45 protein-coding genes, 1 other RNA gene and 1 riboswitch (2 of these 47 running past the window's edge) are annotated in these 57,671 nt (G+C 64.7%); of the genes, 27 read left to right on the top strand and 19 right to left on the bottom strand.

Annotated elements, in window-relative coordinates:
• Positions 1–245 carry the 3' portion of a 3-hydroxybutyryl-CoA dehydrogenase gene (locus tag JN280_RS11940; protein WP_202312394.1) on the top strand. The gene continues 634 nt to the left of window position 1, outside the view, so 245 of the gene's 879 nt are visible here — the last part of the coding sequence; the start codon falls outside the window, past its left edge; it ends in the stop codon at positions 243–245.
• Positions 246–396: 151 nt separating this feature from the next.
• Here JN280_RS11940 and tlpA read toward each other — a convergent pair whose 3' ends face one another.
• Positions 397–1,080 carry a thiol:disulfide interchange protein TlpA gene (gene tlpA, locus JN280_RS11935; protein WP_202312393.1) on the bottom strand — a complete coding sequence of 228 codons (684 nt, stop codon included), beginning with the start codon at positions 1,078–1,080 and terminating at the stop codon, positions 397–399.
• Between the two features lie 33 nt (positions 1,081–1,113).
• Between tlpA and argH the strand changes: the two genes are divergently transcribed.
• The 5 genes from argH to JN280_RS11910 all read left to right on the top strand — a co-directional run bounded on the left by argH (position 1,114) and on the right by JN280_RS11910 (position 9,374).
• The gene (gene argH / locus JN280_RS11930; RefSeq protein WP_202312392.1) at positions 1,114–2,514 is read left to right on the top strand and encodes an argininosuccinate lyase; all 1,401 of its coding nucleotides are present in this window, start codon (positions 1,114–1,116) and stop codon (positions 2,512–2,514) included.
• 134 nt (positions 2,515–2,648) lie between these two features.
• On the top strand, positions 2,649–2,852 hold the full coding sequence (gene lptM / locus JN280_RS11925; RefSeq protein ID WP_202312391.1) for an LPS translocon maturation chaperone LptM: 204 nt from the start codon (positions 2,649–2,651) through the stop codon (positions 2,850–2,852).
• A gap of 234 nt (positions 2,853–3,086) precedes the next feature.
• Positions 3,087–4,355, top strand: coding sequence for a diaminopimelate decarboxylase (gene lysA, locus JN280_RS11920; protein WP_202312390.1), 1,269 nt, complete (start codon positions 3,087–3,089; stop codon positions 4,353–4,355).
• A 407-nt stretch (positions 4,356–4,762) separates the two neighbouring features.
• Positions 4,763–5,551: a hypothetical protein gene (locus tag JN280_RS11915; RefSeq protein WP_202312389.1), complete on the top strand. Its 789-nt coding sequence runs from the start codon at positions 4,763–4,765 to the stop codon at positions 5,549–5,551.
• Positions 5,552–5,564: 13 nt separating this feature from the next.
• Entirely contained in the window at positions 5,565–9,374 is a 3,810-nt protein-coding gene (locus tag JN280_RS11910) for a Dyp-type peroxidase domain-containing protein (protein ID WP_202312388.1), read from the top strand.
• A gap of 20 nt (positions 9,375–9,394) precedes the next feature.
• Here the strand turns inward: JN280_RS11910 and JN280_RS11905 are convergent, their stop codons facing one another.
• Positions 9,395–12,343 (bottom strand): ATP-binding protein, encoded by a 2,949-nt coding sequence (locus JN280_RS11905; protein WP_202312386.1) that lies wholly within the window; start codon positions 12,341–12,343, stop codon positions 9,395–9,397.
• Between the two features lie 361 nt (positions 12,344–12,704).
• On the opposite strand from JN280_RS11905, the gene JN280_RS11900 reads away from it, so the two are divergent.
• Together JN280_RS11900 and JN280_RS11895 are read left to right on the top strand one after the other, a co-directional pair.
• A complete protein-coding gene (locus JN280_RS11900; RefSeq protein ID WP_202312384.1) occupies positions 12,705–15,263 on the top strand; it encodes a TIGR02302 family protein in 2,559 nt (852 codons plus the stop codon).
• Positions 15,264–15,766: 503 nt separating this feature from the next.
• A complete protein-coding gene (locus JN280_RS11895; protein WP_244741793.1) occupies positions 15,767–16,987 on the top strand; it encodes an IS4 family transposase in 1,221 nt (406 codons plus the stop codon).
• Positions 16,988–17,508: 521 nt separating this feature from the next.
• Here JN280_RS11895 and gap read toward each other — a convergent pair.
• The gene (gene gap / locus JN280_RS11890; RefSeq protein ID WP_202312382.1) at positions 17,509–18,519 is read right to left on the bottom strand and encodes a type I glyceraldehyde-3-phosphate dehydrogenase; all 1,011 of its coding nucleotides are present in this window, start codon (positions 18,517–18,519) and stop codon (positions 17,509–17,511) included.
• A 186-nt stretch (positions 18,520–18,705) separates the two neighbouring features.
• Positions 18,706–20,697, bottom strand: coding sequence for a transketolase (gene tkt, locus JN280_RS11885; RefSeq protein WP_202312376.1), 1,992 nt, complete (start codon positions 20,695–20,697; stop codon positions 18,706–18,708).
• A gap of 356 nt (positions 20,698–21,053) precedes the next feature.
• On the opposite strand from tkt, the gene JN280_RS11880 reads away from it, so the two are divergent.
• The 5 genes from JN280_RS11880 (at position 21,054) to JN280_RS11860 (ending at position 25,388) form a co-directional block, all read left to right on the top strand.
• Positions 21,054–21,326: a DUF4164 domain-containing protein gene (locus JN280_RS11880; RefSeq protein ID WP_202312375.1), complete on the top strand. Its 273-nt coding sequence runs from the start codon at positions 21,054–21,056 to the stop codon at positions 21,324–21,326.
• 4 nt (positions 21,327–21,330) lie between these two features.
• Entirely contained in the window at positions 21,331–21,696 is a 366-nt protein-coding gene (locus JN280_RS11875; protein ID WP_202312374.1) for a cell division protein ZapA, read from the top strand.
• Positions 21,697–21,946: 250 nt separating this feature from the next.
• On the top strand, positions 21,947–23,083 hold the full coding sequence (locus JN280_RS11870) for an acyltransferase family protein (protein WP_202312373.1): 1,137 nt from the start codon (positions 21,947–21,949) through the stop codon (positions 23,081–23,083).
• Between the two features lie 65 nt (positions 23,084–23,148).
• Positions 23,149–24,252 carry a glycosyltransferase family 2 protein gene (locus JN280_RS11865; protein ID WP_202312371.1) on the top strand — a complete coding sequence of 368 codons (1,104 nt, stop codon included), beginning with the start codon at positions 23,149–23,151 and terminating at the stop codon, positions 24,250–24,252.
• Positions 24,249–25,388 carry a glycosyltransferase family 2 protein gene (locus JN280_RS11860; RefSeq protein WP_202312369.1) on the top strand — a complete coding sequence of 380 codons (1,140 nt, stop codon included), beginning with the start codon at positions 24,249–24,251 and terminating at the stop codon, positions 25,386–25,388. Before JN280_RS11865 ends, JN280_RS11860 begins: the two co-directional genes overlap by 4 nt.
• Before the next feature lie 13 nt (positions 25,389–25,401).
• On the opposite strand, the gene JN280_RS11855 is transcribed toward JN280_RS11860, so the two are convergent.
• The 5 genes from JN280_RS11855 to JN280_RS11835 form a co-directional block, all read right to left on the bottom strand.
• A complete protein-coding gene (locus JN280_RS11855; protein ID WP_446720822.1) occupies positions 25,402–27,156 on the bottom strand; it encodes an ABC transporter ATP-binding protein in 1,755 nt (584 codons plus the stop codon).
• A 433-nt stretch (positions 27,157–27,589) separates the two neighbouring features.
• Complete coding sequence (locus JN280_RS11850; RefSeq protein WP_202312365.1) at positions 27,590–28,948, bottom strand: IS1182 family transposase; 1,359 nt, start codon at positions 28,946–28,948, stop codon at positions 27,590–27,592.
• Between the two features lie 149 nt (positions 28,949–29,097).
• Positions 29,098–29,574, bottom strand: coding sequence for a GNAT family N-acetyltransferase (locus tag JN280_RS11845; RefSeq protein WP_202312363.1), 477 nt, complete (start codon positions 29,572–29,574; stop codon positions 29,098–29,100).
• A 91-nt stretch (positions 29,575–29,665) separates the two neighbouring features.
• A complete protein-coding gene (locus JN280_RS11840) occupies positions 29,666–31,492 on the bottom strand; it encodes an ABC-F family ATP-binding cassette domain-containing protein (protein WP_202312361.1) in 1,827 nt (608 codons plus the stop codon).
• Between the two features lie 2 nt (positions 31,493–31,494).
• Complete coding sequence (locus tag JN280_RS11835) at positions 31,495–32,142, bottom strand: thiamine diphosphokinase (protein WP_202312357.1); 648 nt, start codon at positions 32,140–32,142, stop codon at positions 31,495–31,497.
• Between the two features lie 101 nt (positions 32,143–32,243).
• Positions 32,244–32,371: riboswitch (TPP riboswitch) on the top strand.
• 42 nt (positions 32,372–32,413) lie between these two features.
• Between JN280_RS11835 and thiB the strand changes: the two genes are divergently transcribed.
• From thiB to JN280_RS11795, 8 genes are all read left to right on the top strand, one after another.
• The gene (thiB, locus tag JN280_RS11830) at positions 32,414–33,415 is read left to right on the top strand and encodes a thiamine ABC transporter substrate binding subunit (RefSeq protein WP_202312356.1); all 1,002 of its coding nucleotides are present in this window, start codon (positions 32,414–32,416) and stop codon (positions 33,413–33,415) included.
• A gap of 622 nt (positions 33,416–34,037) precedes the next feature.
• Positions 34,038–35,663, top strand: a complete 1,626-nt coding sequence (gene thiP, locus JN280_RS11825) for a thiamine/thiamine pyrophosphate ABC transporter permease (RefSeq protein ID WP_202312355.1) — start codon at positions 34,038–34,040, stop codon at positions 35,661–35,663.
• The gene (gene thiQ / locus JN280_RS11820; protein WP_202312354.1) at positions 35,660–36,415 is read left to right on the top strand and encodes a thiamine ABC transporter ATP-binding protein; all 756 of its coding nucleotides are present in this window, start codon (positions 35,660–35,662) and stop codon (positions 36,413–36,415) included. Before thiP ends, thiQ begins: the two co-directional genes overlap by 4 nt.
• Before the next feature lie 209 nt (positions 36,416–36,624).
• A complete protein-coding gene (locus tag JN280_RS11815) occupies positions 36,625–38,058 on the top strand; it encodes a M48 family metalloprotease (RefSeq protein WP_202314702.1) in 1,434 nt (477 codons plus the stop codon).
• A gap of 282 nt (positions 38,059–38,340) precedes the next feature.
• Positions 38,341–38,601, top strand: a complete 261-nt coding sequence (locus tag JN280_RS11810) for a DUF2312 domain-containing protein (RefSeq protein WP_202312353.1) — start codon at positions 38,341–38,343, stop codon at positions 38,599–38,601.
• A 1,191-nt stretch (positions 38,602–39,792) separates the two neighbouring features.
• Positions 39,793–42,765 (top strand): autotransporter family protein, encoded by a 2,973-nt coding sequence (locus tag JN280_RS11805; RefSeq protein ID WP_210387840.1) that lies wholly within the window; start codon positions 39,793–39,795, stop codon positions 42,763–42,765.
• Between the two features lie 158 nt (positions 42,766–42,923).
• Positions 42,924–43,658, top strand: a complete 735-nt coding sequence (locus tag JN280_RS11800) for a DUF6065 family protein (RefSeq protein ID WP_202312351.1) — start codon at positions 42,924–42,926, stop codon at positions 43,656–43,658.
• Positions 43,659–43,937: 279 nt separating this feature from the next.
• Entirely contained in the window at positions 43,938–44,279 is a 342-nt protein-coding gene (locus tag JN280_RS11795) for a hypothetical protein (RefSeq protein WP_202312350.1), read from the top strand.
• 275 nt (positions 44,280–44,554) lie between these two features.
• Here the strand turns inward: JN280_RS11795 and JN280_RS11790 are convergent, their stop codons facing one another.
• The 5 genes from JN280_RS11790 to JN280_RS11770 all read right to left on the bottom strand — a co-directional run bounded on the left by JN280_RS11790 (position 44,555) and on the right by JN280_RS11770 (position 48,644).
• On the bottom strand, positions 44,555–45,208 hold the full coding sequence (locus tag JN280_RS11790; protein ID WP_244743243.1) for an outer membrane protein: 654 nt from the start codon (positions 45,206–45,208) through the stop codon (positions 44,555–44,557).
• Positions 45,209–45,447: 239 nt separating this feature from the next.
• On the bottom strand, positions 45,448–45,849 hold the full coding sequence (gene msrB / locus JN280_RS11785; protein ID WP_202312348.1) for a peptide-methionine (R)-S-oxide reductase MsrB: 402 nt from the start codon (positions 45,847–45,849) through the stop codon (positions 45,448–45,450).
• A gap of 91 nt (positions 45,850–45,940) precedes the next feature.
• Positions 45,941–47,131, bottom strand: a complete 1,191-nt coding sequence (locus JN280_RS11780; protein WP_202312346.1) for a vWA domain-containing protein — start codon at positions 47,129–47,131, stop codon at positions 45,941–45,943.
• A gap of 3 nt (positions 47,132–47,134) precedes the next feature.
• On the bottom strand, positions 47,135–47,584 hold the full coding sequence (locus tag JN280_RS11775; RefSeq protein WP_202312344.1) for a GNAT family N-acetyltransferase: 450 nt from the start codon (positions 47,582–47,584) through the stop codon (positions 47,135–47,137).
• A 217-nt stretch (positions 47,585–47,801) separates the two neighbouring features.
• Positions 47,802–48,644, bottom strand: coding sequence for an AAA family ATPase (locus JN280_RS11770; protein ID WP_202312342.1), 843 nt, complete (start codon positions 48,642–48,644; stop codon positions 47,802–47,804).
• 168 nt (positions 48,645–48,812) lie between these two features.
• Between JN280_RS11770 and ssrS the strand changes: the two genes are divergently transcribed.
• From ssrS to JN280_RS11750, 4 genes are all read left to right on the top strand, one after another.
• Positions 48,813–48,970, top strand: a non-coding RNA gene (ssrS, locus tag JN280_RS11765) — 6S RNA.
• A gap of 177 nt (positions 48,971–49,147) precedes the next feature.
• Positions 49,148–49,735 carry a 5-formyltetrahydrofolate cyclo-ligase gene (locus tag JN280_RS11760; RefSeq protein ID WP_202312340.1) on the top strand — a complete coding sequence of 196 codons (588 nt, stop codon included), beginning with the start codon at positions 49,148–49,150 and terminating at the stop codon, positions 49,733–49,735.
• A gap of 65 nt (positions 49,736–49,800) precedes the next feature.
• On the top strand, positions 49,801–50,625 hold the full coding sequence (locus JN280_RS11755) for a TIGR00282 family metallophosphoesterase (RefSeq protein WP_202312338.1): 825 nt from the start codon (positions 49,801–49,803) through the stop codon (positions 50,623–50,625).
• 207 nt (positions 50,626–50,832) lie between these two features.
• Positions 50,833–51,588 (top strand): TerC family protein, encoded by a 756-nt coding sequence (locus tag JN280_RS11750; RefSeq protein ID WP_202312336.1) that lies wholly within the window; start codon positions 50,833–50,835, stop codon positions 51,586–51,588.
• A gap of 74 nt (positions 51,589–51,662) precedes the next feature.
• Here JN280_RS11750 and JN280_RS11745 read toward each other — a convergent pair whose 3' ends face one another.
• The 5 genes from JN280_RS11745 to JN280_RS11725 form a co-directional block, all read right to left on the bottom strand.
• On the bottom strand, positions 51,663–53,258 hold the full coding sequence (locus tag JN280_RS11745; protein WP_202312334.1) for a GMC family oxidoreductase: 1,596 nt from the start codon (positions 53,256–53,258) through the stop codon (positions 51,663–51,665).
• 25 nt (positions 53,259–53,283) lie between these two features.
• Positions 53,284–54,690, bottom strand: coding sequence for an aldehyde dehydrogenase family protein (locus JN280_RS11740; protein ID WP_202312332.1), 1,407 nt, complete (start codon positions 54,688–54,690; stop codon positions 53,284–53,286).
• 198 nt (positions 54,691–54,888) lie between these two features.
• Positions 54,889–55,200 carry a type II toxin-antitoxin system RelE/ParE family toxin gene (locus JN280_RS11735; RefSeq protein ID WP_202312330.1) on the bottom strand — a complete coding sequence of 104 codons (312 nt, stop codon included), beginning with the start codon at positions 55,198–55,200 and terminating at the stop codon, positions 54,889–54,891.
• Entirely contained in the window at positions 55,197–55,472 is a 276-nt protein-coding gene (locus JN280_RS11730) for a type II toxin-antitoxin system ParD family antitoxin (RefSeq protein WP_202312329.1), read from the bottom strand. The genes JN280_RS11735 and JN280_RS11730 overlap by 4 nt, the downstream gene beginning before the upstream one ends.
• A gap of 241 nt (positions 55,473–55,713) precedes the next feature.
• Positions 55,714–56,691, bottom strand: coding sequence for a helix-turn-helix domain-containing protein (locus JN280_RS11725; protein ID WP_202312328.1), 978 nt, complete (start codon positions 56,689–56,691; stop codon positions 55,714–55,716).
• A 150-nt stretch (positions 56,692–56,841) separates the two neighbouring features.
• On the opposite strand from JN280_RS11725, the gene JN280_RS11720 reads away from it, so the two are divergent.
• Together JN280_RS11720 and JN280_RS11715 are read left to right on the top strand one after the other, a co-directional pair.
• Positions 56,842–57,330 carry a MarR family winged helix-turn-helix transcriptional regulator gene (locus JN280_RS11720; RefSeq protein ID WP_202312327.1) on the top strand — a complete coding sequence of 163 codons (489 nt, stop codon included), beginning with the start codon at positions 56,842–56,844 and terminating at the stop codon, positions 57,328–57,330.
• A gap of 17 nt (positions 57,331–57,347) precedes the next feature.
• Positions 57,348–57,671 carry the 5' end (the start) of a thiamine pyrophosphate-requiring protein gene (locus tag JN280_RS11715; protein WP_202312326.1) on the top strand. The gene runs 1,392 nt beyond the window's last position, so 324 of the gene's 1,716 nt are visible here — the first part of the coding sequence; its start codon is at positions 57,348–57,350; its stop codon lies off the right edge, out of view.

Below are 57,671 nucleotides of genomic sequence, written 5' to 3'. Positions count from 1 at the left end.
TCGAGGCGATCGACACCGCCATGCGGCTCGGCGCCAACCATCCGATGGGGCCGCTGCAACTCGCCGACTTCATCGGCCTCGACACCTGCCTGTCGATCATGCAGGTGCTCCATGACGGCCTGTCGGATTCGAAATACCGCCCCTGCCCGCTGCTGGTGAAATATGTCGAGGCAGGCTGGCTCGGCCGCAAGACCGGCCGCGGCTTCTACGACTATCGCGGCGAGCATCCGGTTCCGACGAGATAGAAAATGCGAATAGCGAATAGCGAATAGCGAATAGCGAATAGCGAATAGCGAATAGAATTCGATTCTTCGGAAGCGGCTACAAGACGTTTTTTACTTTTTCCCTATTCGCTATTCGCTACTCGCTATTCGCTGTCTTCCTACTCGCTACTCGCTATCCTCCAATTGCTGTCCCAATCAGCTTCTTCGCATCATCGCTCGCCCACTCAGCCGGGCCGTTCATATTTGCCAGCAGGCAGCCTTCTGGGTCGATGAGAAGCGTCACCGGCAGGCCGAGCGCCAGGGCACGCTTCTTCAGGTCCTCGAACACGCCCATGGTCGCATCGCGATAGTAGCCGAGCGCGGTGACGCCGGTCTCGCCGAGGAACTTCTTCGGCTTGGTGTCGTCGCCGGTATCGATGTTGATGGCGACGACCTCGAACCTGTCGCTGCCCATCTCCTTCTGCAGCGCGTCGAGCGCCGGCATCTCCGCGCGGCAGGGCGCGCACCAGGTCGCCCACAGATTGACCAGAAGCGTCTTGCCGGCGCGATCGGCGAGCGTCATCGGCTTGCCGTCCGGCCCGTTGAAGGAAAGGCCCTTCAGCGATTGTGGCGGATCGGCCGGCAGCATGGCCGCGACCTGGCCGACCGCCGCGCTGGCGAGCGCCTTGGCCTTGTCCGCCTTCAGCGCGCAGGCCTTGTCCTCGTCCGTCGCGGCGAGGCTCGCCGCCGCCGGCTGCGCATTGTTGCCAGATGGGGTTTCGCTCACGTATACCGCCACGGCACCGGCAATGGCGCCGGCGGCAACGGCGAGCAAAATCAGGCGCGTGGCCGGGAAGAGCTTTTTGCCGTCTGACATTTTTCTTTTTCTCCGTGCGCGCGGGTTATCACGATGAACGACAAGAAGGCCAGCAACCAGATGTGGGGCGGACGTTTTGCCTCGGGTCCGGCGGCCGTCATGGAGGCGATCAACGCCTCGATCTCCTTCGACAGGAAGCTCTACGCCCAGGACATCCGCGGCTCGCTCGCGCATTCCGAGATGCTGGCCGAAACCGGCATCATTTCGGCCGAAGATCAACAGAAAATCGCTCACGGGCTGAACACGATTCTGAAAGAGATCGAGGACGGCGACTTCACGTTTTCGACACGGCTCGAGGACATCCACATGAATGTCGAGGCGCGGCTGGCCGAGCTGATCGGACCGGCTGCCGGACGGCTGCACACCGCCCGCTCGCGCAACGACCAGGTGGCCGTCGATTTCCGCCTCTGGGTGAAGGAGGAGCTTCAGCGCACGGCCGGGGCGCTGAAGCGGCTGATATCAGCCTTCCTCGACAAGGCGGAGGCCCATGCGGCCACGGTGATGCCGGGCTTCACCCATCTCCAGGCCGCGCAGCCCGTCACCTTCGGCCATCATGCCTTGGCCTATGTCGAGATGTTCGGCCGCGACCTTTCGCGCGTGCGCGACGCGATCGGGCGCATGGACGAAAGCCCGCTGGGGGCAGCGGCACTCGCCGGCACCGGCTTCCCGATCGACCGTCACCACACCGCCAGGGCGCTGGGTTTCCGCGAGCCGACGCGAAACTCGCTGGACAGCGTCTCGGACCGCGACTTCGCGTTGGAGTTCCTGTCGATCGCGGCGATCGCGTCGACCCATCTGTCGCGGCTGGCGGAGGAGATCGTCATCTGGTCGACCCCGCAATTCGGCTTCGTGCGGCTGTCCGACAGTTTTTCGACCGGCTCGTCGATCATGCCGCAGAAGAAGAACCCTGACGCGGCCGAGCTGATCCGCGCCAAGACCGGCCGCGTCAACGGCCATCTCATCGGCCTGCTCACCGTCATGAAGGGGCTGCCGCTCTCCTATTCCAAGGACATGCAGGAGGACAAGGAAGCCGTCTTCGACGCCGCCGAGACGCTGGAGCTGTCGCTGGCCGCCATGACCGGCATGGTGAGCGACATGACGCTCAACGAGGCCGCCATGAAACGCGCCGCCGGCGCCGGCTACTCCACCGCGACCGACCTCGCCGACTGGCTGGTGCGCGAGGCCGGCCTGCCCTTCCGCGAGGCCCATCACGTCACCGGCCGCGCCGTGGCGCTGGCCGAGGCGCGCAGGATCGGCCTGGAAAAGTTGCCGCTGGAGGAACTCAAGTCGCTGCATGCCGGCATCACCGACGACGTCTATTCCGTGCTGTCGGTGCAGAATTCGGTGAAGAGCCGCAAATCCTTCGGCGGCACCGCCCCCCAGGAGGTCAGGAAGCAGGTCCGCTACTGGCGCAAGCGCCTGAAGAACGCCTGACCCGGGGGAAATACATCGTCAGGAAAATCTCCCCGGAGCAGTTCCGCCTCCCTGTGAAGGCACTACGCTCCGTCACTTGATTTTCGGGCCGATGCACTAGAGAAAGGCAACGGATGGATCGGGACGGACGCTTGATGACCGGAAGCAGGATTTTTGTCGGCCTTGTGCTGATCGCGGCTCTCGGCGTCGCCGGCTGTGGCCGCAAGGCCCCGCTCGACACGCCCTACGAGGCTGGAATGCAGGCGCGAAGGGATGCCGAAAGGGCCGGCGAGCCGCTGCCGCCCGCGCCGGAGAAACCGAACCTGAACAAACCTTTCGTGCTCGATCCGCTGCTTTGAGTGTATCCTAGCCTAGGTGTCGACCGTGAGACCCTCCTCTGGCCTGCCGGCCATCTCCCCCTCAGGGGGGGAGATTCCCTCGCATCGCCGACGTTCGTATCCTGGCATCGTTTGCAGGGCATGGCCAACGTCGGAGCTGCCCATCTCCCCCCTTGAGGGGGAGATGGCCGGCAGGCCAGAGGGGGGTGGCCTCGCATCGACCTGCAAATCCCCGCTTCCCCAAGGCCCAAGACCGTGAACCATTTCGACTATCGTGACGGCGTGCTGCACGCCGAGGATGTGGCAATCCCGGCGATCGCCGCTGCCGTCGGCACGCCTTTCTACTGCTATTCGACGGCCACGCTGACCCGTCATTATCAGGTCTTCTCGCGCGCCTTCGCCGGTCTCGACGCGCTCGTCTGCTATGCCATGAAGGCCAATTCGAACCAAGCGGTGCTGAGGTCGCTGGCAAGGCTCGGCGCCGGGGCCGACGTGGTCTCGGAAGGAGAGCTGCGGCGGGCGCTCGCCGCCGGCATCCCTGCCTCGAAGATCATGTTCTCGGGCGTCGGCAAGACCGCGCGCGAGATGGATTTCGCGCTTGCCGCCGGCATCCACTGCTTCAATGTGGAATCCGAACCGGAGCTCGAACTGCTCTCTGCCCGCGCCGTGGCGGCGGGCAGGACCGCGCCGGTGTCGCTGCGCATCAACCCCGATGTCGACGCCAAGACCCACAAGAAGATCTCCACCGGCAAGGCCGAGAACAAGTTCGGCATCGCCTGGCAGCGCGCCCGCGCCGCCTACGCCCGCGCGGCCGAACTGCCCGGCATCAAGGTCACCGGCATCGATACCCATATCGGCAGCCAGATCACCGAGCTGCAGCCTTTCGACGACGCCTTCGCCCTGCTTGCCGAGCTCGTCGACACGCTGCGCGCCGACGGCCACGCGATCGAACATGTCGATCTCGGCGGCGGCCTCGGCATCCCCTACCGCACCGACAACAGCCCGCCGCCGCTGCCCGACGCCTATGCCGAGATCGTCAGGAAGCACGTGACCAGCCTCGGGCTGAAGGTGATCTTCGAGCCCGGCCGCCTGATCGTCGGCAATGCCGGCATCCTGGTCTCGGAAGTCATCTATGTGAAGGAAGGCGACGCGAAGAATTTTCTGATCGTCGACGCCGCGATGAACGATCTGATCCGGCCGACGCTCTACGACGCCTTCCACGAGATCAGGCCCGTGGTGCTGCCGGCCGCCGACACGCCGCGCATGACCGTCGACATCGTCGGCCCGGTCTGCGAGACCGGCGACTATCTGGGCCACGACCGCGACCTGCCGCGGCTGGCGCCGGGCGACCTCATCGCTGTCGGCACCGCAGGCGCCTATGGCGCGGTCCAGGCCGGCACCTACAATACCAGGCTGCTGGTGCCGGAAGTGCTGGTCGACGGCGACCGTTTCCATGTCGTGCGCCCGCGCCCGGGCTATGAGGCGCTGATCGGCCTGGATTCCCTGCCCGACTGGCTGGCATAGGCGGGTCCCCGGCACCACGGTCCGCCCGGCGGAGCACAAAGCATATCTGTCTGAAGCGAGCGGCGGCTTCGGGAAAAAGCACCTGCGCCAAACCAGGAGCCTGCAGCTTATCGCGCCTCTCCTTTTTCATGCGATAGGCTGTAAGTCTCAGCCGTCGCGATGACCGCCGCCAAGCACACCGCACTTCTCGCGGCGCAGAAATCACACGCACCACTCGATAAATACAATCCTTATTATTTATTGCTTAAACCGAAGTATAATCTTACTGTATACCTTTCTAAAGCATGCCTCCCGAATTTGGGTACCGGTTTCGGGACAAAGACATGCGTCAAATCAAAGACCTACAGCATGTTGGGCAAATCCGTTTTCACGCAACACGCTGTAGAAAAGCAGTCAAAGGCTGGGCCATGCCTCTCAAGCCCCTCGACTTTGCGACTTCCAAGACTCTCGGTGGCGTCACCGAGATCGCCGTGCTTGCCCCGATCCGCCGGGGAAGGATCCCTGGAGAGCGCCGCACCTATGAAGAGCGCCTGCGCTTCGTCATCTCGACGATCCAGAAGCGTGTCGAACAGGGGATTCCGATCGAACTCGACAGGGTTCACTCGATTCACTTCGGCCGGTTGATCATCATCAGGCCGGAACAGTATCTCGTCTATTCCGACCTTCCCGGTATCGCCTATGAAAATGACTGTCCGGGTGGTGAGCCTGCTCCGTCGAGTTCGTCGTTCAAGATACCGCAGCCGATCGACGACTATCTCGAAACCGAGCGAAGTCGGACTCCTGAAAGGCTGGAACTGCGTTCCTGGCTGCTTACCCTGGTCGCTTTCGATGGCGACCTGAAAGTCTATTTCAGGGAAATAGCGGAATTCGTCGACAATGAATTCGACAATGTCTTTCGCAATTGCGAGGACTTTCCCTCGACGGACAATTTCGAGGCATTCTGGGCCTGGGTTCGGCGCTACCAGATCCGGTGCGACCTGTTCTACACCCGCTATCCGAACCTGTCGGTTGTGCGCATCAGGCAACTTGAAGAGTTCAAGCGGCGATTCGACGCCTTCGTCGCCAAGGTGAGGACGCCGACCGGCAAGCGGACGGCCTCGATGGACGAACTGTTCGACGAATTCCTGCGCGAGAATCAGCAGCACGCCAGCGGTTTCCCGACAGCGGCAGGAACCTACGAGACTGGAGACTGCTGACGGGGAAACGATCATGGCGGATGATCCGCACATTGCTGCTTCAGAATCCTTGGCCGATGCGGTCCAGGCGCATATCGGCAGGGCGTCGAGATTCGCGGACGGCAAGACCCGCACCTGGTCCTTCTTCTTCTTTTTCCGCATCCTGACGCAGGCGGAAGTCCGTCAGGACATCCGCCGCCTCAAGCAAATCAAACCCGGCGATTTGGACGCAAACGCCGCCGTCGTCGAAGAGATCGCCCTGTCCCTGGCCGATCCGGCCCTGATGAATGCCGGCGTTGTCGAGCAGGAGTTGATCGATTGGGACAAAAGGGGGAACGTCCCGCGGGACGAGGAAGAATGCGAAGGCGCGCAGGCCGCGCTCGCTCCCGACATGCCGGCGCAGCTCTTCCTCGACTGGCTTCACCTGATTGCCGAAGCCGACACCACCAGGCTTGTCCGGACGTTTGAGCTGCTGCTTGGCTGCGCGGGGATCTCCGTTGCGGATCCTTTGCCGGCAGGGGACAAACAGGACACCCTGATCGAACAGATCCTGGACAACGCCGTCGGCGGGAACCCGTCCGAACTAGCCGAGACGCTGGGGGTCCTTGCCGACCGGCCGGGAGGGCTCCAGCAACTGGCAGCGGCGTTGCTCCCCGCCCTGAGCGACAATCCGGCAGCCGTTCGCGCCCTCTTGCAGGCGGTCGCGGGCGCGATCGTCGGGCAGCCCGTCAAGTCACGGCTTCTGCCTGAACTGCTCAGGACCATGGTCGCCGCCTTCATGAGTATCCTGCAGGATCGGGAAGCGTTCGAAAGCGGTTTCCTGGCGTTTGGCCACAATGCGGCTTCGGCGGGGGCGAATGCCCTGGCGGGCGGATTGCCGTCGGTCTGCCTTTACGAAATGCTGCGCCAGTTGGCGCCGGCCCATCTGACCGTCGACGGCAGGAAACTCGTCGGCATAACGCGAAGCGAGCGCGCCGAAGACGATGTGCCCAAGCCCGGAATGTTCGATCGGCGCTGGGACCCGGCCCCCATCAACATCGCTTTCACGCACTCCGGGCTGGCAGCCCTCAAGCTTGACCAGGCGACGCTCGCCTCTTTCCCGGACGCGTTCAGGGAAGGCATGGCCGCTCGTGCGGAACGTCTCGGCGACACCGGGCAGAGCGCGCCCGAATTCTGGGAAGGTCCATTGGGACTGAAACGCCTGCACGGATATGTCACGGGCGGCTATCTCGTGGGGGAGGAGAGCAATCCGGCCGATCCCGCCCTTTGGCAGGCACTGCGCGACGATGCGCACGCCTTCAATGCCCGATCGGGCGACTGGGGCTGGTTTCTGAGATTGATCCTGAACCTGTTCTTCAGGCTGATCGGCATGGAACTGCTGCATATCGAGATCGGAGAGGACCCCTATGACGCGCACGGTTGCCACGGCACAAGCGGGCCGACCTATCGCAAGGAACATTTCGGCTTCCGCGACGGCATAAGCCAGCCCTTTGTGGACATGCGCCTGGGCGATACGGCGCGCGGCGGTGGCACGCCGGGGCGCAATCGCACCTGGATCCCGGTCGCGCCCGGCGAGATATTTCTCGACGAGCCCGACGAGGACGGCAATCTTCATCAACAGCCGGCTCATCCGCTGTTGCGGCGCGGATCCACCTATCTCGTGTTCCGCAAGCTCGAGCAGGACGTCGCCGGGCTTCGCATTTTCCTTGCCAGGCAGCGCCCGAAGGACAAGGAGGCGCAGGAGAAGCTCGTATCGCAGTTCATGGGCCGCTGGAGGAACGGCACGCCCCTGGTCCTGTCGCCGGACGCGCCCCTGGAACTCGGGCGGGATCCGGACGGCCAGATGAACGACTTCCTCTACGCCGCCGACGATCCGGACGGCCGCAAGTGCCCCCTGGCCGCGCATGTAAGAAGAACGAATCCACGCGATATCGGCGGCTCGAACGACGTCCGCCGCCACCGCATCCTGCGGCGTTCCATCAGCTATGGCGGCCCCTTCCTGAAGGAGGGCGCCCTTGGCGACGGCAACAAGCGCGGTCTTCTGTTCGTCGCCGCCAATGCGCGCATCGACCTGCAATTCGAAGTGGTCCAGGCCGTCTGGATCAACAAGGGCGAATTCCTCGGCCAGGCCGGGTTGGCGCACTGTCCGATCGCCGGATCCAATCACGGGCGGCCAGGCGACATGTTCCTGGAGGCGGATGCCGTCGCCCCGATCACCGGACTGCCGCGCTTCGTGACGACCCGCGGCGGCGACTACTTCTTCGCGCCCGGCCTGCCCGGAATCAAGGCCATCGCCAACGGCAACAAGTTCCCCATCGATCCGTGCGATTTGCCGTTCAAGGGCTACAGCATGGGGGATACCAGAACGCCCGACCTTTTTGACCGCGATCGGCTCGCCTCCTATGGACGCGCGATCCTGTCGGGGCAGAAAACCGCGGTTCGGGTCGAACCGCCGGGTCCGCCCTCTCCTGGCGATCCCGCGTCCTCGCCCGTCGTCTTCGTCGCTCGCCACGCGGATGTGAAGACGGTCCTCAAAATGCGCCTGAAAGGCAAGAAGAAGAAAAAAGAGAAGATCATTCATTCGGTGGCCCACTACCGCGATGCGGGTCGGCGTATCAGTCGTTACGGCGACATCCTGATCGGCACCGAGCCGGGCTCGGAAACTGCCGAGACGCGCTGCCGCATGATGCGCATTCTCGACACTTGCTGGAAAGATCTCGACGATGCTGTGGGCGCACGTCGCCGGCTGGCCCGGATCGCGGATCGCCAGATCCTCTCGACCCTTCGCCGCACGGGACCTTCGCGCCGCATCGATCTCGTGCATGACCTCGCAACCGAAACGGCCTACGGTGTGATCGACGACTTGTTCGGCGTGCCGGGCCCTGATTGGCTTACCGAACTCGCCGTCGCCCTGCCTTTCTCGAAGCGGCATTTCGGCGAGATCAGTCCGGAGTGGCTGTCCGCGCTCGGCGCGCAGCGACCGGACAATCCGGGGCTCAAGACCATGCAGGTCTGGGCCGTTGCGGTTCTGTTGGACCTGGTCGCAAACCATCGCCTCCAGGAGGAAGTCAAGGGGATCTCCCTCAAGGCCGGAACCGAATTCCTCGCGCATATCGACCTCATCCTTGAAAAAGCGAGATCGTCTCCGCCGCCGCGACCGCAAAATCTGGTCCACGCCTTCGTCCACAAGGCAGACTATTTCGTCGAGGAGTATGACTATACGAAGAAGGACTACTATTCCGACGTCCGCATGCTTCTTCTGGAGTTGACGGGAACGACGATTGCCGTCGTTCCGATGGCCTTCGGGGCGATCATGGGCGCCCTGTTCGACTTCGGGATCGATCTCGCCGACCTGCTCGCGCTCTTGCGCCGGAAGTCAGCGGACAGCGCTGACGAGGCCGTCCACCGGATCATCTATGAGACGACCCGGCTTCGCCCGATATTCGAGATCCTCATGCGCCGCTGCGTGCAGGACGATGCATTGCCCAGCGGTGCCGTGGTGCAGCCGAACGAATGGGTTGCCTCGCTGATCGGAGCCGCGAACCTGGATCCGCGCAGGCATGAGCAGCCGCTCCTGTTTTCGCTCCACCCCTACCTTCCCGGACCTCCCCGCCCGCTCGAGGACTTTCTGCTGTTTGGCGCCGTCGGCGACGATGAGAAGGTCCATCGCACGTGCTGGGGGCGGGACCGGCTCGCCCTTTATCTATTGCAGAGATGTCTGCTGGCAGCAGGGCGTCTCGACAACCTGCAGAGGGTAGCGGGACCGGCCGGCGAGCCGAAAACGATGCTCAACGTGATCGTCGGCCTGACGGCGCGGTTCGATAAGGTACGGCCGGAACCGTAGCGGTCTCCTGCCGACACGGACTACCGCAAGGCGACGAGACCGAACTGCCGGCAAAGCACTCTCTCCTCGGCCAGGTCGCTTGCGACGAGCGGGCTGTCCGGCTCGATCTGCGAGCGCAGACGCGCGCGCAGGCCGACACCCTGGGCGATCCGGGAGGGACTGTCGATGGCGCGAACGGCCTCGACGGCGCGGTCGATCGCGGCCAGTCCCGATGCTGTCGCCCCGCTGCGGAACAGTGCCTCCCCGTAACCCGCGTCCAGATGGAATAGCTCGAGGCGCCCCGTACGCTTTTCGTGGCCGTGCCGAAGCCATGCCTCCACCATGCGCACGGCCTCCTCCGCCCGGCCGCAGCGGGAAAGCGCGGTTGCCAGATGGCCGACAAGGTTCGGCTTGATGGCGTCGTAGCCGTTGCGCTCGCTCGTTTCGAGTGCCGCGCTGAGACATTGCTGCGCTTCCTCGTCGCGCTTGAGCATGATCAGGCAGCGTCCGAGGGCAAGCCGTGCCAGCACCTCGGAATAGGCATCGCCGGCGGAAACCGCAATATCGAGCGCTTCTTCGGCATAGGAGAGGCCGAGGGCGAAGCGGCCGACCTCCAGGACGAACCAGCTCATGAAGCCGCGCGCCATGGAGCTTGGTATGGCGGCCGCGCCGAGCCGGGCGGTCCTGAGCTCGCCTGTCAGCATCTCGCACAACTCGCCCAGCAGTGCGATGGCGCGCTCGATCGCGCCCATCCCGTGCAGCGCATTGGCGACCATGAGCTGCGACGCGAAGATCAGCGGTACGTGCTCCTGTGCCCGGGCCATCGCCGATGCCGTTTCCCCGTGTCGCAGCGCCTCCGCATATCTGCCCTCGAACCAGCAGACCATCGCCATATGGCACAGCGCGGCACAGACCTTGTCGGGGCGGTTCTGCTTCTCGGCCAGTTCCATCGTTCGCGGCAGATAGGCGTTCATCCTGGCGAACTCGCCGATCTGCAGCATCTGCGCGAAGACCATGAGGGTGAAGTCGACGAAGCGCGGCTCTGCCGGTTCTCCGATGCGCTCGATGCAGCGCATGGCCCGCTCGAAGATGAGATAGAGCGAGCCGACGGCCGAGGAGCGGCGCGCCTGCAATGCCGCCAGCCACAGATATTCCAGCGCGGTTCCGTCGTCCTGCGCCCCTTCGGCATGGAAGGCCAGACGCTCGTAATATGGGCCTGGATCGGCATGAAGCGACCTGAGCGCCGCGTGCGCTGCCCGATGGATTTCCCTGCGTCGGTTGCCCGGCAGCATCTCCGAGCATGCCTCGGCCACGATCGCGTGGCGGAAACGGATCCATGCCCCGGTCGACGGGTGGATGATCTCCAGCCGCTCTAGCTCGGATCGGGCGCTGCGAAACGTCCCGGCGTCCAGTCCCAGCGTCCGCAGCGCGAGATCGGTTTCGACCTCCTCCCCGAGCAGGCTCAGCGCCTGTGCTGCAGACTTGGCCGTCGCCGGCAGCCGGTTGAGGCGGGCATGAATGACGGATTCGACGCTTTCCGGCAGGAGCCGCGCATCGGCGGTGCCGTCGCTCGCCAGCGACAGGATGATCTGCTCGAGAACGAAAGGAACGCCGTCGGCCCGATCGATCGCCTTCTCGATCAGACCCGGCGGCGGCTCGGTGCCCGGCCAGAGCCGGCGCGCCATTTCCTGCATGTCCTCGCGCGGCAGGGAATCGAGCCGCAGGAGCGTCCCGACGACATCGTCCAGCTCGGTCGACGTCTCGGGTCGCCCCGTAAGCAGCAACGAGCATGTTGCCGAAGCGCCGGCGAGCAGCTTCAGGCAATTCATGCTCTCGAGATCGAGGTGATGGATGTCTTCCACCACGATCAGGGCGGGAGCCTTGCTCGCCAGGATCCTGGTCAGGGTCTCCACCAGCTTGCGGGCGACCTGGGTCGGCGTCATCGGGCTGGCGTGATCACCCCCGTCGGCCCGCCCGAAGTAAAGGACCGCTCCGAGCGCGTCGCCTGCTTTTTCCGCGCCTGCCTTTCCAAGTGCCGCGGCGATTTCTTCGTCCGATGCCGTGTCGCCCAGGAACAGTGCTCCCAGGATGAGCGAACGTATGGCTGCATAGGGCGTCGTTCTTTTGCGGCTGTCGCAATGGAAGATGAGGACGAGCATGCCGCTTGCCTGCGCGTCCTCGATGGCTGCGGCAGCCAGTCTGGACTTGCCGATGCCGGGCTCGCCGATGATTGCGACGGTTCGCTTTGCGCCTGCCGGCTCGGACTGAGCCTTGCGCAGGACTTCCCGCTCCGCGCTGCGGCCGATCAGGGGAAGCTGGTAGCTGCGCAATATGTCATGCGCCGCCGGTCGTCCGGGGCGGCTCAGAAGACGGAAAACGCGCGCCTTGACCTTTTGCAGGGCGGGAAGGTCTTCATGGGGCTGCAGGACGAGTTCCGATCGGCACAGCTCCTGCGTCCGCGAGCTGATGAGGATGCCGTCGGGCGGCGCGCGTTTTTGGAGCGCGGCCGCGATATGCACCGTGCCGCCGACGGTGTCGAGGCGACTGCCGAAGCCGATGTCCAGCTGCCGAAGCCCGACCAGCCCTGAATGGACCCCGACGCGAAGGCGGATGGGACGACCGTCGGCGTCGCGCAGCGGCGCGGCGTCGAGCGCCGGCTGCTGGATCAGCCAGGCGGCCTCGCATGCCCTGTCGGCATGATCTTCCTGCGAGTCCGGCCATCCGAACACGGCGACGCCGCCGTCGCCCGAGAAGCTGACGAGCATGCCGCCGGCCTGCCGCACGGCGCCGCCGACATGGCGGAATATCGGATCGAGGAATTGCTCGGCCTCGTCTGGGTCGACCCCCGCTATATGGTCCGTGGAATCGATCGTGTCCGCGACGAGGATGGTGACGATGCTGCGCTCGGCATTGGCCGCGAGTTCCGCTGCCGTGCCGGCGGGTCGGCCTTCGGCACTTGCTTGGGGAGCGGACGTCGCTTCGTCTGGCACGGCGGCACATCCGGCGGGAGGGCTCGACGCTTCATTGTACCGCAGAAGAGACGGCCGCGCACAGACGACGAAAGGTTGTTTTTCCGGTATCCATCGCCTGAGAGCACGGCAGGCAAGGATTGATGTCCGCGCTTCTCATGACGGATTTCGGGCCTGCAAGGCGGCTGGGCGGTCTTCTTCATCCTTCGCCTTGCGATGCGTTTCATGGTTTCGGGCCTTGAGCGGCGGGCGGGTGTGGTCTCGGAGCACCCTCACCCGGCTCGATCACGATTTCGCAACTTGCCTCGTCTTTGCCGCGATCGATGTTATGCTTTGTTTGAGAGGATCCGCGCCATGAAGGCGCGTTCCAGCGGAAAGGCCGATGGCGGAACACGGAAGCGAGAGCGGGATGTCTGGCGGACGGCTCACCCGCACACGCATCACCACGCGGGCCGCCATGGTCCTTGAGCGGATCTGGCCGCTCATCCTGCCCCTTCTCGTCGTCGTCAGCCTGTTCCTCACCGTTTCCTGGTTCGGCCTGTTCCGGCTGATGCCCGACACGCCGAGGCTGGCCCTCGCCGCCTGCTTCGCGCTTGCGGCTCTCGCCGCGCTTTATCCGCTGCGTTTCTTCCGGATGCCCACGGCCCGGGAGGTCGATCGCCGTATCGAGCGGGCCAATGCGCTTTTGCACTCGCCGGTGTCGGTCCAGACGGATCGGTTGAGCGGCAAGGGCGGCCTGTTCGCCGAAGCACTGTGGCGGGAGCACCGCAGGCGTATGGCCGCGCGGCTCGACGACCTCGGGAGCGACCTTCCGAGGCCCCATGTCCCCGAGCGTGACCCTTGGGGGCTGCGCGCATTGGCAGCCCTTCTGCTCGTCACCGCCTTCGCCTTTTCCTTCGGCCCCTTCGGCGGCAGCCCTGACGACGCCTTCCGCGCCCATGCCGGCCGCGACGTGCTGCCGCCTCGCATCGACGCCTGGGTGACCCCGCCGGCCTACACCGGCAAGCCGCCGATTTTCCTGACCAGCGATGCCAACCAGAATACGGCGGTCTTCACCGTGCCGACGGGCAGCGAGGTCGCGCTGCGCGTCGCCGGCGGCACGGGCGAGGAAACCCTCGCCTACACCGATGCCGCGGGAAACAGCCGCGAAATCGCTCCCAAGGCGCCCGCCGATGCGGCGCAGCCGGTCGGGGCCGGCGCCACGCGTCAGTTCGCGGGAAAGCTGGAAGCCGACGGCGTGCTCAGCTTGAAGTCCGGCGCGTCAGCGCTGAACAGCTGGAACTTCGCCGTCATCCCGGACAAGCCGCCGGCCGTCCGCTTCTCCGGCGAGCCGAAACGCGCCCTGAACGGCACGCTGGAGCTCAACTACGAAGTCGAGGACGACTACGGCGTCGCCTCGGCCAAGGCGGAGTTCGAACTCGCCGATCCGCAGGCGCCGGATGCGCGCCCGCTCTACGAAGCGCCCGAAATGTCGCTTGCGTTGCCGCGTCGCGGCGCCAAAGGGCCGGCCGCCAGGACGACGCGCGATCTCACCGAGCATGCCTGGGCGGGAGAGCGGGTCAAGGTGACCCTCAAAGCCGTGGACGCCGCGAAACAGGAAGCGTCGAGCGAAACCAAGACGATCGTCATGCCGCAGCGCCCCTTCAGCAACCCGCTGGCCAGGGCGGTGGTCGAACAGCGGCGCATCCTGGCGCTGGACGCCAACCGCAAGGCGCGGGTGCTGGAGCTTCTCGACGCCATAACGCTGCGGCCGGAGGACACGATCCCCGAGCTGTCGCATTATCTCGCATTGATGAGCGCCAGGACGCGCCTCAAGGTGGCTTCGACCGACGATCAGTTGCGCGACGTCGCGGACTATTTCTGGCAGATCGCGCTCGGCATCGAGGACGGCGACCTGTCGGCCGCCGAGAAGCGGCTCGCCCAGGCCCAGGAGGCCCTCAGGCAGGCGCTGGAGAACGGCGCCAGCGACGAGGAGATCGACCGGCTGATGAAGGAGCTGCGCGAGGCGATGAACGAATTCCTCAGGGAGTTCGCCGAACGGGCCCAGCAGAATCCCAATCTCGCCGACCAGATGCCGCAGCCCGGCCAGGAGCTTCGCCAGAGCGACCTCGATCGCATGCTCGACCAGATCGAGAACCTCGCCAAGTCGGGCAGCCGGGACAAGGCGCAGGAGCTGCTATCGCAGCTGCAGGACATGATGAACAATCTGCAGGCGGGACGCCAGCAGCGGCGCGGACAGAGCGGCCAGGAAAACAGCGAGATGCGCCAGCGCATGGACGAGCTGGGCAACATCATGCGCCGCCAGCAGGAGATGATGAACGAAACCTTCCGCATGGACCAGATGCAGCGCGGCCAGCGCCAGCGCGGTCACGGCCAGCAGGGCGAGCAACAGGAAGGCCAGCAGGGCCAGCCCGGCGAGCAGGGCCAGAGCGGGATGTCTCCGGAGGAGTTCGCCGAAGCGCTCAAGCAGTTGCAGGAGGGCCAGGGCCAGCTCCGCAAGGACCTTGAAGCTCTCATGAAGGGACTGGAGGGCCTCGGCATCCAGCCCGGCGAGGGTTTCGGGGAGGCCGGCGAGGCCATGGGCGAGGCCGAGGGAGCGCTCGGCCAGGGCGAAGGCGAGCGCGCCACGGGCGAGCAGGGCCGCGCGCTGGAAGCGCTGCGGCGCGGCGCCCAGGACATGATGAACCAGATGATGCAGGCCATGCAGGGCGAGGATGGCGGCGGCCAGGAAGGCGGCCGTCAGCAGAGCTCCGACCGCGACCCGCTCGGCCGGCCGCGCGCGACGACGGGCCCCGATTTCGGCGATTCGGTCGAGGTGCCCGACGAGATCGACGTCCAGCGCGCCCGCCGGATTCTCGATGCGATCCGCGAGCGGCTTGGCAATGCGTTGAGCCCGCAGCTCGAGCGGGAATATCTGGAACGATTGCTCGACATGAAGTGAGCGACCTTCGGCCGACGGTCCCCTGATCGAAAAATTCGCCGCAAGAGCCGGTGCTCTGCGTCGGCCTGGTCACTTCTTGATGACCCACGCTGTTTCCGCGTTGACTTCGGCTCCACGGCGATGGAATTCTTGACCGGCGATTTCACGATGGGAAGCTACGCCGGTTCATCGCTGTCGCCTTCCAGTGCTCGCTTTGCAAACCTCGACCGCATGCGTCGCCCCTGCCATGGAAGCGGGGTGGAAAGCCTTTTGATTTCAGTCGGATAAGGCTTTGCCAGATACCCCTCTCTGTCCACCTGATATCTCCCCCACAAGGCTACGACATTCACACATCGTGGGGGGCGAGTTGCGGTGTCGGCGAAAGTCTGACTCCCTGTTGCTGTGATTCGGCTGATGGAGAGGCAGATGGACCTTGGTTTTGGGGAGTTCGGAGACGCTCGCCTGAAAGATGCGGGGTTTTTTTGCATGAGCGGCTGGTGTCGGCGGGTGGCTGGGGGAGCAGCGTGCGCGCGCTGGGCGGCGGCCGCTCCGGCGAGATGCGGATCACGCGCTTTCTGCACAACCCGAAGGTGACGGTCGGCGCGATGCTGGAGACGGCCTCGGCCCGCACGTGCTTGCAAGTTGGTGGCCGTCATGTGCTGGCGATCCAGGACACGACGTCTGTTCGGGTGGACGAAAAAGGCATCGGCCTGTCCGTGCACCCGCTGATTGCCGCGGATGCGACCAGCGGCTTTGTGTTGGGCCTTGTCGATGCGTTCTTTCTGGATCGCCGCGGTGGTGTGAAGGCGACGCGCACCAAACGGGACTTCGCGGACAAGGACAGCCGGCGCTGGCTCGACGGCGCCGAAAGCGCGCGCCGGCTGTGGGACGCCGGCGCGACCTGCGTGACGGTCGTCGAGGACCGCGAGGGGGACATTTACGAGTGCTTCGCCTTCAAGCCGGACCATGTCGAGAAGCTGGTACGGGCCGCGCAGGACCGGCTTCTGGCCGACGAGACCCATCTGTTTGCCGCCGCAGAGAGCTGGCCCGAAGCCGGGCAGATGACGGTCGCGTTGCCGGCCATTCCGGGCCGCAAGGCCCGCACGGCCACTCTCGGCGTGCGCTTCGGCCGTGTCGAGATCGCAAGGCCCAGGAACCGCAAAGCCCAGGCGGGAACCCGGGTGCTGCCGAAGACCGTCACGCTCAGCATGGTCGATGCCCGCGAAATCGATCCGCCGCACGGCCAGGAGCCGGCGCATTGGCGGCTGCTCACAACACATCAGGTCACCGATCTGGCCGATGCACGGCGCATCATCGGCTTTTATCGTCTGCGCTGGACCATCGAGCAGCTGTTTCGGACCACCAAGACAAAGGGCTTTGACATCGAGGCGCTTCGCCAGCAGGAGGGCGGGCCGCTGGAAAAGCTCGTAACAGCAACCCTCATCGCCGCCGTCACGGTGATGCAACTCGTTGCCGAGCGCGACGGCAAGCTCGAGCGGCCGCTCAGCGACGCCTTCGATCCCGACGACCAACCGGTGCTCGAACGCGTCAGCCACAGCCTTGAGGGAAAGACCCAGAAGCAGAAAAACCCCCATCCCAAAGGCACATTGGCCTTCGCTGCCTGGGTCTTCGCACGGCTCGGTGGATGGACCGGATATTACGGAAAGCCCGGCCCCATCGTCATGCTCAGAGGCCTCACCAAATTCCACGCAATCAAGCATGGCTGGACCCTCCGAGATGTGTGAATCTCGTAGCCCACAAGGGGGGAGACTGGCCGGCCGCTTGGATTTCGCCAATCGTCGACGTCGCAGGACGAGTGCCGTGATCGATGACAGCCAGTCTCCCCCCTTGTGGGGGAGATATCAGGTGGACAGAGAGGGGTGCGAAGACACGCGGCACTTTTCATCCAGGATGGCGCCCGACGCCGGCAGGCGGATGAGGGGCGGCGCCAGACCGTCAAAGTCCGGGGCAGCCGCCTCTGATGAAGAAACTCTGCAATCTGACCGGATGATTGAAATATCCAATTTCTTGACGCCCGTTCCGAGGCAGAGAAGAAGCAGGTGTTGTCCTGCAGATTTCCTGTTGTTTACAGGGGAAAACGCCTCGATCGTCGCAGTCAGGTGGCCGCAGCTTATGATCAGAAAATCCAACCGCTTCAAAAGCTACGCGGTCCGGAAAGCGACGGCAGGCTTGCTTCTCCGGATGCGAAACGGGCCCCGGCCTTTCAGCCGGAGCCCGCGTCCTTGTCCGATGCTCGAAGCCGCGATCAGGCGATGGTCTGGCCGAGGGCCACGGCGGTGTCGGCCATGCGGTTCGAGAAGCCCCATTCATTGTCGTACCAGGACAGCACCGACACGAAGTTGCCGCCCATGACCTTGGTCTGGTCGAGCGCCAGGGTCGAGGAATGCGGATCGTGGTTGAAATCGATCGACACATTAGGGTGATGCGTGACGCCCAGGATGCCCTTGAGCTTGCCCTTGGAGGCGGCGATGACCGCCTCGTTGATTTCCTCGACGGTGGTGTTCCGGCTCGCCACGAACTTCAGGTCGACGACCGACACGTTCGGGGTCGGCACGCGGATCGACACGCCGTCGAGCTTGCCCTTCAGCTCGGGCAGGACGAGGCCGATCGCCTTGGCGGCACCCGTCGACGTCGGGATCTGCGAGAGCGCGGCGGCGCGGCCCCGGTAGAGATCCTTGTGCATCGTGTCCAGCGTCGGCTGGTCGCCGGTGTAGGAGTGGATGGTGGTCATCATGCCCTTTTCGATGCCGACCGCGTCGTTCAGAACCTTGGCCAGCGGCGCCAGGCAATTGGTGGTGCAGGACGCGTTGGAGATGACGACATGGTCCTTGGTCAGCTGGTCGTGGTTGATGCCGTAGACCACGGTCAGGTCGGCGCCGTCCGACGGAGCCGAGACGATGACGCGCTTGGCGCCGGCCGTCAGATGGGCGGCCGCCTTCTCGCGCGCGGTGAAGATCCCCGTGCATTCGAGCGCGATATCGACGCCGAGATCCTTCCAGGGAAGCTGCGACGGATCCTTGATCGCGGTGACCTTGAACTTGTCGCTGCCGATGCTGATCGTGTCGCCATGGACTTCGACCTCGCGCGGGAACCTGCCATGCACGCTGTCGAAGCGCAGCAGATGGGCGTTGGTCTCGACCGGGCCGAGATCGTTGACGGCGACGACGTCGATATCCTTGCGGCCGGATTCGTAGATGGCGCGCACGATGTTGCGGCCGATGCGGCCAAATCCGTTGATGGCAACTCTGACGGTCATATCTTTCTCCCGGGGAGCGTGAAAGCGGGTTGAAACGGTGCCCGCCGCTTCTTAACCATGGCCGCGCCAAGAATCCAGCGGCTGCCGACGGTCAAATCGTTTGAACGGAATCCACGGCGGAGCGGGCTTTTGTCGCGCCCCGCCATGCGCCCTTGATCAAACCGGTTTGACCAAGGGCCGGGGGCCTCAACGCCTGGCCAGATGCGCCGTGACAGCCTGGACGGCCGCATCCGCGGTGATGCCGAAATGCGGGTAGAGCTGCTCGATCGTGCCGCTCGCGCCGAAGCCGGTCATGCCGATGAAGATGCCGTCGGTGCCGATGAAGCGGTCCCAGCCCTGCCGGATGCCCGCCTCGATGGCGACCCTGACGGGAGCATCACCGAGGATGGCGGCCTTGTAGCTGTCGGCCTGCTTCTCGAACAACTCGAAGGCGGGAACGGACACGACGCGTGTCGCATGGCCCTGCGCCTGCAGCAGGCTGCGGGCGGCCAGCGCGATCTCCACTTCCGACCCGGAGGCGAAGATGGTGACCGCAGCCGCGCCGTCGGCCTTGGCCAGTTCGTAGGCGCCGTAGCGGCACAGGTTCTCTTCCGTGTATTCGGTGCGCACGGCAGGCAGATTCTGGCGCGTCAGGGCCAGCGTCGACGGCGTCTTTGGCGTCTCCAGCGCGATCTGCCAGCATTCCGCCGCCTCGGTCGCGTCGGCCGGGCGGAACACGGTGTGGTTCGGGATGGCGCGCAGTGCGGCCAGGTGCTCGACGGGCTGGTGGGTCGGGCCGTCCTCGCCGAGGCCGATGGAATCGTGGGTCATCACGAAGATCGTCCGGATGCCCATCAGCGAGGCGAGACGCATCGCCGGACGCGCATAGTCGGAGAAGCACAGGAAGGTGCCGCCATAGGGGATGACGCCGCCATGCAGCGTCATCCCGTTCATGGCCGCGGCCATGCCGTGCTCGCGGATGCCGTAATGGACGTAGCGGTTGCCGTAGTCGCCCGCGGCGATCGCCTTGGTCTGGCTGGTCTTGGTGTTGTTGGAACCGGTCAGGTCGGCCGAGCCGCCGATCGTCTCGGGCACGATGCCGTTGATGACTTCAAGCGCCATCTCGGAGGATTTGCGGGTCGCGACCTTCGGCCTGTCGGCGGCCAGCTTCTGCTTGTAGTCGGCGATCGCGGCGTCGAGTCCGCCCGGAAGCTCCCCGCGCATGCGCCGCTCGAACTCGGCGCGGACCTCGGCATCGGCGACCGCGAGCCGCTTCTCCCATGGCGCCCGCTTCTTTCCGGCATTGAGGCCGGCCAGGCGCCAGGCGTCGAGGATGTCGGAGGGGACCTCGAAGGGTGCGGCGTCCCAGCCGAGCGTCTTGCGGGCGGCCGCGACTTCATCGGCGCCCAGCGGCGAGCCATGCACCTTGTTGGTGCCGGCCTTGGTCGGCGCACCGAAGCCGATCGTGGTCTTGGCCGCGATCAGCGTCGGCCGGTTGGAACCGCGGGCGCGCTCCAGCGCGTCGGCGATCTGGTCGGGGTCGTGGCCGTCGCATGCCAGCGTATTCCAGCCGGACGCCGCGAAGCGCGCGAGCTGGTCCGTATTGTCCGCAAGCGACACGGGGCCGTCGATGGAGATGTTGTTGTGGTCCCAGATGACGATCAGCTTGCTGAGCTGCAGATGGCCGGCCAGCGCCAGGGCCTCCTGCGAGATGCCTTCCATCAGGCAGCCGTCGCCGGCCAGCACGTAGGTATAGTGGTCGACGAGGTCGTCGCCGAATTTGGCGTTGAGGATGCGCTCGGCGAGCGCCATGCCCACCGAATTGGCAAGGCCCTGGCCGAGCGGACCGGTGGTCGTCTCGATGCCGGCGGCGTGGCCGTATTCGGGATGGCCGGCGGTGCGCGATCCGAGCTGACGGAACCTCTTGATTTCGTCGATCGTGACGTCTTCGTAGCCGGTCAGATAGAGCAGCGAATAGAGCAGCATCGACCCGTGCCCCGCCGACAGCACGAAGCGGTCGCGATCGGGCCAGCGCGGGTTCTTCGGATCATATTTCAGGAAGCGCGTGAACAGCACCGTCGCGATGTCGGCCGCGCCCATCGGCAGGCCGGGGTGCCCCGAATTGGCCTTCTCGACGGCGTCCATGGAAAGGAAGCGGATCGCATTCGCCATCCGGTCGTGTTTTTCGCGGTTGCTCATGATCGCTCGCAGGGTTCGGAGGGTTTCGGGGGCGATTGGCCTGGCCCCTTCCAAGGCTGGGGGACACATAGCAGTTGGCCGTATGGAGTCAATAAATCGGGTTGCGTCGCCGCGTCACGCCTAAAACGATTTAACAAGCACCTATGGTCGATCAGACCGCCAGCTTGCACCAAAGCCGAGTGGCCCGGACGAGCCTTGCCGGCGGGTAGGGCCGCCACACCCGGCTCGCCGGCACAAATGGAGGGGAAAGCGCCAAGAGCTTTGTTGACGCCCGCTTCGCGCCCCGCATAAGCTTTCCCGGGCAACGCGTTTGGAATGCGTGCGATTCGATGCTGGGCGGGCTTGGAACAGGAGCCATGACCGGAGAAGCAACACTCAAGGAGGTCATCGGACGGCTCGGCAAGGCGATCGAGGCGTTGGAAAATGCCGTGACCGCGCGACTGGAGCAGGACCAGGACTATTCCGAGGCCGAAGCCGAAGTGCAGCGCATGAACGCCGACAGGGCGCGGCTCGCGCAGGAGCTGGACAATTCCGAGGCGCGCGCCGAGCGTCTCGAGGAAGCCAACAAGGAAGTCTCCCGCCGGCTCGTGACCGCCATGGAAACCATTCGCGCCGTGCTCGACAGGTGACGCCATGCCGCAAGTGACCGTGACGATCGACGGCAAGCAGTATCGGATGGCCTGCGACGAAGGCCAGGAAGAGCACCTGATCGGTCTTGCCCAGCATTTCGACCGCTATGTCTCCCATCTCAAGGATTCCTTCGGCGAGATCGGCGACCAGAGGCTGACAGTCATGGCCGGGATCATGGTCATGGACGAGCTGTCGGAACTGCAGAAGCGCGTGAAGGGCATGGAGAGCGAGATCGTCACGCTCCGCAAGACCCGCGACGACGCTCTGATCAAGGCCGACAAGAACGACGCCGCCCTGACCGGCGCGCTCGGCGGCCTGTCCGACCGGATGGAAGCCCTGGCCGCGAAGCTGACGGCAAAGCGGACCTGAGCCGCCTCGAGCCCATTCGCCTTCCTGGACGCAAATTCCCGGAACGGATCGTGCGCTCCCTTGGAGCCACGCGAACGCATCCGAAACTGTCGCCGAATTGCAAGCCGACAAGGCAGCCAGCGGCAAAGTAGAGACTGCGATCACATCCTGTATCGCAGTGCAACACTCAATTTCTTGCGCCGCAATATCAACACCACTAACAGTCTAGAATGGGGAGCGTAACGATCTGCACGGTTCACTCTCGAACCGAATGCGGGGATTCAACTTGTACGATAGACAGCTCGATAGTGTCAGGGCCCTCGCCGTTCTCCTGGTCCTTTATGCGCATTTTGCAGTGCCGGGCTCCAACCTTGGACATCTGGGTGTCCGTCTCTTCTTCGTCCTCAGCGGTTTCCTGATCACCCGCATCCTGCTGCAGGCACGCAGAAGCGCGGATTTCGACCTGCGACATGCGCTGAAGTTCTTCTATGCACGGCGCGTGCTTCGGATTTTCCCAGCCTATTTCGCCATGCTGGCATTTGTCGGAGCGATCGATCTGGAGCAGGCCCGGGACGGGCTGGCGTGGCAGGCGCTGTTCCTCTCGAACTTCTGGTATGCGGTCCGCGGCGAATGGATGCCCTGGGTGCTGGTGCATAGCTGGACGCTCAGCATCGAGGAGCAGTTCTATCTCGTCTGGCCGCTGATCATGCTCACAGCGCCCATGCGTTTCCTCGGGCGCATCTGCATCGCCTTCATCGCATTGTCGCTCGCCTACCGCCTCTGTTGGCCGCTCACCGGCACGCCGACCATCGCCCGCGACCTGCTTCCTCCGGCCTCCATGGACGCGCTTGCCGCCGGGGGCCTTCTGGCGGTCTGCCGCGCCGGGACGGCAGCCTGGCCGCGCGGACTGAAACCCGCGGCGCTGATCCTGGGCGGCGCCTTTATCGTCTTGTCCTGGCTCGATCCCAAGCCGACCGGCCCGCTTCTCCAGTGGCTGCTGTGGATCGCGAGGGAAGTACTTCCTCTTGCGCCGCTCGTCGTTCTCGTGGGCCTCGCATCGACAGGGTTCAAGGGCGCAGTCGGCAGGTTCATCGACTGGTCGCCGCTGCGAGCGCTCGGCCGCATCAGCTACGGCCTCTATCTCTACCACATCGTCGTGCTGGCGCTGGTGATCAAGGCCCAGCCATGGATCCCGATGGATATGTCCGACTACGGGCTGGGCTGGCTGACTGTGGGCGGCGCGGCGACCCTGGCGGTTGCTTACCTTTCATGGCTGCTTCTGGAAAAGCCGATCAACGGCTTCAAGCGTTACTTCCCCCTCACACCATTGGTCGCGCCCGGGACGGAGGTCGATCGGCCCCCAAAGACCAGGGCCGGGACTGGCCATCCCGCGATGGAGGCCGCGTGATCCCACCCCCGCCACCAATGGTCGAAGCGCGACCGGCGACGACGGCCCGCCGCCAGGGAAGAGGTATGCCCCTCGTCTCGGTCCTCCTGCCGGTCTACAACGGCGGCGCCTATCTCGACGCGGCGCTCGGCAGCATTCTTCGGCAGGATTACAGGCGGATCGAGGTCATCGCGATCGACGATGGTTCGACGGACGCCTCGCTTCGGATTCTGGAGAAGTTCCGCAGGGCCGACAGCCGCATCCGCATCGTATCGCGCGAGAACAGGGGACTGATCGCGTCATTGAACGAAGGACTGGAACTGGCCGGCGGCGAGCTCGTCGCGAGAATGGATGCCGACGACATCGCCTATCCGTTCCGTCTGTCGCGCCAGGTGGCGGTGTTACAGCGGGACCCGGCGGTCGCGATCTGCGGCGGCGGCGTGGACAGCCTCGTCGGCAGCCGCCTGTTCCGCGGAATCGGGGACCCGATCTTCGCAACCGGGGATCTGCGTATCCTGTCGCTGTTCTTCACGATCTTCATCCATTCGACCGTGGTCTACAACCGAGACGTGCTCCCGGACGCGCTCCTGCACTACGACGCGCGTTACCCCCATGCCGAGGATTTTGACCTGTTCAGGCGGATAACCGCGCATTTCCCGGCGGTGATGATGGAAGAGAGCCTGATCGCCTATCGCACGCATGACGGCAGCGTGACCAGCCGGCACAAGAAGCGCATGCGTGCGACGCATCTCAACATCGTCGGCGAAAATCTTCGGCAAGAAGGTCTAATGCCCGATCACCGACTGCTTCGCTCGATCGCCAAAGAGGCAACACCCGAATCCGTGCGCGCCGCCGCCGACTATGTCCTTCGGCTCGAGACGGCGGTTGCGGCGACCTCGGCGCCGTCGCGCACGAGCTACGAAGCCGGCTGGCTCAATCTCTTCTATTTCATCTACACGATGATCGCCGACGAGAAGCGGCCGGAGTTGACACGACAGTTCCTGGACGAGACCGGCAAATGGGGACTCATCAGGCGGCGTGAGAGATACGCCTGGCAGGCCGGCTCCCTCGCACCGGGGCTCAGCCTTCTTTCCCTGGCGGCGAACAAGCGCCTGGGCGAGGCGATCCGCTACATGAGTTCGGTGCCCGCCTCATCCATACTTCCACCTGCCGGGCATTGGCAGGAATGAGCGGCCGTTCGAATCCGGTCGCGGCGCAATGCGACCCGCGCGAAGGCATGCCACGGCACGCCCATGCCGACCGGGACCATCCGCTCCGGGCAAGTTTCATTGTGTGCACGCGCAACCGCGCCGCTGCGCTGGAAGCCTGCTTGCTGTCAATTGAAGATGCATCGAAGGCCCGTCCTCAATGCCATATCGAAGTCGTGGTGGTCGACAACGGCTCGACCGACGGCACGGCGCAGTTGCTCCCGCGACTGGCCGATTCGTCGGAATTGCCGATGACGATTGTTTCGGAGGCGCGACGGGGGCTGGCCGCGGCACGCAACGCCGGTATGGCGCGTGCGCGGGGCAATATCCTCGTGTTCGTCGATGACGACATCCGGTTGAGTCGCCACTATCTCGATGATCTGGAGCGACACTATGCAGAAGGGGACGGCTGCATCATCCGCGGCGGCCGTGTCGAACTGGGCGATCCTGCAGACCTCCCTTTCACCATAAAGACCTCGCCCGCGACCGAGCGTTTCGTGCGCGCGACCCATCCCGGCGGCTTCATCCAGGGCTGCAACATGACGATGCACCGCGAAGTCGCGGCGCTCGTCGGCTCGTTCGACGAGCGTTTCGGCGCAGGTGCCGCCCTCCACGCGGCAGAGGACACAGACTTTCTGCTGCGCGCCCACCTATTGGGCATCCCGGTCGAATATGTGCCCGACATGACCGTGTTCCATCACCACGGGCGGCGGACGCGGCGAGCGATCCGCTCGATCTATGCCAACTACAACATTGGAAACGGCGGCCTCTATGCAAAGCACTGCCGCAGCGCCCCCTGGCTTTTGCGTCACCTGTATTGGACCGGGCGTTCGGCCTGGAGAGAGAGTCTCGGAGGACCTTGCTTCGATGAGGGGCTGCGTCTGTCCTACTGGCCGATGGTTGCGATGAACCTGGCCGGAGTGCTCAAGTTCATAGCCCTGGCACTGCTGGGGCGCATGGCAGGAAACAGGCTGGGGCAATTCCGGCAAGGGCGCGCAAGAGACTCGCGCCCGGAGTTGCGCAGAACAAAGGACAGGAGCACTTCCTCGAAAAGCGCAATTGACCCGGACGCAGGCGCGGGCGAGGTGGTGATTATGGAATTCGATCGACGCAGTTGAGGAGAAGGCCGCCTCAATTCGCCGCCTCATATTCGTAAAGCGCATCCATCTCGAGCGGCCCCAGCGCGGCCAATGGTCCCTGCCCTTTCACGCGGCCCTCGCTCAGCACCACGATGTCGTCGCAAAACGAGATCGTACTGCGATGATGGCTGATGACGATCGTCGTGCGTTTGCCCGCCCTCGATTTGAGCGTCTCGATGATCGCTGCCTCGGAGAGGCCGTCGAGGGCATTGGTCGCTTCGTCGAGGATCAATATGTCTGGGTCGCGCACCAGGGCCCGCGCCAGCGCGATGCGTTGCCGCTGACCGGCCGAAAGGTTCGCGCCTCGATATCCGACGATCGTGTCGTAGCGCTGCGGCAGTTCCTCGATGAAGGCATGCGCCTCGGCGAGTTTCGCCGCGCGCTCGGCATCGGCAGCCGTGGCCCGCTCCTGCCCGTAGATGATGTTGTCCAGTATCGTTCCGTCCACCAGTTCCAGATCCTGGCTGGCCAGCGCGATCTGGCGTCGCCACTGCACGGGATCGATCTGGTCGAGGGGGATGCCATCGACGAGGATCGCACCGGCGTCGGGATCGACGAACCGGCACAGCAGATTGACGATGGTCGTCTTGCCGGCACCCGACCGGCCGACCAGCGCCGTCGACCGTCCCGCGCGGATCTCGAAACTGGCCGACTGCAGGACCACGGCGCGGGTTTCCGCGCCGGCATAGGTGAACGACACTTCGTCGAACTGGACGTGTCGGCTCAGTCCGTCATAGGGCAGATTGCCATGCGGTGCCCTGGGCTTGTCGGACGAATCCAGCAGCCACGTCACTTCCTCGAGCGATCCGCTCCAGCCCTGGAACTGGCTCCAGGCGTACTGCAGGGCCCGGACATGCGGCTGAAGGCGATAAAGCAGGATCACGAAGGCGGCGATCAGGGGAAAGCTCACACCGCCCAGGGCGGCGCCGACGATCACCCCGAGGAACAGCGCGGCGTGGAGCGTCTCGGAAAGAAGCGGCAACGACCCTTGCCGGACCTGCAGCGAGAAGGCCGCGCGCCGCACCGCATCGGATGCCGTGTCGAACACCGCCTTTTCCCTTACCTCCTGGCCGAAGATCCGCGTCAGACGCCCTGCGTGGACGAGATGCAGCATGCGCGAGGCAAGCTCGCTGTTGAGTGCGGTGACACGGCGGCTCGGCACCTTGAGGCTGGCCGAAAGCAGGGCATGCACGGCCTGGATCGCGAACAGGCCGAGTGCGACGAGCAAGGTCATCTTCCATGACAGGAGCAGAAGGAAAGCCAGGAGGATGATCGCCGCCGAAGCATTCACGAGGATCGCAAGTCCGGTCTGGATCGCGTCCGAGGCGCGCCAGGACTCGTTCGAAATGATGTTGAGCAGCCGTCCGGGACTTTGCTGCAGGAAGAAGGAATAGCCCACGCGCAGCAACTGCTCCGACAAGGCGCTTCGGATCGAATGGCCGGCCTTGCCATAGATGAAAGCGGTGAGCACCGTGTTGGCGTAGGCGATGACGTTCTTGAGGATGATCAGGGCAAGAATGAAGCCGGCGATCACCATCAGGCGGACGTCGTCGCTCAGCGTCTGGCCGAAACTCTGGAAGATCGCCGAAAGGCCGCTCATTTGAGCAGACGCCGCGCCGCCGGTGATGATGCCCAGCAGGGGGATGACGAGGCCGATGCCGATGCCTTCAAGTCCGGCGCCGACGAGGCCGAGGAGCACCACTGCCGGCAGCATGCGCGACCGGGAACCGAGCGCTTTTTTCATCATCGGGAACGCTGGAGGCACCAGACGCGACATTGTCACACCGACAAAGCATCAAGCACGCCGCAGGACGCCGCCATGCTTGCCAACGTTATGTCTCGAATTTGCCGCATCTGGGCTGGAATCGCCTTCCGTATTGTCGCCGCCCCTGCTCGACGAGCCTCGCAATGCCCTGGCTTGAAGCCGTGCCACGTGGCGCGGACGATCGAGTTCCAGGGTCCAGTTGCCGAGGCACCTACGACCACAATGTGGCACCCTTTGGACGACATTCGCGTTCCGGCCGGCGTGCTCCCCCAACGCTAGCAGCCTGTCGGGCTGGGGCAATTGAGATTGAGTGAACAGGGATGGGTCGGCGAAAATTTCATGATCTGGGTCTTTTGATGATGCACTTCGGCCCTTCGACGATGGATCGAGCGGCGCCGGAATGGGCGCCACGCCCTCATGCCCGGCAGAGGGCGAACATCCGCTTCATGTTCCAGGCCATGGTGACCAGGTTCCACTCTCCTTTGACGTTTTCGAGGCCGCGCAGGTGAAACTGTCGGAAGCCCATGACCGATTTGATGATGCCGAACACGGGCTCGGGTGTCTGCTTGCGCAGCGCATAGACCTTGCGGCCTTCCGGCGTCGCCAGCCGATGCTGCATCGCCTCCACCGGTGTCGGGTTCTGCGGCGCCGGCGGCGCGGCGGCGAAGCGTTCCTTCCAGGATCGATTGTGGTGCTCACGGCCCGGTGCGATCATCGGCGTGATCCCGGCCTCGACGCAGGCCGCGACATTGGCCTGGCTGAAATAGCCGCTGTCGGCCAGCAGCGTCTCGGCGCTGCCCAGCGTTGCGGCAACGGCGGCCAGCTTGTCCAGCATCGGCGCGATCTGCTGCTTGTCGTTGGCCGCCTGCACCACGTCGTTGCAAACCACCAGCATGCTGCCGGCCGCCACCGCGGCCTGGGCGTTGTAGGCCTGATCGAAGCCGCCGCCGGCCACCGGCATGATGCGCGAATCCGCGTCCGTCAGATTGACCTGATCCTTGGGTCCCGGGTCGGCGGTCGGCGGCAGTGGCGGCTTGCCGCCGGGCTTGCGACCGCGCTTCTTCGCCTTCTCTTCGCGCGCCTTCAGCTTGGCTTCATGCTCGGCCTGCTCGCGCCCAAAGCGCTCCCTGGCACGCGCCTCGATCGTCGCCTTGGCCTCGGCGATCCGCCGCAGCCGCTTCTCGCGAAGGGCCAGTTCCTCGGGAACCGACATGCCGTCCGGCACATCCGCCTTGTCGGCCGCCTCGGCCAGCGCCATCAGTTCCTTCACCTCGGTCTTCAACTGCGCCTCGATCCTGCTCGCATGCTCCCAGGACAGCGCGCTGTGCCGGCTGGCATTGGCGTGCACCTTGGTGCCGTCCAGCGCCACCGTTCCAAGCTTCAGCATTCCGGCTTCCCGGGCCAGCACCAGGACCTCGGTGAACAGCCGCTCGATGTCACCAAGGAAGCGACGGCGGAAGGCGGCAATGGTGTCGTGGTCGGGATGGTCGTTGGCGGCGATGAAGCGAAACGCCACCGAATCGTAAGTCGCCCGCTCCAGCTTGCGGCTCGAGAAAACCCCGGTGGCGTAGCCGTAGACCAGCAGGCCAAGCAAGACGCTCGGATGATAGGAGGCCGAGCCCGCGCCGCGATAGGCCTTGACCGTCCGCGACAGGTCCAACTGATCGATCACCTCCACCACGAAGCGCGCCAGATGCCGCTCCGGCAGCCATTCGTCCACCGAGGGCGGAAGCAAAAAACCCGTCTCACGGTCGACCTGGCGGAAATTGCTCATTGGCGGCGCTCAATCCAGGAGAATCAATCCATGAAACTGAATCGCATCTTGGATGCCGCCTCAAGTCCGACAGGCTGCTAGGATATCAGCGCCGGATGATGCAGTGCAACATCGTATCGCCTCGTGGCGTGCCCGCGACAAGATCCGGTCTATCGCCCCGCCGGGTCTGCCAACAGCAGTTCAAGCCTTGGAAGGAACCGCCCCGGTATCGAGCCCGAGGCAACGACGCCGGCATCGGTCGCTCCCATCCTGCGATAGAAATCGGCCGCACCCGGATCGGCATCGATGACCAGCCGCGCCGCGCCGAGTTCCGCTGCCCGGCTCACCGCCCAATCCAGGAGCCGCCTGCCGATGCCGGTGCGCAGGATTCCGGGATCGATGAAGAGCTTGTCGAGATGGAGGTCCGCCCCTTCCGGCGTGATCTGGACGACCCCAACGAGCTTGCCGTCGACCTCGGCGACGTGCAGCAGCCCGGGATCGAGATCGGCCGGCCGGATCGACAGTTCCGCGCGGCAGGCCTCCAGGAAGGCCGCGTCATAACCCCACACTGCCTTCGAGCGCAGGCAGAGCGCGCTGAGCTCGCCACATTCGCCGTCTCGCGCCGGTCGCAAAAGGACATTGGTCATGCTGGCATGATGCCGGTGCGGCCCCCGGCCGGCAAGCATCCGGATCGGCCACTTCCTGGTGCAGACGAGGATGGCTCGGACGCTGCTCCGCTCAGGCGCCCTCGATCTCTTCGCGCAGCATCTCCAGCTCGAGCCACTCCTCTTCCATGGCGGCGAGGCTGGCGCGTTCCTTGTCGAGCGCGGCGACCGTCTTGTTGAAGGTCGCTTGATCGCGCGAGAAGAGAACCGGGTCGGCAAGCTTCTCCTCGAGCCTGGCGACGACGGCTGCGGCTTCCTCCATCTTCTTCGGCAAGGTCTCGAGCGCGAATTTCTGCTTGTAGGAGAGTTTTTTCGCCGGTCCCTTCGGCGCCTCGGGCGCCTCCTTTGCGGCAGAGCCGCTGCCAGCGGCGCCGTTCTTGGCGCGCGCCGCCTTGCGGTCATCGAGCCTGGTCCCGCCGCGCTGGGCGAGCATGTCGGAGTAGCCGCCCGCATATTCGATCCAGCGGCCGGCACCGTCGGGCGCGATGGTGCTGGTGACGGTGCGGTCGAGGAAGTCGCGGTCGTGGCTGACTAGGATCACCGTTCCGGGATAGCCCGCAACCAGTTCCTGCAGCAGTTCCAGCGTCTCCATGTCGAGATCGTTGGTCGGCTCGTCGAGAACAAGCAGATTGGCCGGGCGGGCGAGCACCCGCGCCAGGATCAGCCGCGCCCGCTCGCCGCCGGAGAGTTCGCGTACCGGCGTGCGGGCCTGTTCGGGCTTGAACAGGAAGTCCTTCATCCAGGAGACGACATGACGCTCCTCGCCGTTGACCACGACCGTCTCGCCGCGCCCGTCGGTCAGGTAGTGCGCCAGCGTCTCCTCGGGGTCGACCGCTTCGCGCTTCTGGTCGAGCGTGGCGATCTCGAGATTGGTGCCGAGCCGGACCGTACCGGTATCGGACGCCAGCGCGCCGGTGAGCATCTTGAGCAGCGTCGTCTTGCCGGCGCCGTTGGGCCCGACCAGGCCGACGCGATCGCCGCGCTGGATGCGGGTCGAGAAATCGCGGACCACGACGAGATCGCCGAAGCTTTTCGAAATGCCCTTGGCCTCGATCACCAGCTTGCCCGATTCTGCCGCCTCGCTGGCGACCATGTTGGCCAGGCCTTCGGCGCCGCGATGGCTGCGGAACCGCTGCCGCATCGCCTGCAGTTCGCCCAGCCGGCGCATGTTGCGCTTCCTGCGCGCTGTGACGCCGTAGCGCAGCCAGTGCTCCTCGCGGACGATCTGGCGGCCGAGCTTGTGCTGCTCGCGCTCTTCCTCTTCGAGAAGGATGTCGCGCCACTCCTCGAAATGGCCGAAACCCTTGTCGAGGCGCCGCGTCTGGCCGCGGTCGAGCCAGACCGTGGCGCGCGACACCCTCTCCAGGAACCGCCGGTCGTGGGAGATGACGATCAGTGCGGAGGAAGAGCGGATGAGTTCCTCCTCCAGCCATTCGATCACCTGCAGGTCGAGATGGTTGGTCGGCTCGTCGAGCAGCAATATGTCGGGCTCAGGCGCCATCACCTTGGCGAGCGCGGCCCGCCTTGCCTCGCCGCCGGAAAGATCGTCGGGACGCTCGTCGCCGGAGAGACCGAGATGGTCGAGAAGATAGGTGACGCGATGCGGATCGTCGGCAGGCCCGAGCCCCGCCTCGACATAGGCGCGGACCGTTGCGAAATCGTCCATGTCGGGGGCCTGCGGCAGGTAGCGCACGGTCGCCGAAGGCTGGCGGAAGACCTCGCCATCCTGCGGCTCGGCCAGCCCGGCGGCGATCTTGAGCAGCGTCGACTTGCCGGAACCGTTGCGGCCGACGAGCGCGATCTTGTCACCGACCGAGGCCGAGAGTGCTGCGCCGTCGAGCAGCGGCGTGCCGCCGAATGTGAGCCTGATATCGTCGAGGCGGAGAAGCGGTGGCGCCATGGTCAGAATGCGTTCGTATCCGGGAAGGGATGGGCAAGCAGCAGCGCACGGCCCGAGCCGAGTTCGACGGAGAGCTCACCTGTGACCTCGTTCGAGACGGTCAGCGACGAGCCGAACGGCACCTCGACCGCCTTGAGGGGCCAGCGCGCGCCGCGTAACGTCAGGCCAGAGAGATCGCTGAACCCCAGCACGCTGAACAGCGTGCCGGGTTCGTAGTCGAAGGCGGAGCGGCCGGGCAACAGCGGCACGCCTTCCTGCGCGCCGCTGGTCAGAAGCACCGGCACGCCCGCTTCCGCCAGACGGATGGCGAGCGCCAGATGCAGCTGGGCATGATCGGCGCGGGGGCCGCCGAAAGCCCCGGCGATCACCAGCGACGTTGCCCCGCGCGACAGCGCGGCGTCGATCGCGAGTTCGCCATCGGTCTTGTCCTTGCCCGAGGGAAAGACCTTGCGCGGCACCTCGGGATAGCTTGCCGCCATCGCCAGGGAAACGGAATCGAAATCGCCCACCCAGAGTTCCGGGGCCAAGTCGAGCGTGTCGGCGTGGCGGATGCCGGAATCGGCAGCGATCACGCGCGCCCCCGCCGTTTGGGCGTCGAGGCGGGGCGTGCGGATCAGGTCGCCGCCGAGCAGAATGGTGAAGATGCTCATGGCGCCCGCCTCTATCAGGGGTCGGGCAAAAGGGAAAGGCGTGACGCCGGAGCACTTGAAACAACCGCTTGCCGTGTCCCCTCGCCGGCTCTATGTCTGGACTTGCTCTAACGGGGTGCCGGTCGCGCAAGGGTCGCGAGCCGGCTGAGAGGCAAAGGGCGAAATCCCCTGCCAACCCGCTGAACCTGATCCGGCTTGTACCGGCGGAGGGATTAGATGCGTTCGCTCATCCGACGCCTTTTCCCTGTCAACGCGACGCAAGGAGGTGCCGATGCGCGTGAAGTTCCTGTCGATCCTTACCGCAGCCCTCGTGCCGCTGGCCTGGCCGGCGGCGGCCGAAGGCAAGCTTACCGTCTATACCTATGAGAGTTTCACCGCCGATTGGGGCCCCGGGCCGCAGGTGGAGAAAGCCTTCGAAGCAGAATGCGCATGCGACCTGCAATTCGTGTCGGTGGCCGACGGCGTCGCTCTGCTCAACCGGGTCAAGCTCGAAGGCGGAGCCACCAGGGCCGACATCGTGCTCGGTCTCGACACCAACCTGACGGCCGAGGCCAAAGCGACGGGCCTGTTCGCGCCGCACGGCGCCGGCCTTGCCCCGCTCGCCGTGCCGGGCGGCTGGAACGACGACGTCTTCGTCCCCTACGACTACGGCTACTTCGCCGTGGTCTATGACAGCGACAAGGTCGCAAACCCGCCGAAAAGCCTGGAGGAACTGGTCGAAGGCGACCCGCGAGAGAAGATCGTCATCCAGGACCCGCGCACATCGACGCCCGGCCTCGGGCTGCTGCTCTGGGTGAAATCCGTCTATGGCGACAAGGCCGGCGAAGCCTGGGCGAAGCTGAAGCCGCGCGTGCTCACCGTCACGCCCGGCTGGAGCGAGGCCTATGGCCTGCTCACCAATGGCGAGGCGCCGATGGTGCTCTCCTATACCACCTCGCCCGCCTACCACATGATCGCCGAAAACAGCGAACGCTATAAGGCGGCCGCCTTCGAAGAGGGGCACTATCTGCAGATCGAGGTCGCGGGCGCGACCGTCAACGGCGCGAAGAACCCGCTGTCGCAGAGGTTCCTCGCCTTCATGACCGGCCCCGCCTTCCAGGACGTCATCCCGGAAACCAACTGGATGCTGCCCGCCGGAAAGACTGACAAGCCGCTCGACCCGGCCTTCGGCAAGCTCGTCCAGCCGGGCAAGTCCCTGCTGTTCAGCGCCGAGGAGGTGGCGAAGAACCGCAAGGCCTGGATCGACGAATGGCTGGCGGCGATCAGCAAGTAGGAGGCGGTCGACAGACAATGTCGCCCTCCTTCCCCCTGCCGCGATCCTCTGCGTACCTGCAGTCTTGGCGCCGCCCCTCATCCGCCTGCCGGCACCTTCTCCCCGCGAGCGGGGAGAAGACCGATGTCCTCTGCGATTTCGCCAATCGTCGAGGCTGCAGGACCAGGTGCCGTCATCGCGGCAGGCAGTCTTCTCCCCGCTTGCGGCTAGGACATGCATACCTCGTGGAATACCCCTCATCCGACCTCGCTTCGCGAGGCCACCTTCTCCCACAAGGGGAGAAGGTAAGAGTTGCAGAAGCGTTCCGGCCAATCGTTGACGTTGACGATTGGCAGAGCAGCCAAAGCCAGGCTCCGACCTTCTCCCCTTGTGGGAGAAGGTGGCCTCGCGAAGCGAGGTCGGATGAGGGGTCGCCCGGGTGCAAAGGCCGCAAGGCACGGCTAAGTAGGCGACTCGGCGGCCATAAGAAACGTCTTGGCCCGCAGAAAATATGCGCATGCCCTAGCCGTATGCGGGGAGAAGAAGGTGCCGGCAGGCGGGGTGGCGCAAACCTCCCAGGGCAATCCTCTCACCGCGCGCACGTCGCTCCCCACCGGAGGAACTCCGGTTGAGGGACATCGCCGTGACCCCACACACTCGCCGGCGCACCGACGCCCGCGTCGCCGCCGGCGCGACGGCGCTTGCGGCAATCGGCGTGCTCGTCGGCGGAGCCTTCGCCGGTCTCGCCATGGAGGGCGCGGCCGACCCGTCGGGAGCGATCTCCGCCTTCGACCCCTATATGGCCCGTGTCGTGCGCTTCACGCTCTGGCAGGCGCTGCTGTCGACCTTGCTTTCGGTGGCCCCGGCGATGTCAGTCGCACGGGCCCTGTCGCGCCATCCCGTTTTCCCCGGTCGCGGCTGGCTCGTCGGCCTGTTCGCGGTACCGCTCGGCCTGCCGGCAATCGTCGCCGCCCTCGGCATTCTGGCCCTGCTCGGCCGGGCCGGCTACGTCTCCGGTCTGTTCACGCTTCTCGGCGCCGACGGCTGGCCCGGCATCTACGGCCTCGCGGGCATCCTCATCGCCCATGTTTTTTTCAACCTGCCGCTCGCCACCCGTCTGTTCCTCGAAGCGCTCGATACCGTGCCCCCCGACCAATGGCGGCTGGCGAGCCAGCTCGGCATGGGCGCGACGGCAAGCTTCCGGCTGATCGAGTGGCCGGTTCTGCGAGCGAGCCTGCCCGGTGTCGCCGGTCTGGTCTTCATGCTGTGCATCACATCGTTCACGCTGGTGCTGACGCTGGGCGGCGGGCCCGGCGCCACGACGCTGGAGGTGGCGATCTACCAGGCGCTGCGGTTCGACTTCGACCCGGCACGGGCGGCCGCCCTGACGATGCTGCAGATCGCCCTCGCCATGGCTGTCGTCGCCCTGCTCGCCCGCATCGGAGCACCGTCCGCAAGCGATACGGGCCTCCCCGTGTCGCGGCCACGCCTCGTCGCGGCCGGCGCCGCCGAGACCGTGCTGAATGCGATGCTGATCGTGCTCGCAGCCCTGCTCGTCGTGAGCCCCATGGCCGCGACGGTCATCGGCGGTCTCGAAGCCGATCTCCTCCGGCTGGTGGGCGAGGCATCCGTGCGCAAGGCCGCAACCACCAGCCTCGCATTCGCCTTCCTGTCCGCATTGATCTCGGTGACGACAGCCCTTTCCCTGGTGTCCGCGCGCCGGGCGCTGGAGCTCGGCCGCCGCCGGGGTGAAAGGCCTTCCCTGCTGGAGCGCCTGGCCGACACCGGCGCCGGCTTCGTGCTCGTCGTGCCGCCGCTCGTCGTCGGCGCGGGCTGGTTCATCCTGCTGCGCCATATCGGCGACGTCCTGCTGTTCGCGCCTGTCATGGTCGTTTCCGTCAACGCGGTGATGGCGATGCCCTTCGCGGTGCGCGCCATTCGCCCGGCCTATGACGCAGCCAGCGAACGCCATGAGAGATTGTGCGCGCAACTCGGTCTCGCCGGCTGGATCCGGCTGCGTCTTGTCGAGCTGCCTGTGCTGCGCCGGCCGCTGCTGACCGGCTTCGCTTTCGCCATGGCCTTGTCGCTCGGCGATCTCGGCGTGATCGCCCTGTTCGGCAGCGATGCCGTCCAGACCCTGCCCTATCTGCTTTACCAGCGCCTGGGCAGCTATCGGACGGCCGACGCGGCCGGATTGGCGCTGTTGCTCGGGGGGCTCTGCCTCGTCCTCATGCTCGCGGCCGATCGGCTGGGAAGGAAGCCGGCATGAATGTGGAAACGATCGGCGGCGTCACGCTCGACGATATCAGCTTCAGCTATGGCGAGACATCGTTGCATTTCGACGTCGGGCTGCCCCGGGGCGCGTTCGCGGCCGTCATGGGGCCGAGCGGATCCGGCAAATCGACCTTGCTCAACCTGATTGCGGGTTTCGAGACGCCCGCCTCGGGCCGCATCGTCATCGACGGCCACGACGTCACGGGCCTGCCGCCCTCGGCGCGCCCGGTGTCGATGGTCTTCCAGGAGAACAACCTCTTCGCCCATCTCTCCGTGGAGGCCAATGTCGGTCTCGGCCTGTCGCCGTCGCTGCGCCTCTCAGCCGAAAACCGCGCGACGATCGCCCAGGCTCTGGAGCGCACCGGATTGGCCGGCAAGGGTAAACGGCTGCCGCGGCAGCTTTCCGGAGGGGAGCGTCAGCGGGTTGCGCTCGCCCGCGTGCTGGTCAGGGATCGCCCGGTGCTCTTGCTCGACGAGCCTTTCGCCTCGCTCGGCCCGGCCTTGCGCGAGGAGATGCTGGACCTCCTCATGGCCCTTCATGCCGAACGCAGGCCGACTGTACTGCTCGTCACACACCATCCCGGGGATGCCGAGCGGATTGCCGAACGGGTCGTCTTCGTCGAGGACGGCAAGATCGCCGCGGCCGGCACCACAGCCGAATTCTTCGCAGACTCTGGTCCGGAAGCCTTCCTGCGTTATATTGGGCAGACAAGGCGTGCGAGCGGGATTGCCCGGAAGCGGACATAATTTGCAGCCAAGGGTCCTTACGCGGACACCGGCGAATCCTTGTATGTTGCCGAAGACTGTGGCTTAGGTCGCGTAAAGCTGGTCCGTCGTGCCTACGACCGGCTCCTGTGGGCAGGTCGACGAATCGAAAGGATGGGAACCTGACTCTGGCTCCGAACCGCCCCGTGCCGCTGCGCCTGCGCCATCTGCGCCTGGCCGCCGCCGTCGCGATGATGGCGGTGCTGTCGGGTTGCATGTTCAATGCCGCGGACTCGCTCAGCGAAAACGCGTTCCAGCCGTCGAACAACCCGGTCACCGTCGACACGGTATCGCGCAACGACCGGCTGGCGGAGCTCGCCAGGGGCCAGCATCCGCGCATCCTGGCCACCTATGGCGGCGAATACTCCGACCCCAAGCTGGAGCGCATGGTCGCAAAGGTCGTCGGCAATCTGACGGCGGAATCGGACAATCCGAACCAGGCCTACCGCATCACCATTCTGAATTCGCCCAACGTCAACGCCTTTGCCCTGCCCGGCGGCTATCTCTATGTCACGCGCGGCCTGCTGGCGCTCGCCAACGATTCCGCCGAACTCGCCGCCGTCATCGCCCATGAGATGGGCCACGTAACCGCCAATCACGGCCTGCAGCGCCAGCAGAAGGAGGCCGAGGAGGTACTGGCGACCAAGGTTGTTTCCGACGTGCTCGGCGACAGCCAGGCAGCGAAGGCCGCTCTCGTGCGCGGCAAGCTGCGCCTTGCCCAGTTCTCGCGCAATCAGGAGCTCGAGGCCGACGCGATCGGCATTCGCCACAGCTCGCGCTCCGGCTACGACCCCTATGCAGCGTCGCGTTTCCTGCAATCCATGGCCGCCTACAGCGACCTTCGCAGCGTGACCGGCGCCGCCGACGCCAGCCTCGACTTCCTGGCCAGCCACCCGAACGCGCCGCAGCGCATCGAACTGGCCCAGGGTCATGCACGGCAGTTCGGCGCACCCGGCGTCGGGGCGCGGGACCGCGATTCCTTCCTCGCCGGCATCGACGGACTGTTGTTCGGCGACACCGCCGACGAAGGTTATGTGCGCGGCAACACCTTTCTGCATCCGCGCCTCGGCCTCTCCTTCTCGGTTCCGTCGGGCTTCGTGATCGACAACTCGGCCGCGGCGGTCACCGCGACCGGCCCGGGCGAGACCGCGATCCGCTTCGACGGCGTCGCCCTCGATCCGAAGGTGCAACTCGTCGACTACGTCCGCAGCGGATGGGTGGCGGGCCTCGATCCGAGCAGCGTGCGCGCCGAGACCATCAACGGCAACGAGGCCGCGGTGGCGCGCGCCCGCGCCGACGGATGGCAGTTCGACATCGTCGTCATAAGGGCCGGCGGTCAGGTCTACCGGCTGCTCACCGCCGCTCCGGCCGCGAGCACGGCGCTCGACGGCATCGCGCGATCGGTCAGCGGCAGCTTCAAGCTGCTGACCCCGGCCGAGAAAGCGGCCCTCAAGCCGTTGCGCATCCGCATCGTGACGGTGCGACCGGGCGACACGGTCGGCTCGCTGGCGGCATCCATGGTCGGCGTCGACCGCAAGCTCGACCTCTTCCGCGTGCTCAACGCGCTCGGCCCCGGCGCCAGCGTCTCGGCCGGCCAGAAGGTCAAGATCGTCACGGACCGCTAAAGCATGTCTCCCGAAAGTGGGTACCGGTTTCGGGACAAAGACATGCGTCAAATCAAAGACCCACGGCGTGTTGCGTGCGTCCGTTCACACGCAACACGCTGTAGTCGCGACCCGTTGCAGAAACGCCTCTCTTCCGGTCCCGTTGAACGCCGATCGCGACGCCTTGCCCGCGGGGCATCCCTTTCGTCTTGACCCTTATGCCTTCATCGGGCATCGAAACGCCCGATCTTGGGCGGCTCCGACTCGGCAGTCGCCTTCCCCATGACTTTGCAGGAGACAATGATGGCCGAGGACATCACCGAAACCAGCCAGACCGTTGCCGCGGGCCAGCTCCGCTCGATTATCGAGCGCATCGAGCGGCTTGAAGAGGAAAAGAAGACGATCGCCGACGACATCAAGGACGTCTATGCCGAAGCCAAGGGCACCGGTTTCGACACCAAGGCGATCCGGACCATCATCCGGCTCAGGAAGCAGGACCAGGCCGAACGGCAGGAGGAGGAATCGATCCTCGACCTCTACAAAGCCGCCCTCGGCATGGAGTAACCCAACGGCCACCCCTGAACGGAAGGCGATGGGCTGGACGCGCCCATTGCCACCTGCATTGTACAAGCGCCAGGAAGTGCGCGAGACTGCGCCGACAGCTTGACGTCGTGCACCGGATCCTCCCGGACAATTCCCTTCCTGCGAGGCGGTCGGTTTTGCTGGCCACTCGCCCCGGCATCTCGTCGACACAGGATGCACGCAAGCTTCGGGAGGCGGCCCCGACGCCAGAAAAGGGTAGCCTATTGGACCATGTTCAATGACGCGGGCGGCGAAACGCTCGATAGGCATGTCGGCGCGACTCGCGTTGCCTCCAGACATCCCTGCCAAACTGTTTGGTCTCTGACGCTGCGCGAAGCAGAAACGCACCCGCCCTTCCGATGCGCTTGTCATCGCGTCGCTTCACTTATTTGACCGCGGCCTTCATCCTTACGACAAAGGCGGTCAACGGCTGTCCATTTGATGACGATCCAATGAAGCGGACCCCAAGATGGGCTTTTTCATATTGACCTTTTTCCTGCCGCGGGATGCTCTCGCTAGAGATGCTCAGGCATCAGTCGTTTCCCGCGCAAATCGTCGAGAACCGTCCGGCATTCAGAGCAGCGCCCCGCCTTTGTCGATCTAGACCTTTGGTCCAACTATCGTGGTGTTTGCTCTCCATGAGAGATTTCGACGCCAAAGAGGGGAGCGCACGATCGGGCTTATGAAGCTGATGGTGCGTCGGGAAGCGAGGGATCAAAGTCAGCACAATGGGCCGAACAGCTTCAGATCGGCGGCACGCGCGAAGGGCGCCTCGATCCGAGCCAGCCCGACATGAAGGTTCCACGCAAGGTCACCAGGGGCGGCTCGCATCTACGTGCACCCAACTACTGCCGGCGATATCGGCCCGCTGCGCGCATGGCGCAGCCGGTCGGCACGTCGAGTGCATCGTGCGCGCAAAGTGAATTTTTCGGCGGTTTTTCCTGTTGCGCGCATACCACACCCGCTCGCCAATTCGGCGGGGCTGGCCGTTCTTGAGATTGACAAGGACGAGCCGTCCACCAAACCTTCAACCTGGGGGTGTCGTCGACTGTGATGGAACGATCGATGATTCGCCGCTTGCCGCCCCTTAGTGCCTGTTCAAGCGCGACCGCTGCCGGAAACAGCGCTTTGAGGCATCAGACCGAAAGGCGCGGAACGGCAACTTCCTCAGCCATGTCGGTGCGCCTGCCGAACCTGAGCGATATCGGCCAACGACGACGACGCCCAATCCTTCGCAACGTGCTTCTTCAATCCGTCGCCTCGATCGCTCTTCTGTGCTTGAGCGATGCGCAGGCGTTTGCCGCCTGCCATGAAACGCCTCCCGGCTCCGGAACCTTCGACTGCGAAGGGCAGATCAATGAAGGCTTCACCTCGGCGGGGGAGTCGGTCACGGTCACCGCTCACCCCAATGCGGTCTTCAACGCCGACGTCTCCATCACCGGACCCGGAACGAGCACGCTGAACAATGACGGCACGCTGAACAACGGCCTGTTCGCCGTGGACAATGACCTTTTCACGCTCAACAACAACGGCACTCTTCAGAACGGAATCGTCGGCAGCGGCGACGGCATCATCGTCATCAATCACAACGGGGTGATCAACAGCGGTGGCATCACGATCACCGGCAACGGCGAGAATAGACTCAACATTTTTGCCGGCAAGACCGTCAACGGGCTGGCGGACATTGCAGGCGCCAGAAATTTCGTCGACAGCCAGGGAACCTTCAACGCCGGGCTGACGATGACCGGCACGGAGCTCAACTCGGTGATCATCCGCGCAGGCGCTGCGGTGAGCGGCACCTTCAGCCTCACCGGTCCCCGCAACTTCATCGACAATTTCGGCACGTTCAACAGCGGCATCACGCTGACCGGTGACGGGTTAAACCTTGTCGTCAACCGCCAGGCCGGGGTGATGCAGGGCATCATCAGCAACGGCTCGGCGAGCGACTTCTTCTTCAATGACGGGCGCATCAACCAGGCCGTCACGCTGGGCGATGGCGACGACGTCCTCATCAATCGCAACCTCGTGTCCAACGTCATCGACATGGGCGACGGCGACGATGTGTTCGACATGGCGGACGGCACGGTCAACGGAAATGTGCTCCTGGGCTCTGGCGAGGACCAGGCACTCATTCGAAACGGGACAATCACGAACACCGTGCAAGGCCAGGACGGGGACGACCACGTCGTCTGGACCGGCGGTGAGATCATCGGCCTCGACACGGGAGCCGACACCGATTTTGCCCATTTCATCGGCCTCACGCCAACCAATCTGAAGACCGGACTTCCCGTCAATGGCGGGTTGGGGTCGGACGACGTGCTGCTGTGGACAAATACGGTCGGGGGCGACGTCGCCCGCTATACGAACTGGGAGCAGTTCGAGCTTACGGACAGCTCCGAGTTGACGTTCGACAACTATGCTACGTTGAAACTCGGCGATTCGGGCACCGGGACCGGAACGCTTGCCATCGACGAAACGAGCACGGTGTTCGCGGGCAACGGCACCCATACGGTCGCGCCGTTCGCAAGCGGTCAGTTCATCGCCGTCCACAATTGGGGCACGATAGACCTAACGAACAACAATTCGAACGCTACCGACAGGTTCGTTGTCCAGGGCGACTATATAGGTCAGGGTGGCAGCCTCAACCTGCAGACCTTCCTCGGCACCGACGTTTCTCCCTCCGATCGACTGGTCATCGACGGCGGCCAGGGGAGCGGCGCGACAAGCATTCTGGTGACAAACGTGGACGGACCGGGGCAACTGACAGTCGCCGACGGCATACTTGTGGTCGATGCACTGAACGGCGCGACGACCACTGCAGGTGCGTTTGCGCTCGGCAGTCCCGTTGCCGCCGGACCGTTCGAATATTTGCTGTTTCGCGGTGGCGTAACGCCGGGATCCGAGACCGACAACGATTGGTTCCTGCGCAGCAGCAGGGCCTCTCCTCCGCCGCCTCCGCCGGCACCCCCGGCGCCGCCTCCGCCGCCACCGCCACCGCCGCCACCTCCTGCGCCGCCTCCGCCGCCGCCACCACCTCCCGCGCCGCCGCCGCCACCACCTCCTGCGCCGCCGCCGCCGCCACCTCCTGCGCCGCCGCCGCCACCTCCTGCGCCGCCGCCGCTCCCGAACGTGCGTCCGGAGGTGCCCGGACATGTGATTGCGCCGCTCGCAGCCCAACGGCTCGGGCTGTTGTCTCTCGGCACGTTCCATCAACGGCGTGGCGACCAATCGCTTCTGATCGGCGACGGCGCCTTGCTTTATTCGCTTCCCGAGCCGCAGGGCGCCGACGTGCCGTATGACGGTGTCCGTCCGCCGCCCATTGTGTGGGGCCGGGTGTTCGGCGCCGACAGCGACCTCAGCGCCAATGCGACGCTGAACGTCGCCGGATACGAACTCGCCCCGGCCTTCGATGGCACCTATTGGGGGCTACAGGCCGGCAGTGACATCGTCGGCATCGAGCACGAAAACGGCCATGTCGATCGCTTCGGGCTCTTCTATACCCATGCCGAGACGTCCGGTGACATCAGCGGCAACATATTGGGCGGCCTGAACCTTCAGGCCGGGAGTCTCGATCTGACCGAGGACAGCATCGCCGGCTACTGGACCCGCACGACGCCGAGCGGCTGGTATGTCGATACCGTCGTCAAATATGGCTGGCTCAACGGCGCGAGCACGTCGAGACGCGGCATCGGCGCCAACATCGAGGGCACCAGCTTCGCCGCCTCGATCGAGACCGGTCGGCCCTTCGTCATTTCCGATGGGTGGGCGATCGAACCGCAGGCACAACTGATCTGGCAGGGCATCGACTTCGAAGATAGCCGCGACCGGTTCTCCGAGATCATCCATGACAGGTTCGACGCCTGGACCGGGCGGGTCGGTGCGCGGCTCGAACGCAGCCTGGGGACGCATCTGGCGCATCTCGGTGTCAACCTGTGGCATGGTTTCTCGGCGGAGCCGACCGTCACATTCAACACGACTCCGCTGGTGCTCGACACAGGCGGGACCTGGCTGGAGGTGAATGGCGGCGCGGCCTTCCAGATCAACGACAACCTGTCCGCCTTCGGCGACGTGAGCTACGCCTTCGATGTGGACGGTGCCGATCACAACGCCTTCGGCGGCCAGATCGGCGTCAAGCTGAGGTGGTAGAAGGCCGCCGCGGCGGCAGCGCTGGCGGCGTCATCGATGCGGCCGGACGGCGACGCTGCCGCCGCCCGGCATGATATCAACCTTTCGTCCGGCTGTAGCAGGACGAAAACGAGTTCGGCATCGACAATGCCGAAACGCAACACGATAGACTCCATTGCATGAGCCAGCTTACCGCCTACGTCATCGACGGACATGAACTGCGCATTCGGCCAGCACCCGTAGAGCGCCAATGGATGGACGATACCGATCAGCGCTACGCCTACCGCTGCCTGCCGCTGAACATTGCCAATGCGCATGGCTGGGAGGTTCTGTGCGCCACGGGATTTTCCGCCGTCTGGGACGGCCGCGATAGCCTCGACGCGATCCGTATCAAAGCAAAACCCGGAACCGTGCCGCCCGCAATCAGTCATTTCGGGAGTGGAGTCCTCACATTCCATATCCCTTGCCTTTTCCGGACAGATCAAGGCGTCGATCTGTTCGTGACCGGGCCACTCAATCGGCCCAAAGACTCGATCGCTGCGCTGTCAGGCATCGTCGAGACCGACTGGGCGCCCTATACCTTCACCATGAACTGGAAGTTCACGCGCTCGAACCAGAGAGTCCACTTCGAGATCGACGAACCCTTCTGCCTGATCTTTCCACTCAGGCGCGGCGGTGTCGAGGAGGTGACGCCGGAAATCCGCAACCTCTCCGAGAACCCCGAACTGGATCTCGAATACAGGCAGTGGTCAGAGAGCCGGAACAATTTCAACTCGTCACTGGCCGACCCGGCGTCGAAAGCCGCTCAGGACAAATGGCAGAAGGCGTATTTCAGAGGTGTGCATCCATCGGGCGCGGCGGGCCCGGAAGAGCATCGCAGCCGGCTGCGCCTCCGGCCGTTCAAGCGGCCATGATTGCGGGGAGGGCGCGTCGCGGCGAAGGCAGGTCATACGCCAACGGGCCTCTCTTCGAAACCATCCATCGATCGACGGTCACGTCCAGGAGGGTCGTGCGTTCCGAAAATCGATTCCGATTCCCGAGCCGATGCTGTAGTGGTCCTGACGCATCCTCCGGAACAGGCCCCAAGCGAATGTGGCGCTTCGAATTCGACCTCGCACATGTCACATCAGACGGAGTGCGAATGTCGAACTCGCTCCACCGGCGGTCGAGCATCTCCGCAAAAGGTCGGGACCATGGGTGAAGGTGCGGCCGCAAAGATACCGGCAAGGACGGAGCCTGAACCGGGGTTCCTGGTCGCGCGCTGGCGCGGGCAGGTGACGATGTCGCGGCTGTTCTGGTGGGACATGGTCGTGGTCGGCAGCGCAATCAATGTGGCAACCACGATCGCAGCGCTGATGGTCCTTGGGATGAAGGTGCCGGTCGCGCTCGCGCTCGCCGTCCATCTCCTTGCGCTGCCCTACAATCTGTTTCTGTTCCTGGCCGTTTGGCGTACCGCCGAGAAAACCACGCCGAAAATCGCCTGGATCGCGCAGTTGGGCGCGGCAGCCTGGGTAATCCTTGCAACGATGCTGTGAGGAGCAGGAATGGAACCGATCGTGACGAAAAATAAAGCGGCAGTCCCCATGCTACGGGAACATGCCGCTTGAGGCGTCGGTCACGTGCAAACAATCAACGTTGGAGCGGGAACGTGCCCTTACATCCCGTTGCCGAGCATCAAGGAAGATGCCGCGCCTATCATCGCGCGAGATGTCGCTCCAGAAAATCAATTCCATCGGCGGCTCGGAAATCGCTATCGACCTCCGAGCCGTTGGCGCGAAGCCGTCGACAGGCAACGGCGTCGGTCTCTATATCACCACTTGTAGGCGACGCCGACCGTCACGGTGTTGTACTGGATGTCCAGGTTGCCGTTGTCGAAGACATCGGAGTCGCCGAAGTCGTAATAGCGATATTCGAGCCGGCCGATCCAGTTGTCGGTGAAGGCGTAGTCGACACCACCGCCGAGGGTCCAGCCGGTATAGGTTTCGCTCGCGCTGATATCGAGCCCGCCGATCGTCGTGTCGGCGGAAACGCCGGTAAAGGCAACACCGCCGGTACCGAAGATCAAGGCCCGATCGATGGCATAACCCGCTCGAGCGCGGATCGAAGCCAGCCAGTCGGCGCCGACATCAACGGCCAGTCCGCCGACGTCGAAAGTCTGGTCGTTCCACAACGCATTGATATCGGCTTCACCACCGAACACGAAAGATCCGTATTGCCATTGGTAGCCGACGTAACCGCCCAGAAGGCCACCGTCGAAATTGTCCTTGACGGACACGAATGGGTCGGAGAAACGGGCATTGGACCAGGCATATCCGCCCTGGAGACCGATATATGGTCCCGTCCAGGTGAATGTCGGGGTTTCGATGACGACCGGCGGCGGCTCGATCACGGCATCGGCGGCCTTCGCTCCTGTGGCGGCAAGAACCGCCAGCGCCGACGCGAATAGGAAGTAGCTTGAACGCACGTTGACCTCCAGGTTCCGAAACCCCCAAGGCCCCACTGCTCCACCCATGGAGATATCTATACTATGAAATCGTCCCGCTTACTGTGCCTTTGACGCAACAGCAACCGCGCCATCAAATCTCAACTTAAAGTAGATCTGGTCCCGGTGACGGGGCAGCGGATGTGAGCACGGCGACTTGGCTCTTTCCTCAAGGAACGTCCTGGCCCATCTCCTGACCTGCGCCTTTCGGCGCGCAGCGCTCAGTCCGGCTCGAAGTTCAGCGCCACACCGTTGATGCAATAACGCAGATGGGTCGGCGGCGGGCCATCCTCGAACACATGGCCGAGATGGCTGCCGCAGCGCGAGCAATGGACTTCCGTGCGCACCATGCCGTAGCTGCGGTCGACCGTGGTCTCCACCGAACCCGGCACCGGATCGTTGAAGCTCGGCCAGCCGGTGCCGCTCTCGAATTTGAGGCTGGATTCGAACAGCGGCTGCTCGCAGCCGGCGCATTTGAACGTCCCAGCGCGCTTCTCATGAAGCAGCGCGCAGCTTCCAGGCCTCTCCGTGCCGTGCTGGCGCATGACGGCATATTGTTCCGGCGTCAGCAAGGCTCGCCATTCGGCGTCGGTTCGGGTGACTGGATAGCGGTGCTCGTCCATCGTGATCTCCGGGTTGGTCTGCCCAATGTAGGGTCGCACCGCGTGTTGCGGAAGATGCGCGCTACGCATCCGCCCCAAGGGCGCGTTGCGCCTAGTGCTTGCGGGACAGTTCCTTCGTCGCGGCCTCGAGGCCGGCGAGCGTCAGGGGATACATGCGCTGACCGAAGATGTCGCGGATCATGCCGATCGAATGGGTGTAGCTCCAGTGCTTCTCCCGCACCGGATTGAGCCAGACCGCATTCGGCCATTGCGCAAGCACCCGCTGCAGCCAGGTGATGCCTGGCTCGGCGTTCCAGTGTTCGACCGATCCTCCGGCATAGGCGATCTCGTAGGGGCTCATCGACGCGTCCCCGACGAACACGACCTTGTAGTCGTGGCCATATTTGTGCAGCACGTCAAAGGTCGGGATCACCTCCTGGTGACGGCGGCGATTGTCTTTCCAGACGCCTTCATAGAGGCAGTTGTGGAAGTAGAAATATTCGAGCTGGCGGAACTCGGCCCGGGCCGCCGAGAACAGTTCCTCGACGATCCGGATGTGATCGTCCATCGAGCCGCCGACGTCGAAGAACATCAAAAGCTTGACCGCGTTGCGCCGCTCCGGGCGGGTCTGCACGTCGAGATAGCCGTGCTCGGCGGTGGCGTGGATCGTGCCGGGCAGGTCGAGTTCCTCCTGCGCGCCCTCGCGGACCCAGCGGCGCAGGCGCTTCAGGGCGATCTTGATGTTGCGCGTGCCGAGTTCGACCGAATCGTCGAAATTCCTGAACTCGCGCTTGTCCCAGACCTTCACGGCGCGACGGTGGCGGCTCTCGTGCTGGCCGATGCGCACGCCTTCGGGATTGTAGCCATAGGCGCCGAAGGGTGAGGTGCCGGCGGTGCCGATCCATTTCGAGCCGCCCTGATGACGGCCCTTCTGCTCTTCCAGCCGCTTCTTCAGCGTCTCCATCAGCTTTTCGAAGCCGCCGAGCGCCTCGACCAGCCGCTTCTCCTCCTCGCTCAGATGCTTCTCGGCGAGACGGCGCAGCCATTCCTCGGGAATGTTCGCGACATCGATCGCCCCCTCGCCCGAGATGGCCTCGACGCCCTTGAACACATGGGAGAATACCTGGTCGAAGCGATCGATATGGCGCTCGTCCTTCACCAGGGCGGCGCGCGCCAGATAATAGAAACCCTCGACGTCGTAGGTGACGAGATCCGCCTCCATCCCCTCCAGCAAGGTCAGATATTCGCGCAGCGATACCGGGACGCGGGCGGCCTTAAGCTCGAGGAAGAACGGGATGAACATCGGTCAGCTCAACAGGTCATATTCGATGAAGCCGGTTCGCCGCGCGACGTGGTCATAGAGGCGACGCGCCGTCGTGTTGGTTTCGTGGGTCATCCAGTAGACATTCGTCACGCCGGCCTTGGCCGCCTCGTCCTTGACGGCCTGGATCAGGGCCGCGCCGACGCCCTTGCCGCGAATGGCGGGATCGGCGAACAGGTCCTGCAGGTAGCAGTTGTTGACGAGAGACCAGCAACTGCGGTGGAAGAGATAATGCACCAGCCCGACGGGCTTGGCGTCGGCCAGTGCCAGAAAGCCCTTCGGCTCGAACTCGCCCGGCGTGAAGAGCCGTTTCCAGGTCGAGGCGTAGACCTCCTCGGGCAGGCGCGTTTCGTAGAAGGTGAGGTAGTCGGTCCACAACCGGCGCCACGCCTCGTGGTCGGCCTGCTCGAGCGGACGGACGATAATCTCGGACATGGTCTTCCTCTCCCGGTCAGTCGCGCCTGCCGCCTTCGGCGGCGAGATCGCGGTATCGTTCGAACCGGCATTCCATGCCGCCTGCTCCGCAGCAAGAGTCCACGAGCGAAATCTCCCTAAGCACACATTCGTTGGCAAGCCAACGAATGGTCGCTTAGGCCTTTGTCTTGTCGCAGATTCTTGTCGGAAAACCGTGGGACGCTTTTCCGGAATCTGCTTAGCCCTGCTGCCGCCGCGCCATGAAGGCCAGCCTTTCGAAGAGGTGAACGTCCTGCTCGTTCTTCAAGAGTGCGCCATGCAACCGCGGCAACGCGTTCTTGGCGTCGGCGCGCAGGTCCTCCGGCTGGATGTCGTCGGCCACCAGCAGGCGAATCCAGTCGAGCGCCTCCGATGTCGACGGCTTCTTCTTCAGCCCGGCAACCTCGCGCACCTCGTAGAACTGGGTCAGCGCCGCGCGCACCAGGCTCTGCTTGATCCCCGGATAATGGACGTCGACGATGCGGTGAAGCGTCTCGGCATCGGGGAAGCGGATATAGTGGAAGAAGCAGCGGCGCAGGAAAGCGTCCGGCAATTCCTTCTCGTTGTTGGAGGTGATGATGACGATCGGCCGGACGCTCGCGCGGATCGTCTCGCCGGTCTCGTAGACAAAGAACTCGTTTCTGTCGAGTTCCTGCAGCAGGTCGTTCGGGAACTCGATGTCGGCCTTGTCGATCTCGTCGATCAGGAGCACGACCTTCCTGTCCGCGGAAAACGCATCCCACAGCTTGCCGCGCTTGATGTAGTTGCGGATGTCGTTGAACCTGGCATCGCCGAGCTGGGAATCGCGCAGCCGCGACACGGCGTCATATTCGTAGAGGCCCTGCTGCGCCCTGGTCGTCGACTTGACGTGCCATTCGATGAGATCGAGGCCGAGCGCGGCGGCCACCTGCCTGGCCAGTTCCGTCTTGCCGGTGCCGGGCTCGCCCTTGACCAGGAGCGGACGCTCCAGGGCGATCGCGGCATTGACCGCCACCATCAGATCCTTGTCGGCGACATAGGCCGACGTACCTTCAAATCGCATACGAAAAATCCTGCCGTTGAGTTGGCCAGACCCTACGGACCGTTCGCCGGCCGCGCAAGCCCGGGCGTTGCCGCAGCCCGTGCCCCAGGGCCCGACGCGGTTGCCGAACAGGGGATTCCTTCCATATGGAACTGGCGCAGCGGCAGCGGCTCCACTATATTGCGCAATGGCGATCTGGGCCTCTCGGCAGGAGTAACATTTCCCCGGGGCCTTATCGATCTCGAAGGGAGCTGTCCCTGATTGGGCCCGTGGGTCCTTTCATATGGCGCCCACCTACTTTGTAGGTTCCCGGGATCGACTTCTCCACCGGTCCGCCTGGATCGCCGCTTTGCTTTCGCTCCCGTCCATCACTGCGCCGGCAGGACGAACCGCCCCTGGGGGAGGGACGCGCGGACATTCGCGCGATCGGTCGGACGGCCGCCTCAGAACCTGTGTCTCCAATGAGCCCGTAGATGGCGTTTCGCTCATGGCTTGCCGATGACGGCTGGGCTATGACTTGCGCCATGACCGAACCAAGAGCCCTCAAAAGAGCCCTTCGTCAGGAGGCGCTTGCCCGGCGCGACGCGCTCGACCCGTCATGGCGCATCGAGGCGGCGCTGCGCATGGCCGACGCAGCGCGAGACCGCATCGCGTTCGAACACGGCAGCATCGTGTCGGGCTTCTGGCCGATGCGCTCCGAGGTCGATGTCCGCCCGATGATGTTTGCGCTGCGCGAGAAGGGCGCGCGCCTTGCCCTGCCGGCCATTCTCGACAAGACGACGATCGTCTTTCGCGAACTGACGCGCGAGGGCCGGCTGGTCGACATGGGGTTCGGCACGTTCGGACCAGGCGAAGAGGCCGAAGTGCTCGACCCGTCGATCATGCTGGTACCGCTCGCCGCTTTCGACCGGCGCGGTCACAGGATCGGATACGGCGCCGGCTATTACGACCGGGCGATCGCGCGGCTGCAGGCGAACGGCCACGCCCAGCGGCTCATCGGCATAGCCTTCGACTGTCAGGAGGTCGCCAACGTGCCGGACGAGCCCCATGACGTTGTTATCGGCGAGATCCTGACCGAAAGCGGGTTGCGCAGCTTTGCCGGGGCTGGCTAGAAGGGATAGTTTGCTGTCGCACGACTTCCGGCGAAGCCGTGCCTTTTCTCCTGACGTGGCTTCTGATGAGACTTCTCTTTCTCGGCGACATGGTTGGACGTACCGGACGCACCGCGGTCTGGGAAAGACTGCCTGATCTGATCTCCGAATTCCGACTGGACTTCGTGATCGTCAATGGCGAGAACGCGGCCGGCGGCTTCGGCATCACCGAGGAGATATTCCGCGAGACGCTTGCCGCCGGCGCCGACGTGGTGACGACAGGCAACCATGTCTGGGACCAGCGCGAGGCGCTGGTCTTTGCCCCCCGCGAGGAGCGGTTCCTGCGCCCCGCCAACTTCCCGAAAGGTACGCCGGGCCGGGGCTCGGGCGTCTATGTCGCGAAGAACGGGGCGCGCGTGCTGGTCGCCAACATCATGGGGCGCATCTTCATGCAGCCCGACCTCGACGACCCTTTCCAGGCCGCCGAACGCGAGCTGGCGGCCTGCCCGCTGGGCGAGCAGGCCGACGCGGTGGTGATCGATTTCCACGCCGAGGCGACGAGCGAAAAGATGTGCTTCGCGCATTTCGTCGACGGGCGCGCCAGCCTCGTCGTCGGCACCCATACGCATCAGCCGACCGCCGACCATCAGATCCTCAATGCCGGCACGGCCTATATCACGGACGCCGGCATGTGCGGCGACTATGATTCCTCCCTCGGCATGGACAAGGAGGAGCCGCTCAACCGCTTCCTGTCGAAAGTGCCCAAGGGTCGTTTCGAGGCGGCGAGCGGACCGGCGACGATCTGCGGCGTCGGCCTCGAGATTTCGGATCGGACCGGGCTCGCCGAGAAGATCGCACCGTTGAGGCTCGGGCCGCGGCTCGAGGAAGCGGTGCCGTCCTTCTGGCGCTAAGCGGGTTTCGGAAACGTGTGCCACGGTTGCGGGCGAAAGCGCGGGTGAAGCCACGCAAGCCTGCTCGGCGCGGCGGGCGACCGACCGAGCCAGCACGAGCGACCCGGATTCCGGGAGCGGCGGGAGCATCTCGCCGATTGACGCCGCCTCATACAAACCCTAACTCTGCTGGACCTTCCATTCGGCTTTCCACGGGCACCCACGCAAATGATCGACTTCCTTGCGCCGCATTTGGTCTGGCTCAACGATCCGACCGCATGGGTGGCGCTGGTCACGCTGGTCGTGCTCGAAATCGTGCTCGGCATCGACAACCTGATCTTCATCTCGATCCTGACCAACAAGCTGCCGCCCGAGCAACAAGTGCCGGCTCGCCGCCTCGGCATCGGCGCGGCGCTGATCATGCGGCTTCTGCTGCTCGCGACCATTTCCTTCATCGTCAAGCTCACGACGCCGATCTTCACCGCCTTCGGCCACGGCTTCTCCTGGCGCGACCTCATCCTGATCGCCGGCGGCCTGTTCCTCGTCTGGAAGGCGACAAAGGAAATCCACCACACGGTCGACCCCGAGGATCATAAGGATTCCATGGTCGGCACCCTGCAACTCACCCTTGCCGGTGCGATCTTCCAGATCCTGCTGCTCGATCTCGTCTTCTCGATCGATTCCATCATCACCGCGGTCGGCATGACCGACGAGATCGCGATCATGTATATCGCGGTCATCGTCGCGGTCTCGGTGATGCTGATGGCCGCCACGCCGCTCGCCAATTTCATCGCCAAGAACCCGACCATCGTGATGCTGGCGCTCGGCTTCCTGCTGATGATCGGCATGACGCTCATCGCCGACGGCTTCGGTTTCCACGTCCCGAAGGGCTACATCTACGCCGCCATGGGCTTCTCGGCCCTCGTCGAAGGGCTGAACATGATGGCGCGGCGCAGAAAGAAGGCGCGGGACGAGTCGCACTGACACCTCGCGCCGCGCGTCCGTTGAGTTGCGCGGTCTGATGAGACAAGGCACGAAGACCGACACCGGTCGAAGCTTCAGGCGGCGACGTCCTTCCCTGTCATGAAGCGGGCGGCGCGCTCGCCGATCATCATGGCCGGTGCATTGGTGTTGCCCGAGACCAGCGTCGGCATGATCGAATTGTCGCAGACCCTGAGGCCCTCGACGCCGCGCACCTTCAGGTCCTCGCCGACCACGGCCATTGGGTCGCCGTCCGGCCCCATCTTGCAGGTTCCGGACGGGTGGAAGACCGTCTTCGAGACCTGCCTCACATAGTCCTCCATGGCGCTGCGATCCTTCTCCACGCCGGGCTTGGGAAGGACACGCCGTTTCACGAGCCGCGCCAATGACGGCGCCTCCAGTATCCTGATGCCGAGTTCGACGCCGCGCACCAGCGTATCGACATCGGCCTGCACCGACAGCGCGTTCGCCTTGAACAGCGCCGTGTCCTTCTGGTTCGCCGATCTGAGCTTGACGGTTCCGCGCGACTGCGGCCTGAGGAAGCACGGTCCGATGCTGATGCCGTGGCCGGGTTCCGGCGGCCGGTCGACGAATCCGATCAGCACCGGAAGCACATGGAACTGCACGTCGGGCTGGCCGGTTCCCGCGGTGTCGGCGAAGCCGCCGCATTCGACGACCGTCGAGGTCAAGAGGCCGGTGCGCGACGTCATGTATTGCAGCATGTGGCGCGCGGCGGCGAGACCCTTGTCCTCGCCGAGGATCGAAATCGGCTCCTTCGTCTCTCCCTGAACGGTGCATTCCAGGTGATCCTGGTAGTTCTCGCCGACCCCCGGCAGGTCGGCCACCACCTCGATGCCGTGGCTCCTGAGATGCGCCGCCTCGCCGATGCCGGACAGCTGGAGGATCTTCGGGCTGGCGAGCGCTCCGGCGGTCAAGGCGATCTCACGCGACGCAACGATGGTGCGGCCGTCTTCGAGTTCGACGCCGATCGCCCTGCGTCCCTCGAACCGCACGCGCGCGACACGGGCATTGGTCATCACATGGAGATTGCCGCGCGTCTCGGCGTCCCTCAGGAAAGCCCGCGCCGAGCTCCAGCGCTGTCCCTCATGGGTCGTGGTCTGGTAGAAGCCGACGCCGGCCTGCGTCGCGCCGTTGAAATCCTCGTTGTAGGGCAGCCCCACCTCCTGGGCGGCGCGGATGAAGGCCCAGCTCAGCGGATGGCCGAAGCGCTTGTCGGACACTTTCAACGGTCCATCCGCCCCGTGATAGTCGTTGCTCAGCCGCTGGTTGGCCTCCAGCGCGCGGAATACCGGCAGGACCTTGTCGAAGGACCAGTTGAGGCAGCCCATCTGTGCCCAGCTGTCGTAATCTGCCTGCTGGCCGCGGATATAGATCATGGCGTTAAGCGAGGAGCCTCCGCCGATCACATTGCCCTGCGGCACGATCGACGGGCGACCGTTGAGCCCCGCCTCGGGCTCCGACGTGTAGGGATGGACGTCCCTGCCCTTCTCCAGGACCTTGAAGAAGGTCGCCGGTATATGGATGTAGCGGTCGGTGTCGCGGCCGCCCGACTCGATCAGCAGGACCTTGCTGCTCGCCTGTTCCGACAACCGCGCCGCGAGCACGCAGCCCGCCGACCCGCCGCCGACGACGATGTAGTCGTATTCCGCCATGGCTCCCTCTCCCGGTTCCGCGGTGTCAGCAGAAAAGCGTCTGCGCGGTCGTATATTCCTTGAGCCCGTCGGCCGCGAATTGCAGGCCCACGCCGGAGTTCTTCACCCCGCCGAACGGCGCGTTGGGCTGGATGGCGCCGTGCTTGTTCACCCATGCCGAACCGCATTCGAGCCGCAGCGCATAACGCTTCGCCGCATCGATGTCCTTCGACCAGACCGAGCCGCCGAGACCATTGGGATTGTCGTTCGCGCGTGCGATCACCTCCTCGACATCGGAGTAGCGGATCACCGGCAGCACCGGTCCGAACTGCTCCTCGTCGACGAGGCGGACGCCGTCGGCGACATCGGCGACGATGGTCGGCGGATAATAATAGCCCGCGCCTCCGGACGGTTCGCCTCCGAGCAGGATCCTGCCGCCATTGGCTTTCGCGTCCTCGACGAGGTCGCAGACCTTGCGGAACTGCATCTCATTCTGCACCGGTCCGAGGATGCTTGTCTCGTCGAGGCCGTCCCCGATGGGGATATTGCGCGCGAAGTCGACCAGCGCGTCGCAGACCTCGTCATAGATGCTGTCGTGGACATAGAGCCGCTTCAGCGCCGCGCAGGTCTGGCCGCCATTGATGAAGGCACCCCAGAACAGGCCTTCGGCCACCTGCTGCGGGTCGACGTCGGGCAGCACGATGCCGGCATCGTTGCCGCCGAGTTCGAGGGTGAGCCGCTTCAGCGTCTCGGCGGCCGAGGCCATGACCTTGCGGCCGGTCGCGGTCGAGCCCGTGAACACCATCTTGGAGATGCCGGGATGCGCCGACATCGCCGCTCCGATCGAATTCTCGCCGGTCACGACATTGACCACGCCTGCCGGCAGCACCTCGTTCATCAGTTCGACCAGGCGGATGGTCGAGAGCGGCGTGTTGGGCGATGGCTTGATGACGACCGTATTGCCGGTGCGGACCGCCGGGATGATGTGCCAGCAGGCGATCATGACCGGCCAGTTCCACGGCGTGATCGATCCGACCACGCCGATCGCCTTGCGATGGAGTTCGACGCGGCCTTCGTTGTTGTCCTGCAGGATTTCCATCGGCAGGTCGAGATCGGCCGTATGATGCGTCCAGGCCTGCGCGCCGCCCAGTTCGAAGCGCGAGCCCAGTCCGTTGAGCGGCTTCCCCTGCTCGAGCGTCAGCAATCTGGCGAGCTCTTCGGCATGCTCGGCGATTTTGGCGCCGATGGCATGACAGGCGGCCTCGCGATCCTCGTCGCTAGCCATACTCCAGATCGCGAAAGCCCTTCGGGCCGCCTCCACCGCGGCGTCGAGATGGGCTGATGAAGCGAGCGGCATCAGCCCTACGACCTCTCCGTTCGAAGGATTGCGCACCTCGGCATGATGCTCGGCGGCGACGCGCTTGCCGTCGATGATGAGATCGTATCGTTCCATGGCCCGGCTCCTCCAGCTCTGCCGGAGACTAGGGTCGATCGGACAGGTTCGTCTTGGAGACGCGCGCGACGTTCTTTGGAGAAAAGCGCGTTACTGGAGGGCTCACAAGGCGAGCCGTCGGTGGGACACCCCTTCAAATGCCAAGCTTTTGCTGCGACCCGGCAAAGCCGGAGAAACTCTCGGGGAACGTTTAGCCTGTTATTCCTCCTCGTCCCCCAAGGCTGCCTCGTAGTCCTGGCCGCCATAGAACACGCCAGCTATATTCACGGTGCCGTCTGCCACCTCGAACGCGATCGTCACGCGCCGCTGAAACCCGAGCGTTCGCAAGCCCGGCCGAATATCGTCGCGCCGCATCCCTCGGTGCGGAAAGGTTCGCAGATTTTCGCAATAGTCCACGATGGAATCGACATACCGCGCCGCCATCCTGGGCGACCCTACCCCGGCAATATGGGTTTCCAGTTCGTCAAGCTGGTTGAGAGCTTCCGGGGTGAACCGAACAGTATGGGTCACGCCGAGGCTGGCCGCTTGCGCTTCTCAGCAAGGTGCTGGCGCACCTGCTCCACACTGAGCGCCCGGCCGGGGTCGGCCTTCAGTTCGTCATAGGCAACGGCAACTTCCGTGCGCAACCAGGTATCAAGGGCCTTGTCGCGCGCCTGCAAGGCGCGGAGGCCGTCGCGGACAACCTCGCTCTCGCTGGCATATTCGCCCGACGAAACCTTTGCCTTGACCATCTGCGCCATTTCGTTTGGCAACGTGATGCTGAACTGTTGCGTGCTACGCATGGCATTTTCCCTCCATCAATCGCGCTCGATAGGATTTAACACTATCAGATATGGAGCTGATCGGGAACCGCGCTACCCTCGTTGTCGATAAAGGCGCTCATCGCCCGCTCGATCGTCCCGGCATCGTGATTTCGTGGCGGTCGGTACAGGAAGATCGCTTCGAGAATTTCGGCGCACCGCTTCTACGGCTGCGTCGAGGTGGGCAGGCGCGAGCAGCCCAGTCCTACGACTTCCCAGTTCGCTACTGGACGGACGGCCTGCTAGTCCCTCGCAGATAGCCGGACGGCGCGCTGCCGAATTTCTCCCGGAAGGAGCGGTTGAAATAGGAGATGTCGTTGAAGCCGCAAGCGAAGGCGATGTCGGCGATCGAACGGCCCTTGCCGGCCGAACGTTCGCGCTCCAGGAGCTCTGCGGCAAGCTTCAGCCTTTTGTCGCGGATCATCGCGGTACAGGTGGCGCCGGTCGACTGGAAATCCTCCTGCAGGGTGCGCAACGAAACCGAGAGGCGTTGCGCCAGCCATTTCGGCCCCAGCTCGGGCTCCGTCAGATGACGGTCGATCAGTTCGAGCACCAGTTCGACACGCTGGCCGGCGCCGGAAACGGTCGCCATCAGTTCGACGACGTCGTCGCCCATAAAGGAGAGCCGGGTCGCGTCGTAAAGCAGCGACTTCAGATGGTCGCCCTTGGAGCCGCCGGTATCGCCGCTCAGCATCTTGGCGACCAGGGAGCGCAGCGTGGTGGCCATCGGGTCCGACCTGTCGAGCCGGCTCGCCACTTCGAAGCGCACCGAACGGTGCGCATACATGGTCTGGCGTGGCAGGTGCACCGAGATCTGGTTCGAAAACCGGCCGGAAAAGACGAAGCGCGACGGCCTGGTCGAATCGACCAGGATGCAGTCGCCTTGCTGCAGCACCGCCTGGCGGCCGGACTGTTCTATGCCGCAGGCCCCTGTGAGCTGAATGATGAGGAAGAGGTGTTCCTGGTCATCCCTGCGAATATCGGCAGTATGGCGCTCGACCGCTGAAAGGTCCTTGGTGACATGGGCAAAATCGATGCCACCGGCATAAAGCGCTTCGACCGCCCCGGTGATCGCCTTGCGGCCTTCGGCCGGAACAGGATGATAGTTGCCGCAGACCGCCTGCAACTGGCTGGCCCACGCCTCCAGGGGCTGGGTCTCCCACCGGGGCCTGAACAGCCCGCCGACCGCCTGCAGCTCCATGCTCGTCCTCCCGCGGAAAGACTAGCCGCCGAGTTCCATCGAAATCAACCCGCAACCGAAAATAGTTTGAGACAAAACTAACTTGCCGCGCTCGGCTGCGTTGTCTATGGTGTTCGCAATACGAGCACGAAGACAGCGATCCGGAGTATCATGAGCGAGACGACGACCCGAAAGGCGAAGAGCGCCAAGGCGGCGGCCGAGAAGGTCGAGCCGGTGAAGCTCGGCAAGCTGGACTCCTATATCGGCTTCAACCTGCGGCTCGCCCAGAACGCATCGTTCAAGGCCTTCAAGCGCCACACCGGCGACGCCGAACTGCGGCCGGGCTGGTTCGCGGTATTGAGCCTCATCCATGATAATCCCGGCATCACGCCGATGGCGCTCAGCAAGGCGAGCGGCCGCGACAAGTCGACCCTGACGCCGGTGCTGCGCGACCTCCTGCGCCTGAAGCTGATCGCGCGGGAGACGGTGGAGAACGACAAGCGCAGCTACACGCTGTCGCTCACCCGGCTCGGCAAGGACAAGCTCGCCATGCTTGCCGAGCACGCGGCGGCCCACGACCGCACCCTGGACGAGATCGTCGGCGACAAGAAGGAAGAGCTGATCCGCCTGCTCAAGCGCATTTCGGCGCTGCTCGACTGATCGGCGGGAGTGTTTCCATGTACACCGCAAGCACGGCCTTTCTCGAAGCGCTCACCGAGGCGGGCGTTACCTATATCTTCGCCAATTTCGGCAGCGACCACCCCGCCTTGTTCGAGGCGATCGCCGAGGCGCGTGCCAAGGGCCGCGAGATACCGGCCGTCATCACATGCCCGAACGAGATGGTGGGCATGAGCGCGGCACACGGCTTCGCGCAGGTCAGCGGCATCCCCCAAGCCGTCGTCGTCCATGTCGAATGCGGCACTCAGGCCCTGGCCGGCGCCGTCCACAATGCCGCCAAGGGCCGCGTGCCGATGCTCGTCTTCGCCGGTTCCTCGCCCTTC

This window comes from Mesorhizobium sp. L-8-10 (genome assembly GCF_016756635.1).
Lineage (GTDB): Bacteria > Pseudomonadota > Alphaproteobacteria > Rhizobiales > Rhizobiaceae.
This window is presented reverse-complemented; position numbering and strand designations above follow the sequence as displayed.

Excerpts from the sequence above, each read along its gene's own strand:
- JN280_RS11745 (WP_202312334.1), bottom strand. The coding sequence starts at position 53,258 with ATGGCGGAATACGACTACATCGTCGTCGGCGGCGGGTCGGCGGGCTGC.
- JN280_RS11730 (WP_202312329.1), bottom strand. The coding sequence starts at position 55,472 with ATGCGTAGCACGCAACAGTTCAGCATCACGTTGCCAAACGAAATGGCG.
- gap (WP_202312382.1), bottom strand. The coding sequence starts at position 18,519 with ATGACCGTCAGAGTTGCCATCAACGGATTTGGCCGCATCGGCCGCAAC.
- JN280_RS11870 (WP_202312373.1), top strand. The coding sequence starts at position 21,947 with ATGCGGGGATTCAACTTGTACGATAGACAGCTCGATAGTGTCAGGGCC.
- JN280_RS11720 (WP_202312327.1), top strand. The coding sequence starts at position 56,842 with ATGAGCGAGACGACGACCCGAAAGGCGAAGAGCGCCAAGGCGGCGGCC.
- JN280_RS11865 (WP_202312371.1), top strand. The coding sequence starts at position 23,149 with ATGCCCCTCGTCTCGGTCCTCCTGCCGGTCTACAACGGCGGCGCCTAT.
- JN280_RS11795 (WP_202312350.1), top strand. The coding sequence starts at position 43,938 with ATGGGTGAAGGTGCGGCCGCAAAGATACCGGCAAGGACGGAGCCTGAA.
- JN280_RS11845 (WP_202312363.1), bottom strand. The coding sequence starts at position 29,574 with ATGACCAATGTCCTTTTGCGACCGGCGCGAGACGGCGAATGTGGCGAG.
- JN280_RS11810 (WP_202312353.1), top strand. The coding sequence starts at position 38,341 with ATGGCCGAGGACATCACCGAAACCAGCCAGACCGTTGCCGCGGGCCAG.
- JN280_RS11915 (WP_202312389.1), top strand. The coding sequence starts at position 4,763 with ATGCCTCTCAAGCCCCTCGACTTTGCGACTTCCAAGACTCTCGGTGGC.
- thiQ (WP_202312354.1), top strand. The coding sequence starts at position 35,660 with ATGAATGTGGAAACGATCGGCGGCGTCACGCTCGACGATATCAGCTTC.
- tkt (WP_202312376.1), bottom strand. The coding sequence starts at position 20,697 with ATGAGCAACCGCGAAAAACACGACCGGATGGCGAATGCGATCCGCTTC.
- JN280_RS11855 (WP_446720822.1), bottom strand. The coding sequence starts at position 27,156 with ATGATGAAAAAAGCGCTCGGTTCCCGGTCGCGCATGCTGCCGGCAGTG.
- tlpA (WP_202312393.1), bottom strand. The coding sequence starts at position 1,080 with ATGTCAGACGGCAAAAAGCTCTTCCCGGCCACGCGCCTGATTTTGCTC.
- JN280_RS11805 (WP_210387840.1), top strand. The coding sequence starts at position 39,793 with ATGTCGGTGCGCCTGCCGAACCTGAGCGATATCGGCCAACGACGACGA.
- JN280_RS11780 (WP_202312346.1), bottom strand. The coding sequence starts at position 47,131 with ATGTTCATCCCGTTCTTCCTCGAGCTTAAGGCCGCCCGCGTCCCGGTA.
- JN280_RS11875 (WP_202312374.1), top strand. The coding sequence starts at position 21,331 with ATGCCGCAAGTGACCGTGACGATCGACGGCAAGCAGTATCGGATGGCC.
- JN280_RS11755 (WP_202312338.1), top strand. The coding sequence starts at position 49,801 with ATGAGACTTCTCTTTCTCGGCGACATGGTTGGACGTACCGGACGCACC.
- JN280_RS11900 (WP_202312384.1), top strand. The coding sequence starts at position 12,705 with ATGGCGGAACACGGAAGCGAGAGCGGGATGTCTGGCGGACGGCTCACC.
- JN280_RS11835 (WP_202312357.1), bottom strand. The coding sequence starts at position 32,142 with ATGAGCATCTTCACCATTCTGCTCGGCGGCGACCTGATCCGCACGCCC.
- JN280_RS11770 (WP_202312342.1), bottom strand. The coding sequence starts at position 48,644 with ATGCGATTTGAAGGTACGTCGGCCTATGTCGCCGACAAGGATCTGATG.
- JN280_RS11775 (WP_202312344.1), bottom strand. The coding sequence starts at position 47,584 with ATGTCCGAGATTATCGTCCGTCCGCTCGAGCAGGCCGACCACGAGGCG.
- thiB (WP_202312356.1), top strand. The coding sequence starts at position 32,414 with ATGCGCGTGAAGTTCCTGTCGATCCTTACCGCAGCCCTCGTGCCGCTG.
- JN280_RS11860 (WP_202312369.1), top strand. The coding sequence starts at position 24,249 with ATGAGCGGCCGTTCGAATCCGGTCGCGGCGCAATGCGACCCGCGCGAA.
- msrB (WP_202312348.1), bottom strand. The coding sequence starts at position 45,849 with ATGGACGAGCACCGCTATCCAGTCACCCGAACCGACGCCGAATGGCGA.
- JN280_RS11840 (WP_202312361.1), bottom strand. The coding sequence starts at position 31,492 with ATGGCGCCACCGCTTCTCCGCCTCGACGATATCAGGCTCACATTCGGC.
- JN280_RS11750 (WP_202312336.1), top strand. The coding sequence starts at position 50,833 with ATGATCGACTTCCTTGCGCCGCATTTGGTCTGGCTCAACGATCCGACC.
- JN280_RS11815 (WP_202314702.1), top strand. The coding sequence starts at position 36,625 with ATGATGGCGGTGCTGTCGGGTTGCATGTTCAATGCCGCGGACTCGCTC.
- JN280_RS11760 (WP_202312340.1), top strand. The coding sequence starts at position 49,148 with ATGACCGAACCAAGAGCCCTCAAAAGAGCCCTTCGTCAGGAGGCGCTT.
- JN280_RS11850 (WP_202312365.1), bottom strand. The coding sequence starts at position 28,948 with ATGAGCAATTTCCGCCAGGTCGACCGTGAGACGGGTTTTTTGCTTCCG.
- argH (WP_202312392.1), top strand. The coding sequence starts at position 1,114 with ATGAACGACAAGAAGGCCAGCAACCAGATGTGGGGCGGACGTTTTGCC.
- JN280_RS11725 (WP_202312328.1), bottom strand. The coding sequence starts at position 56,691 with ATGGAGCTGCAGGCGGTCGGCGGGCTGTTCAGGCCCCGGTGGGAGACC.
- JN280_RS11910 (WP_202312388.1), top strand. The coding sequence starts at position 5,565 with ATGGCGGATGATCCGCACATTGCTGCTTCAGAATCCTTGGCCGATGCG.
- JN280_RS11740 (WP_202312332.1), bottom strand. The coding sequence starts at position 54,690 with ATGGAACGATACGATCTCATCATCGACGGCAAGCGCGTCGCCGCCGAG.
- lptM (WP_202312391.1), top strand. The coding sequence starts at position 2,649 with ATGACCGGAAGCAGGATTTTTGTCGGCCTTGTGCTGATCGCGGCTCTC.
- JN280_RS11880 (WP_202312375.1), top strand. The coding sequence starts at position 21,054 with ATGACCGGAGAAGCAACACTCAAGGAGGTCATCGGACGGCTCGGCAAG.
- JN280_RS11800 (WP_202312351.1), top strand. The coding sequence starts at position 42,924 with ATGAGCCAGCTTACCGCCTACGTCATCGACGGACATGAACTGCGCATT.